This is a genomic window from Caulobacter sp. 602-1 (assembly GCF_003931565.1).
Lineage (GTDB): Bacteria > Pseudomonadota > Alphaproteobacteria > Caulobacterales > Caulobacteraceae > Caulobacter.
In genome coordinates this window covers 168,876-225,144 of sequence record NZ_RRYI01000004.1, presented here as the reverse complement: position 1 = coordinate 225,144, position 56,269 = coordinate 168,876, and the positions used below count along the sequence as shown (strand labels likewise).

Sequence of the window (56,269 nt, the reverse complement as noted above, 5' to 3'; positions counted from 1 at the left end):
GCCCCCTGGTCGCGGTGATCGCTCATCTGGACACTGTCTTTCCCGAAGGCGTCCCGGTGAAGGTTCGCCGCGAGGGCCTGACCCTCCATGCGCCGGGCGTGGGCGACGACACCTTCCCGCTTGCCGTATTGGCGACCTACGCCCGCGCCCTGGCCGCCGCCAAGGTTCGCACCCGCGCCGATATTCTGTTCGTGGGCAGCGTCGGCGAGGAAGGTCTGGGGGACCTGCGCGGGGTCCGGCATCTTTTCCAGCATGGTCCCTATGCCGGCAAGATCGCCAGCGTGATCGTTTTCGAGCCGGCCGCCGCCGGCCAACTGATCAATGTCGCCGTGGGGGCCCGGCGCTACAAGGTCACCTTCACGGGACCCGGCGGTCATAGTTTCAGCGATTTCGGCATCGTCAATCCAGGTTACGCCATGGCCGGCGCCATGACCGCGATCAGCCGGATCACCACCGATCCGGCCACGCGCACGACCTACAATGTCGGGGTCGTGTCCGGCGGGACCTCGCCCAATGTCATTCCGACCCAGATGTCGATGAGCATCGACATGCGTTCCGAAGACCCCCGGGCGCTCGAGGCTCTCGAGGCGCGTTTGCGCGACGCCCTCGACCAGGCGGTCGCGGGAGAAAACGCCGCCCGGTCAACCCTCAAGGGATCGATCCGTCTGGAAACCGAGGTTCTGGGCGACCGCCCCGCCGGCCGCACCGGCAAGGAGGATCCTCTCGTCCAGAGAGCCGAAGCGGCCATGCGCTCGGCGGGCCTGACGCCGCGCTACGACTCGGCCAGTACGGACGCCAACCTGCCGATGAGCCTGGGTCTTCCGGCCATCGTGATCGGGCCGGGCTTCAGCGCCAAGGACGGCCACTCGCCCGAGGAAAGCCTCACGCTCGATCCCGCGCACGACCCCCTCAACATCGCCACCGCGCTCCAGGTCATCCTGCTGCAGACCGGCGTCGAGCATCCCTGATCCTTGAGCGGCGCGCGCCCTTCGCAGACGCTCACCCCCGGTCCGGGATTGGCCCTGGGTCGCGACTGTCCAGGGTCTTGCGGCCCCTTGGCCCCTATCGGCGTACGGAGCAAATCTGGTCGGCCGCCTTGGCGGCGGCGGCCAAGCCCGCCCCGCGTCGATCTCAGCGTGACGCGGTAGGTTGAACTCGCTATTGAACGTCCAAACCGCGTAGTGATCCCAGGGGCTCGATGACGGCGTCCGACGACAGCGAAACCTCGTTCCGCAAAGCCGACTGGCCGTTCTACTGGCTGACGCGCGCCAGTGCGCTCTATCTGGCCAACATCGAGAGCGCGCTCAAGAAGATCGGCCTGGATGTGCCGCGCTGGCGAGTGCTGATGTCGATTCACGAAAGCGGCTGCGCCAGCGTCGGCGAAATCGCCGAACAGGCGATCGTCAAATTGCCGACGATGACCAAGATCATCCAGCGCATGCAGTCGGATGGTCTGGTCCACTGCCGGCCGCGGGCGACCGACGCGCGCGTGACCGAGGTTCTGCTGACGCCCGCGGGCTTGAAGGCGCGCGAGCAGGCCTGGCATGAGGCCGAGCGGGTCTATGGCCGCGCCTTCGGCTCGATCGCCAACCGGGACGTCACCAAACTCAACCAGATTCTCGCCCGGGTCTTCGACAACCTTCAGAAGATCTAGACTTTAGAGGGCCTGCAGGCTCGGCGCGCCGATCCGATGGAAGGCCCGATCGAAATAGATCAGACCTTCGGCGCCGTCGCTCGTCCGGATCGCTTGCACCTCGCAAAGAAAGGCGCTGTGCGTGCCGATGTAACGCGACAGGGTGATCTTGCAATCAAAGGCCACGACGGCGTCTTCGAGGACGGGACATCCCGTGGCGAGGCTCGTCCAGGCGCCCCCGGCAAACCGGTCCGCGTCGACCTCGGCGCGCCCGGCGAACGCCATGGACAGCGCCTCGTGCCGTCCGGCCAGGACATTGACGCAGAGCACGCCGTTCTCGGTCATCATGGCGTGGCTGCGCGAGCGACGGTTGACGCAGACCATCAGACTGGGCGGCTCGTCGGTGATGCTGCAGACGGCCGAAACCGTCAGGCCATGGCGTCCAGCAGAGCCGTCGGTGGTGACGACGTTCACGGCCGCACCAAGCCTGGCCATCGCATCGCGGTAAGTCTTCTGATCGATCATGGGATCTTTCCGGGATTGGGGAACGAAGAGTCCAGGCTCACACGTCCAGGACGAGGCGCGCGGACTTGGCGCGCGAGCAGCAGACGAGCATCTGGTCATGGGCGGCCTTTTCCGCGTCGGTCAGGTAGACGTCGCGATGGTCGACCTCGCCTTCGAGGACATTGACGAGGCAGGTTCCGCAGACCCCTTCCTCACACGAGACCTCGATGTCGACGCCCTGGGCGGCCAAGGCGGCCACGATGGAGACCCCCTCCCCCACCCTGAGGGTCTTGCCTGAACGGGCGGCGACCACCTCGAAGGCGCCGCCGCTGGTGTCGACCTCGGCGCTGAAGTACTCGCGATGGATGGCCCCCTCGGGATAGCCGAGGGCGCGAGCCTGCTCGATCACCCAATCCATGAAGCCGGCGGGACCGCAGACATAGAGATGCAGGCCCGCGGCCGGGGACGGCAAATCCTGCGCCGGCGAGAAGCGCTGGGCGGGCTCGGCATCGTCATGATGCACCCGCACCTGGTTCGCGAACGGCGCCTTCGCCAGTTCGTCCAGGAAGGCCGTGCGGGCCGCCGAGCGGGTGCAGTAGCGAAGCTCGAAGGCGTCGCCCCGCCGCGCCAAGGCATGGGCCATGGCCAGCATCGGCGTGATCCCGATTCCACCGCCGACCAGGACCGATCGGGTGGCCGCCTCGGCCAAGGGGAAGTGGTTGCGCGGGGCGCCAACCTTGACGTACGCGCCGGGCGTCAGCAGCCGATGGGCGGCGCGCGAACCGCCCCGCGAGGCCGGGTCGAGCAGTATGGCCAGGCGATAGCGGTCCGGCACGGCCGGATCGCCCAGCAGCGAGTATTGCCGCACAAGCCCGGGCGCGACATGCAGGTCGACATGGGCGCCAGCGGTGAAGGCCGGCAGCGCCGCCCCATCCTCGGCGACGAGGTCCACGGCGACGATGTCGCCCGGATGCTCGACCCGCCGGGCGACTTTCAGGTTCAGAACGGTGTCGCTCATCAGGGGATCTCGCAGCTAGCGCATGTAGAGGCCGCCGTTGACGTCCCAGGTCGCCCCCGTCACGGAGGCGGCTTCGGGCGAGGCCAACAGGCTGACCATCCGGGCGACGAACGCTGGCGCGCCCAGCCGCCCGACGGGAATGGTCTCGACGATGGCCGCCAGTTTGTCGGCGGGCACGGTCCGACGGACGGAGGGCAGGTCCAACGGACCAGGCGCGACCGCGTTGACCGTGACGCCATGGGCCGCCAGGTCGCGGGCGAAGACCTTGGTCAAGGTGATGATCGCCCCCTTGGAGGCGGCGTAGTGGGCGCCGGTGGCCGCGCCGCCGTTCTGCCCCGCCAGCGAGGCCAGGTTGACGATGCGGCCGTAGCCGGCCGCCTTGAACCGCCGCCCGGCGATCTGGCTGCCGATGAACACGCCGCGCAGGTTGACGGCCAGGACCGCGTCGAACTCGTCGGCGGTGATTTCCAGCACCGGCTTGGCGACCGTGACCACGGCGTTGTTGACCAGGACCTGGAACGCGCCCCAACGGGCTTCGACCGCCGCCGCCGCCGCCTCGAAGGCGGCGGGATCGCGGACATCGAGGGCCAGCGCCAGGACGCGAACGCCGGTCGGATCAAGTTCGCTGGCCAAGGCGCACGCGCCGTCCAGGTCGATGTCGGCGAGCGCGACGTTGTAGCCCTCGGCCGCCAGGTCGGCGGCGATGGCGGCCCCCAATCCCTGGGCCGCGCCGGTCACAATCGCTGTTTGGGTCATGGGCGCGCCTAGAACAGATAGGCGACGCCGCCCAAGGCGTCGGTCGAGTTGATCAGGCGCACGACCTTGCGTTCGATCAGCAGGCCTTCGACGCCGCGCGCCAGGTCATAGGTGATCTCGGCCGCGTAGGTCCGCTGGACGTCGCGCTTGGTCTCCACCAGATGCTGGACGCAGCGCACGGTCATGGCGTGGGCCGTATCGGCGACCACGACGAACCGCGACACGGTCCGAGCCGTGCGCGCCGCCGCGGTCGCCGACATGGAATGGGCGCTCATCAGGCGCGCGACACGCGCTCGGCGCATCTCGTCGTTGTCGAGCACGTAGTTGAGACTGTTGTCGAAGTCCTCGGTGTCGGGGTCGATCGGGATCACATAGATCCCTTCGGTCCGCCACAGCGTCAGCCAGGCCGGATACTCTCGACGATCGAGCAGTTCGGCTTCGCGCCAGATGAAGCTCATGGCGTCGAGCAGGCTCGAGGCGGCGGTGTTGGTCTGGCCGGTCATGCCGTCATCATCCTCTTCCACATCCGATAGGCCGAGCGCATCCCCGTCTCGGCGCTCACGTCGCCGGTTCCAGCGCCGCGGTTGTCGACGCCCTGCGCGTCCAGGCCGCGATTGAGCATGATCCAGACGTCCGAGCCGGCGGCCGAGCCGCGTTGCACCCGGGCCCAGGCCTCGGCGTCGTCGGGGCTGCCAAAGCCCATGGGCCCCTGGAAGTGCTCATGCAGGCGCAGCCGCGCCCGATTGCCCGCCGCCGGACCGCCGTCCATCGTGATGGCGATGTGGCTGATCTCGGTCTCGTCGACCGCGACCGGGCGCAGGACCCGGAAGAAGGCCATCGAGCAGGCCAGGTTCGGGAAGAGGTTCAGGTTGAAGCCCGTGCCGCCGACGGCGCGCACCACCTTGCGAACCACGTCGTCGGGATAGTCGCGCGCCAGCTCTTGGGCCAAGGCCTCGAAGCGCTCGGGGATGGGCGCCTCCAGGTTCTCGTCGAGATCGACGAGGTCGGGGATCATCACCATGACGCTATGGCCGTTGCCCAGATCCTGGACGAAACCGCCCTGGTTGAGGACGTCGAACAGCTCTTCGGTGTCGTCGTCCAAAGAGGTCAGGAACGACTTGTGGACCAGCGGGAAGTGGTAGGCGTCGGTGGTGTTCTCCAGCTGGATCTTCCAGTTGCCCGGGAAGCGGAACTTGTGCTCGCCGGCGGTCTTCACGCCAAAGCCGGCGTCCTGCTTCATGAAGAGATCGATCCACGGCTTGGCCTCGCCCAGGAAGTCCTCGAGCGGCTCGATGTCGTGATTGAGCGAGGCGAAGATCAGGCCCTGGTATTGGTCGACCTTCAGGGCCACGAGCGGGAACTGGCTCTTGTCGAGCGTGTCTTCATAGCCTTCGGCATAGGGCACGCCTCGCAGCGAGCCGTCGAGCGCATAGCTCCAGCCGTGGTAGGGGCAGACATAGCTGTTGGCCTTGCCGCGACGCGCTTCGCAGACCGTGGCGGCGCGGTGACGGCAGCGGTTGAGCAGGACGTTGATCTTGCCCTGGCGGTCGCGGTTGACGATCACCGGGTGGCGGCCAACGAAGGCGGTCTTGTAGCTGCCCGCCTCGGGCAGTTCGCTGGCGTGGGCGACCCACACCCAGGTCTTGTCGAAGATCTTGTCCATCTCCTGATCGAAGAGCGCCGGGTCGCGATAGAGCTGGCTGTGCACGCGATCGGGGCGCACCAGGTCGGCGAGGCCCCCAGGCGTGGGGGTCGCCTCGGGCGAGGTCTGGCTCGTCATGTGGTCATGTCCGTTGATTGGAGGTGGAGACCGGGCGTGGGAAGCGCATCGGCGGTGTTCCAGGCGTCCACGGGCCGGCTGAAGAGATTGGCGGTGGCGAAGCGGTGGATGCGCCAGCGCGCGGTTTCGCGCCGGAACTGAACCGACAGACGCGCGGCCGTCAGAAACGAGGCGCCGCTCGCGAAGGTCGAGGTCTGCAGCATCATCCAGGCGCCGCTCGCCTGATCGCCGCTTGCCTCGATCACCTCGGAGGTCAGGAAGTGGGCGTTGAACGCGAAGTGAGGCGGGCGACCGCGATACGCGTCGAGCATGGCCACGATAGCGGCCCGCCCGTGATGACCGCCGAAAGCCTGGCCATATCGCTCGCCCTTGCCCGCCCACTCCGCGTCCTCGGTGAAAAGGTCGCCGAGCTCGTCCATGGGCGTGTCCGCGTCGAGGTGGTCGCACAGCTCCATGTAGCGGGCCATCAGCCGCCGGATGGCGGCCTGATCTTCCAGGGCCTGGAGCCGTTCGAGCAGAGTCAGGGCGCTCATGGTCCGGCTCAGTCGCGCGCGGCGGCCGGGATCACCAGCTCGCGGCCCAGGCGGGCCTCGACGCGGATGTATTTCCAGAGACGATGCTCGCCCACCTCGATCGTGCGAAAGAGGTTGCAGGCGGCCACGACGCTGTCGCGATCGGGCATGTCGGCCAGGATGTAGAACGTCCAGGGCCAGCCCGCGGGCGAGGTTCCCACCATGGTCTGGTCATCGTCGAGCGTGCCGAGGATCTCGGCCCCGGGAATGTCGGCGATGCCGCGCAACATCCGACCGGTCGCCTGCCAGACGCCGCCGATCTCGCTGGCGGGAAGGTCGAAGAAGGTCTGCAGCACCGCCATGCAAAACAGGGTGCGGATCTTGGGTTGGATCTCGGACATGAAATCAGGCCTTGGACAGGAGGAGACAGCGGGGATCAGGGAAAGCTCGGGGCGCCCTCGCCCCCCAGCAGGATGCGCCCGGCCGCCTGCTGATGACCTTCGGACAGGAAGGCGTGCTGGGAGACGACCATGGCGTCGCGCACATGCCGCGACAGCGGGTGATCGACGAAGATCGCCGTCGTGCCGGCCAGCCTGAAGACCGCCTGAGCCACTTGTGCGGCGACCTGGGCGGCATGGATCGACGCCAGACGCATCGGCGTGACGTCGGCGGCCGTCAGGGCTTGGCCGGCCTGGACCCTGGCCCACAGCGCCTCGGTGGCCTCGTAGAACCAGGACCGCGCGGCGTTGAGGGACGCCTCCTGGCGCGCGACCTCGATCTGGGTCCAGGGTCGATCGCCCAGGCGCGGCCCGCCGGTGATCGAGGTCTTCACCGACGCCATCTCGACGATCTCGTCGAGCGCGGCGCGGGCCACGCCCAGGCCGACGACGGCCAGGACCTGGGCCGCCAGGGCCATGGCCGGATAGCGATAGAGGGGTTCGTCCAGCGTGGGCGCGCCGCCGCGGATGAAGGTCCAGTCCTCGGGCACCAGGACGTCCTCGACCACCAGGTCGTGACTGCCCGTGCCCTGCATGCCGATCACGTTCCAGTTGGGCTCGATCGTCACCTTGTCGGCGGGCAGGACGGCCATGCGCGGCAGGCCGCCGGTCTCGTCGTCCTTGATGACCACGCCCACGCCGATCAAGCTGGCTCCGGGACTGCCGCTGCCAAACCGCCAGCGCCCCGACACCCGCAATCCTTCGGGCGTGCGCGCCGCCGGCTGCGGCGGAAACAGACCGCCGGCGAACACGACATCGGGACCGTCGGCGTAGATGGTCTTGAGCGTGTCCAGCGGCAGGCTGGCCAGGTAGGTCGCCGCCGCGCCGAAGCTGGCGACCCAGCCGGCCGAGCCGTCGGCGCGGGAGATCGCCTCGATCATCCGGCAGAACTCCGCCGGCGAGCGGGCGTCGCCGCCGAATTGGCGCGACACCAAGGCGCGATAGACGCCATGGGCCTGGAAGGCCGCGACGATGTCGCCCGGCATCGCCTGGCGCGCCTCGATCTCGGCCCGCCGGGCGCGAATATCGGCGAGCAATGCTTCGAACGAGGCCAAGCTCTGCGGCGTGACGGGAGAGAGGGAAGGCATGGCGCTCATCGGGCGGGGTCTCGTTGGATCGGGGTCGGAGTGAGATCGGCAAGGCGCTCGGCGATCCGTTCGCCGATGGCGCAGAGGTGGTCGTCGCCCTGACGGCGCCCGATGATCTGCAGGCCCACGGGCAGACCCGTCGTCGAGAGCAGCGGGATGGTCAGCGCCGGATGGCCGCTGACATTGAACGGTCGCACCAGGCGGGTGATGGCCAGGGCCGCGGCCGCATCCGTCGCGGCGGCCAGGGAGAGCGGCGTGAACGGCAAGGTGGGCAAGACCAGGGCCTCGACGCCCTTCAGCGCGTCGTCGACCTGCCGGGCGAACGCCTCGCCGGCGGCGCGCGCCTCCGCCAATTGATCCGGGGTCACCGTCGCGGCGCGACGCAACCGCGCCGCGACATCGGCGCCCAATCTCGGGTCATCGACCAGGTGGCCGTAGGCCGACCACGCTTCGCCAGCCATGAGGGTGAGACCGGCCTGGAACGCCCGCTCGAGATCGGGCAGAACGACCGTGCGCATCGGCAGGCCCGTCCAAGCGAGCGCGGCCTCGACGATTTCGAGCACCTCGTCATCGGCGTCGACCACCACCCGTCCCAGCGTCGGGGCTTCCAGCCGGGCGCAGGGATCGAAGCTGGGATCGATCATGGTCATGGCCAGCTGAATACCGGCCATCGAAGGCGCGATCGGCCCCACACTGTCCAGGTCCGAGCGTTCTGGCGTGACGCCGCCCCGCGCGATCCGCCCCAAGGACGGCTTGAGGCCGAAGACGCCGCAGCAGGCGGCGGGAACGCGAATGGAGCCGCCCGTGTCGGTGCCCAGCGCTAGATCGACCTCGCCGCCCGCCACGGCGGCCGCCGAGCCGCTCGAGGATCCGCCTGGGATCAGATCGGGCCAGCGCGGATTGATCGGCGTTCCGTGGCCCGCGTTGACGCCGGTCACGCCATAGGCCAGCTCATGCATCTTGGCCTTGGCGACAATCCGCCCGCCGGCCGCCAGGATGGCCTCGACGACATCGGCGTGGCGGCCGGCGGGCGCGACGTGTTCGAGCGCCAGGCTGCCCAGCCGCGTGGGGTGGCCCGCCACGTCGATGCTGTCCTTGATCGCGAAGGTCGGCCCCTGGCCGCCGATCGTCATCATGTCGAGAAACGGAGATGTCACAAGATCCTCGGCGCGTTCACGCGCCTTGGTTTCAAGGCCGCGATTGGGATGGAAACGTGTCGCAATTTAGATGAACATTCAACTATTTTTTCGCAAGGTATCCGGAGAAACCCCAACCAACGCAACCTTTTGGCGGCGGGCGGCAATCTCAGAAGGCTTCGGACATACGTGAAATGTCAACTATCGAACGTCGCGCCGGCCCTGGCAATCGGTTTTGATGAATTTTCAAGCAATCTCGCGCCACCGCCTCTCGGAACTTGCTTCATGAATAATTGAATGTTCAAGTTATCCACCCAAGGGAGACCGCCGATGCCTCTAGAGACCCGACCAGCGGATTTGCCGTGGTCACCCATCACGTTCGGCGCGCGCCTCGCCCAGGCCCGACGCCGCGGCCTGGCCTTCGAGCCGTTCGAGGCCGGTCAACCGGCGACGCTGGCCCAGGCCTATGCGGGCCAAGCCGCGGCCATCGGCGCCTGGGGTGAGGAGGTCGCCGGCTGGAAGGTTGGCCGCATCGCTGATCCAGCCGGGCTCGGCGTCGAGGACGACCGCTTCGTTGGGCCCATCTTCGCTTCCAGCGTCCAGACCGCCCAAAGCGACCAGGAGGTCATGGGCTTCGATGTGATCGAGGGCGGTGAGGCGGCCCTCGAAGTCGAGTTTGTCGTCAGGCTGGCCCAGGATGTCGCTCCGCACAGCGTCCATGCGCCGCAAGACGTTCTGGAGCTGGTTGACCAGATTCATCTGGGCGTCGAGATCGCCGGAAGCCCCGCGCCGAACCTGAACGCGCGCTCGCCCCTGCTGTCGATCGCCGCCTTCGGCAACAACCTGGGTCTGATCCTGGGCCCCGCTGTCGCCGCCCGCGCCGATCTTGACGCCATTGTCTGCGAGGCCCTGATCGATGGCGTCAGAGTCGGCGCGGGCGGCGCGGGGAAACTTCCGGGCGGCGTGGCCGCGGCCTTGGCGTTCGCCATCAACAAGACCAACGACCTGGGACGCCCTCTTCGGCGCGGCGCGCTGATCTCGACCGGCGCGACGACCGGCATCCATCCGGTGTCCGCCGGCCAGCGCCTGACGGCTCGCTTTGGCGGGGCGGGCGAGATCCAGGCCCTCGCCCGCCCGCTTGCGCCCTGGTCCGCGCCAGGCCGATGAACACGCCGACCAGGACTTGCCCGCCAAGTCTGGAATCGAGGAGGAAGAGCATGGATCGCAGAACCTTCGGCAAGCTCCTGGGCGCCGGCGCCATGGGCGTTGCGTCCTTGGCTGAAGCCGCCTGGCCGGCCCAGCCCTGGGGCGTGCAGCTGTTCACCGTGCTTGAACCTCTGGAGCGCGATTTCGACGGCGCCCTCAGGGAGGTCGCCGCGATCGGCTACAAGGAGGTCGAGACCATTGGCAGCTTCGGTCGCGATCCGGCCGCCGTGCGCGCGACCTTCGAAAAGTACGGCCTCAGGTCGCCCTCCCAGCATTTGGCGCCGCCCTCGCTCTACGCGGCCTTCTCGGCCTGGGCCCGGCGCGAAACCACGACCGAGGGCGTCAGGGCCGCCTATAGCGCGGCCTTCACGCCCCAGACCGTGATGCCGCTCGTCGAGCAAGCCGTCGTCAGCGCCAAGGCGCTCGGGCAGACCTATGTGATCTGGCCCATCCTCTTGGAGGCGCATCTTGCCGATCGCGCCAGGCTGGACACCTTCATTGCCCTCTTCAACCAGGCCGGCGCGCTCTGCCGGCGCGAAGGGCTGGTCTTCGCCTTTCACAACCACGATCGCGAGTTCAGGCGGTTTGGAGACGACGTCATCCTCGACCTGATCCTGAAGGGAACCGATCCGGCCCTGGTCAAGTTCGAGCTCGACTTCTATTGGGCCAGCAAGGCGGGCGTCGATCCCGTGGCCTATTTCACCCGCTACGCCGACCGCTTTCGGGCCTGCCACGTCAAGGACATGAAACCTGACCGGGACTTCGCCGCGGTCGGGGACGGCGTGCTGCCGATCGCCGCGCTGATCAGCGCGGCCCGGCGCAGCGGCGTGCGACACTTCTATGTCGAGTACGACCGGTCGAACGATCCGCTTGCGGAGATCCGCAAGTCCTACGGATACCTGCAACGTCTGCGGATCTGACCGCTCGCGCCGCCGGTTCAAGCCGACCACGGGGCGCTAGAGCCTGTTCCGACACCGCTTCTCGTGCCGGGATCGTCACGGGACCCGAAGGGGCGAAGTTCAAAAACCGGGCATTTGCCCGCGCCGCCGCCAGGCGCCCGCACCGCCAGGCCAAGGTGACGCGAAGTCGAGATTTATTAGTTGACTTTTCAAGTAATAAATCCGCCAAGTCGCCATAACGAAGCGATCCGCGGGGCCGACCGGACCGGACGCTTTGCAATCCCGATCACGGGCAATCACGTCGATCGCGCCGAGGCCCGCGCTCAGCAGGGCCGGCCAGAACAGGGGCTCAAGATGCACGACAAGGCCACGATGGCGCCGTCGATCCAGAAGACCCATCCGCAAGGGTGGTACGTCGTGACCGTGTGCATGGTCGCCTACGTCCTGTCCTTCATCGACCGACAGATCCTCAGCCTTCTGATCGCGCCGATCCAAGCCGATCTGCGCATTTCCGACACCCAGTTCGGCCTGCTGAGCGGTCTGGCTTTCGCCCTGTTCTACGCGCTCATGGGCCTTCCGATCGCAAGCCTCTCGGACAGCAAATCTCGGCCGCTGATCATCGCCGCGGGGGTGGCTTTCTGGAGCCTGGCGACGGTCGGGTGCGGCTTGGCCCGCAACTTCGCCCAACTCTTCCTGGCCCGGGTTTGCGTTGGCGCGGGCGAGGCGGCGCTGACGCCGGCCACCTATTCCCTGATCAGCGACCTGTTCCCCAAGGACAGACTTGGACGCGCCGTGGCGGTCTATTCGCTGGGCTCCTTCCTGGGCGCGGGCATAGCCTTCCTGGTGGGCGGGGCGGTAATCGCCCTGGTCAGCGCCCATGGCGTCACCCAGATCGGCGCGATCAGCCTCTCGCCCTGGCAACTGGTCTTCATCCTCGTGGGCCTTCCGGGCTTGCCCGTCGCCCTGCTGGTCCGCCAGACCATCCGCGAACCTTTTGGCGATGGCCGCCGCCCGTCCCAGGACACGCCGCCCTTCTCGGCGGTCCTGGCGCTGCTGGGCCGCCAACGTCGGATCTTCGTTCCCCATATCGCCGGCTTCATGCTGGCGGCCATGGCGCTGTTTGCGGTGCTGGGCTGGTCGCCCGCCTTCATCATGCGCCGCTACGGGCTCTCCCCCGCCGAGAGCGGCGTCTGGCTTGGGCTGGTGGCGGTGTTCGCCGGCGGCGGCGGCTGCCTGGCCAGCGGCTGGCTGATGGATGCGATGACGCGAGCGGGAAGGGCCAACGCCCCCTTCCTGACCGGCATCGTCGGCGCGACAGGCACGGCCCTGGCCGCCCTGCCCGTCCCCTTCGCGCCCAACGCGCCGGCCGCCTTCGCGCTCGTGGGCCTGGCCATGTTCTTCGCCTCGTTTCCGATGCCGCCCTCCACGGCCGTGATTCAGATCGCCGCCCCGCCCCGTCTGCGTTCGCGCGTGGCGGCGATCTTCATCTTCTTCAACTCTCTGATCGGCCTGGCCGTCGGCAACGGCCTCATCGGCTACCTCAACGATCACGTCTTCCACAGCCCCAAGGCCGTGGGGCTGTCCATGGCGATCGTCATGTCCGGGGCCGGAGCCCTGGCCGCCCTGATCCTGTCGGCGGGCGCTGGCCCGTTCGCGCGCTTTGTCACCGCCGCCAAGATCCCCGAGCCCGAACGCTAGCTTTCCGGGCGGCGCGACGTCGCCGTCACCCCATGCGAACAACAAAGGCCGCTGTCCCGATGTCCCGAATTTCCGCCGCCTCGCCTCGACGCCAATCCAGCCTGGGCCGAACAGCCGGTCTGGCGACCCTGACGCTCGCCCTGGGCCTGCAGGGCGGCGTCCCCCTCGCGATGGCCGCCCCCAAAGCGCCCCCCGGGCCCGCAGCCGACCTTCTGGCCAAGATGGGGCCCGACACCAGTGCGGGCCACGACGCTCGGGTTGCGGCGCTGCTGGCGAAGATGACGCTGGACGACAAGATCGCCCTGATCCGCGGCGCCCAGGAGCCGGCGGCCACCGACCAGGCCGTCGCTGGCTATCTGGCCGGCGTTCCGCGCCTGGGCGTGCCCGCGATGCGCTTCGCCGACGGCCCTCCCGGAATTCTGACGCGCGAGCCCTCCCCCGCGCCGACCGCCACCATGGGCCTTGCGGCCACCTTCAGCCGCCTCGACGCCCAGAAGAACGGCGCCATCATCGGCCTGGAGGCGCGCCGTCTCGGCGTCGATGTGGCCCTGGAGCCGTTCATCAACATCCTGCGCGACATCTCCACCAGTCGCGGCTGGAACACCTTCGGCGAGGATCCGGTCCTGTCGGGCGTCATGGGCGCCGAACAGGTGGAGGGCATCCAGGGCCAAGGCGTCATGGCCCAGGCCAAGCACTTCGTCGGTTATGACAACGTCGGCTTCAAGGCGGTGATCGATCCCCAGACCCTGCACGAGGTCTATCTGGCGCCGTTCGCCGACGCGGTCGACGCGGGCGTCTCCTCGGTGATGTGCGCCTACAACCAGGTCAACGGGGCCTTCGCTTGCGGCAATGACAAGCTGCTCAACACGATTCTCAGAGGCGACCTCGGCTTCAAGGGCTTTGTGACTTCCGACTGGGGCGGCGCCCACAAGCCGACGGACCTCAAGGCTGGCCTCGACATGGAAATGCCCGGCCTGATGGCCAAGGGCAGTCCCTGGCTGACGATCACGCGCTCCTACTTCGACAACGATCCGGCGCCGATCGCGCCGCTGAAGATGAGCAAGGACGTCTTGGCCAAGGTCTTCACCCGCACCATGCCCGAGGAAGACGCCGCCCCCCGGCCGCCCTCGGCCGACGTCTTCGCCGGCCAGTTCCCCGACGACCCGCACCCGACCAACATCGCCGCCGGCCTCGCCGACGGCGCGATCGACATGGCCGCCATCGACCGCGCGGCCGCTCGCGTGCTGCGCCAGATGGCGCGCTTTGGCTATCTCGACGGTGGAACCCACCAGCCGACCGGCCAGGCGCCGGATCCCCGGATCGCGGCGGTGATCCGTCAAACCAGCACCGACGCGGCGGTGCTGCTGAAGAACGACGATGCGGCCTTGCCGCTCAAGGCCGCCGACTATGCGGATCTGGCCTTGATCGGGCCCGGCGCGGGCCAGGTCGTGGCGCTCGGCATCAACGCCGAACACGCCCTGGGCGTCGTCGGAGACCAGAAGGGCGTGTACGAGGTTCTTGCGGCGCGCTTGGCCAAGACGCCGGGCGCGAAGGTGAGCTTGGCGCTCGCCAACGACATGACGGGTGTTCCGGCGCCGGCCGCGCTGCTGTCCTACGACGGCGCGCCCGGCGTCGCGCGTTTCGTCGACGGCCGACAGGTCGGGCGAGACGCCGCGATCGACTTCACCGGCGCAAGGCGTCTGCCGGCCGGAACCACGGGTGTCTGGAAGACCAAGATCAACATCCCGGCGGACGGGCGCTATGGGCTCTATCTTCAGGTGTTGGGCGCGAACGCCGAGTTAAGCGTCGACGGCAAGCTGGTGGGCCGCACGAGTTCGATGATCGGGGCGCGGCACGGCGACACCGTCCAAGCCGGCCAAGACAATCTCCTACCCACTACCGATGGTCTCAACAACGTGCGCCGTGACGTCGAGCTGACGGCTGGCGAGCACGCGCTGGAGATCACCACGAGCGATGACACCTCGCGCGCGCCAGTTCAGCTGCGCCTGAACTGGGTGACGCCGCAGGCGCGCGAGGCGACCTATCGCCAGGCCGTCGAAACCGCGGCCAACGCCAAGAAGGTGGTGGTTTTCGCCTGGGCTCGCCGTCTGCCGGTTTTCGGCCTGCCCGGCGACCAGGATCGCCTGATCTCGGACATCGCCGCCCGCAACCCCAACACCGTTGTGGTTCTCAACACCAGTCTGCCAGTGGCCATGCCCTGGCTGACGAAGGTCAAGGCCGTGGTCAACATGTGGTGGCCCGGCGATCAGGGCGCCCAAGCCACCGCCGACATTCTCCAGGGCCGCGCCAGTCCGGCGGGCCGCCTGCCCTTCACCTGGGCCAAGCGCCTGGAGGACTATCCCACCCACGACGCGCGCCACCCCGAACGCGGCCTCGACGCCTCCGGCGAGGTCGTCTACTCCGAAGGCCTGCACGTCGGCTATCGCTGGTTCGACAAGAACAAAATCGAGCCGCTCTACCCGTTCGGCTACGGCCTCTCCTACAGCCGCTTCGCCTATTCGGACCTGAACGTCGCCAAGGCCAGGGACGGCGGTCTAGACGTGCGCTTCAAGGTCAAGAATGTCGGCAAGGTCACCTCCGACGAGGTCGCCCAAGTCTATCTGGGCGCACCCAAGGCGCCGCCGGCCGGCGTCGACTTCGCCACTCGAGCCTTGGCGGGGTTCGACCGGATCACCCTTCACCCCAACGAAACGCGGACCCTGAGCATCCACCTGACGCCGCGTCGACTACAGTATTGGAGCGAAACCGACCGCAGCTGGCGAAATGCGACCGGCGAGCGGGAGGTGTTTGTCGGTCCCTCTTCGCGCGACCTGCCCCTTAGGCGGACTGTACGCTAGGGGTGCGGACCTGGAACCCATCTTGCCGGCTCCAGGTCTGTCGTCCTTGGACGCCGCGACAGCTCGCCCTCACGCACTTTGTCGAACGCCTGCCCCGCGCCATCAGCGGACTCTGACGCCACTTCGGGAACGCGACGTTCGCGAGGCGAATTGGCCTCGCCGCTCGCGCCTTCTTACAGGCTTGAGAGTCCGGGAAGGTGGAATTGGTCCACCTTCCCGAATAGCTTTGTCAGAAGCGTTTAGCGGCGCTGACCCGGCCTGTTGTTGAGCTTAGGCCGGCAGCCTTCTCTCCGCCGACATCCACGTCGAGTGTCCAGCCGGACCCCAGCTCGGCGCCGGCGCCGAGTTCTAGGCTGACACGCTCTCCCTTCCAGCCGACGCCGCCAAGCTCGTACACCGCGCCATCCAGCCAGTCGGCGTAACGAATCCGCTGCGGATCGATACCGGCAAACTCCCGCGAGTACTCGAGACGAACGCGGGGCGCGAAGACCAGGTCGCCAACTTTGTAGCTGAGGCCAAGCCGCCCGCCGACCACGCCAACACGGGAGCGAAGATCGCGCCGATCGAAGGCCAGGCTGTAGATCTCCGAACCGTTCTCGGCATAGGCCTTGAGCTTGCCGTCGATGCTTTTGGCGCGAAGATAGAGCGACCATAAAGCTCGACCCTTTTGGCCGTCGTACCCTGCGGTGAGCGCGCCAAAGCGCAGCGTCGCATCGCGTTGACCCAGAGCGACCTCTCCGGTGGCAGCGACCGTCCGACGGGTGTCGAAGGTCAGGTCGCCGATCCCGGCGACCGCGTCGATGAACGCGCCCGACGAAGGGTGAAAGCTGGCATAGCTCGCCGCGGTCCAGCCCTTGGCCTCGACCCGCCCCAGGCCTTGACCCAGCTTGCTGACGTCGGAGGCGTACCCACCTCCCAGACCCACGGTGAGGGTCGGCGAGACACGCATATCGGCGCCGCCGCTCACGCCCGAGGTCTGGACGCTAAGCTTGGCGCGACCGCTGTCGGCATCGCGTCGGCCCACGATGATGGCGCCGCCGGACCAGACCTCGACTTCGCCAACACCACGAGGGCCCTGCGAACCGGCGGTCGAGCCGCCGGCCACGCCGCCTTCACGGCACAGGCGCTGTTCTTCCGGCGTGCGCGCCGTCGGCGCACAGGCGCCGGTACCGGCGACACCCGACCCTAGCGTGACGCCCAGGCCGCCGGCGCGCTGATCGCCGTGCAGGCGTTCCAGGCGCCGGGAGAAGTTGTCCATCTGGGTGCTGGCGAAGCGGCGGGCCGCCTCGGTTTGCGCATCGCTGATCGCGCGCACACCGGTGTCCAAAGTGGGATCCGGGCGCGCTTCGATCGTCAGGATAACCGTCAGCGGGTCCGAAACGCCCGAGCTGTTGGTCAGGGTGTATGTGAAGCGCACCTCGCCCGTCGTCGCGCCCTTGGACGTGAACTCAAGAGTGTAGCGACGGTCGTCAGCCGTCCCACCCTCGACCAAGCGCGACGTGCCAACGCTTTCCGCGGGCTTCGAGACCAGGGCGGCGCCGATGAAGGGGCCGTCCAGAGCGGCCGCGGTCAGGTCGATGACGACCTTGCGTCCGCCCAGGGCCGAGACCTTGAGGACCGGCGCCGTAGGCTTGGACTTGACCACCTCGATGTTGACCAGGGCCGGCGCGGACACGCCCCCCGGACCGATCGCGACGAACGTGAAGCTGTCGCGGCCGACATAGCCCTTGTCCGCGGTGTAGACGGCGGTGAAGGCGGGGGCTGGGGCGGCCAAGGCAGCTGACGCGGATTTGGCACGTGTAGCCGCCGTGGTGACCACCGAGGCCGCAGCTGCTCGCACCATCTCGACCTTCCCGTGCTTGGGCAGCGTCTCGATCCGCACGTCGGTAACGATACCCTTCACCAGGCTCGCAAGATCGAACGATAGCTGATCGACGACCACAGCCGCGTCGTCTTCCGCCGTCGTGTCCAGGGTCTGATCGGTGGGCGACTCGGCGGTCGGCGGCGGCGGGGGCAGGACTTTGATTTTGACCGTCGCAACGCGGGAGGCGCCGTCTCCCCGCTTGACGCTGAAGCTGAAACCGTCCGAGCCGATATAGCCTTGAGCCGGCTCATACGTCGCCACAACGCCCGAAACAGTGAGCTTGCCGTTGGAAACGCCCGATTGCATGGCGATCGTGTCGTCCGCGCCGAGGCTGGCCAGCGTGATCGAGACCGAACCGTTGTAGGCGACTTCGATGCTCTGATCTTCGGCAACGAGCGCCTGACCGACCGTACCGCTCAAGGTCAGCGAGGCTTTCTGACCATTGGCGTCGGTGACCTCAATCGTGACGCTGAAAGGTCCGGCCGTCGTCGGCGTGCCGGAAATTTGGCCCGTCGGCGAAAGCGACAGGCCTGCGGGCAGCGCGCCGCTGAACACAGCGAAGGCGTAGGGGCCGGTTCCGCCGGAGGCGGTCACGGCGACGTCCAAGGCTTGGCCGACGATGGGCGTCGCCAGACCGCCCGACGAGATCGAGACGCGCTCGTTGATGGCGCCCGAATAGCCTTTGGCGTCCATGATGTTGTTGGCGTCGGTTGCGGTGATGGTGAAGCTGAAGGGACCCGAGGTCGTTGCCGTGCCGCTGACTGCGCCTGTCGACGGGTTGAGCGACAGGCCGGCCGGCAGAGAACCCACCGAGACCGAGAAGGTCACCGGCGCCGTGCCGCCCACGGTCGCAATCGCCTGGCTGTAGGTCACGCCGATCACCGGGGTGGGCAGGGTCGCGGTCGTGATCGCCAGGCGCGCGCCAATCGTGCCGGAATAGGCCTGGGCGTCGGAAATGCCATTGCTGTCGGTGGCGGTCAGGGTGAAGCTATATGCACCCGGCGTCGTCGGCGTTCCGCTGATCACACCGGTCGACGTGTTGAGCGACAAGCCTGCCGGCAAACTCCCTCCCGAGGTCGAGAAGGTCACCGGCGCCGTCCCACCCGACGTGGCGACAGCTTGGCTGTAGGCGACGGCAGCCACCGGCGTGGGCAGGCTGGTCGTGGTGATGGACAGGCCCGCGCTGATCGTTCCCGAATAGGCCTGGCTCGCCGTGATGCTGTTGTTATCGGTCGCGGTGATCGTGAAGCTGTAGGCGCCCGGCGTGGTTGCCGTGCCGCTGATCACGCCGGTCGAGGCGGCGAGCGACAGGCCCGCCGGCAGCGAACCGGCTGAAACCGAGAAGGTCACCGGAGCCGTGCCGCCCGAGGTCGCCACCGTCTGGCTGTAGGCGACGCTGATCACCGGTGTGGGCAAGGTCGCGGTCGTGATAGCCAGGCCCGATCCGATCGTTCCGGTATAGGTCTTGGCGTCGGTGATGCTGTTGTTGTCCGTCGCGGTGATCGTGAAGCTGTAGGCGCCCGGGGTGGTGGCCGTGCCGCTGATAACGCCGGTCGAGGCGGCGAGCGACAGACCCGCCGGCAGCGCGCCAGCCGAGACCGAGAAGGTCACGGGGGCCGTGCCGCCCGAGGTGGCGACCGTCTGGCTGTAGGCGACGCTGATCACCGGTGTCGGCAGGGTCGCGGTCGTGATGGCCAGGCCCGATCCGATCGTTCCGGTATAGGTCTTGGCGTCCGTGATGCTGTTGTTGTCCGTCGCGGTGATCGTGAAGCTGTAGGCGCCCGGGGTGGTGGCCGTGCCGCTGATAACGCCGGTCGAGGCGGCGAGCGACAGGCCCGCCGGCAACGCGCCAGCCGAGACCGAGAAGGTCACGGGGGCCGTGCCGCCCGACGTGGCGACCGTCTGGCTGTAGGCGACGCCGATCAGCGGCGTGGGCACGGTCGCGGTCGTGATGGCTAGGCCCGATCCGATCGTTCCGGTATAGGTCTTGGCGTCCGTGATGCTGTTGTTGTCCGTCGCGGTGATCGTGAAGCTGTAGGCGCCCGGGGTGGTGGCCGTGCCGCTGACAACGCCGGTCGAGGCGGAGAGCGACAGGCCCGCCGGCAGCGCGCCAGCCGAGATTGAGAAGGTCACCGGGGCGGCGCCGCCCGAGGTGGCGACCGTTTGGCTGTAAACGACGCCGACGACCGGCGTCGGCAAGGTAGCGGTCGTGATCGTCAGGGCCGCGCCGATCGTGCCTGTATAGGTACGAGTCGCGGTCACGCTGTTGTTGTCGGTGGCCGTGATCGTGAAGCTATATGCGCCTGCGGTCGTGGCCGTTCCACTGATCACGCCCGTCGAGGCAGCCAGCGACAGGCCGGCCGGCAGCGATCCCGCCGAGACCGAGAAGGTCACGGGGGCCGTGCCGCCCGAGGTCGCCACCGTCTGGCTGTAGGCCACGCCGATCACCGGTGTCGGCAGGGTCGTGGTCGTGATCGCGATGGCCGGCGCAGAAACCGTGCTGGAGTATGGGGAGCCCGAAATCGCGGTGCTATCCAGAGTAATGGCGACGCTGTCCACGCCGGCCGAGGCCGGCGTGTAGGTGAAGCTGTAAGTGCCGTTGCCGTTGTCGGTGATGGCGCTCACCGTCGCGCCGGCATTGGTCCCGCCGATGGTAGCGGCCAGCCCGCTCGCAGCGCCGGTCACGACCGCCCCGCCGGAGTCACGCACAGTAATGACGACGGTGGTCGTCGCGCCCGCCGTGCCGTTGGGAACGGAAGCCGTCGACTGGGCCGCGCTGCGCACGCCCGTATAGGTCACCGACACCGTGCCGGCGCTGGTGGTGGACGTGCCGTTCGCCGAAGCAGTGGCGCTGTAGCTCACCATGCCCGACTGCAGGCCCGTGACCGTGAAGGTGGCCTTACCGGTGCCGTCCGAGGTCGCCGAGCTGGGCGAGATCGACGAGGCGTTGCTAGGGCTGCCGGATAGCGTCACGGTTGCGCCGGTCAGGGCCGCGCCCGACGTCAGCTTGGTCGTAACAACGATCGTCGCCGTCCCACCGACCGCCGCCGAAGCGCTGGATCCTCCATTGACCAGAAGGGTGGTCTGGGCCGGGTCGGGCGCGGTCGCGTCAACATATTCGTTGAGCTTGGCGACGATGGCGTTGGAGCTGCCGCTATAAGAGCCTGACGTGGTGTAGGATCCACCAAGCACCAGAAGGCGATCGCCGCCAGTGCCACTAAAAGCCACGGCATCCATCAAGGTGTTGCCGTTCGGATAGCGGGAATTGAGCACCCCAGTTTCCGAGAACTGAACACCGCCGATCTTGTAATAAAGCGTGCCGCTGGTGTTTTGGAATGCGCGCTGCGCGCCGCCGTCCGAGAACCGGATCGAGCCAGCATCAGCGTTCAGCGCTGTGGTGGTGGTGAAGGTTTGGCCCGAGATGCTGCCCTGGTAGGCGCGACTGAACGTCAGGTCCGCCGCCAGTGAAGGCTGCGCCACGGCCAGCAGAGACACAACGAACAGCAAAAGCGCCGCAACCGTTTGCAACACGACATTCGGCTGGGCTTTGTGGGCGGACATTTTGAGGCTCGTTCTGGAATAACTCCGATCTGCTTAGGTCGCGCGAGGTTAATGCCGTCGTGAGGATTACACCCTGGCGGGAGCGTCTGATCGTCGCATCGCCTTGCGCAGCGCACCCAACGTTGGGAGCTGGAAGTCCTGCCCTTATCTGTTCGGAGGATCGCCGCAGGGTGGCGCACACCGGGCGAACTTGCGGCGATGTCTGCGCGCGCGCCCGCTAGCGGTCGAGACTGGTAGCTGAGGGAAACGCCAGCGCAAAAAAGCGTAGGTGCGCGGGGTACCGGTCCGCGCCAGACCGCCCAAAGCCAGGGTGCGCCAAGAGGTGACGTTGGCTCACCTCCAAGAACACGACGTTCAGGTGACCTCCAGAAACGAGACGTTCAAGCTGCCAGCGCGCCAGCGCGCCGGCGGAGCCTAGGCCGCCAACCGAGCGTCGACCTCTCCGTGCCTCACGATATGGGAGCGCAGCAACGGGGCCAAGCGCGCCACCTAAAAAGCCGACGTCGGAGCTACGGTGCTGACTTCACACAAAGATACGGCCTGAACCTGCGCTCGGCGGCAGCAAAGATTTCGCGCTCGATTGCGGAATAATCTCGCCAGCGAAATGCAGACATTCCCAATGTCGGCTAATGGGATGAAACAGCCGGGCCGCTACCGCTCAAGACCTCGTGCAGGAAGCGGACGTTCGCAACGGAAGCGATGAGTCATGTTTGCCCCTCTCCGAGGACGTCGTTCAACACCTCCTCGCGCAAGAGACGTCCTTCTGAAATCCGTCGCGATAGCAAGTCGATGAACGCCGCATATCGCTCCTGCCCCTTCGCGCTCGCCGCCCGATCTTCCACCGCCGACATCGCCGGCGTCACCTTCAGCCAGGTCTTCACGAAGAGCCCGATGGCCTCATTGGCGATCGTGACGTCGCGCTCGAGCCGATCGAGCTGCCGAGACATCCGATCGAGCCGGCGAAACAATGCCGCCTCCCCGGCTTCGGCGCTGTCGGGCGACAGATAGGTCTCGACGGCCGCCCGGACGATCTCAGACTTCTGCCGTTTCGTCCGGCGGGCGCGGTCGTCCAGGACGCGGATGGTATCGCTGGTCAGGAACACCTTGGTGGGGATCTTCATGCGTCGCTCCCCAGCGGGATGCCGTCGTCACGATCCAGCGCCGCCTGGCGCGCCACGCCCGTAAACCGGCGCTGCAGTTCTCGCCCCTGCTGGGCTTCGTCACCTTCCTGATCCACGCCCAGATGGACGTCATCATCGCGGTACTGCGGCGGTGGGACTTCGAGACTATCCAGGTCAGGTTCTCGCTTAAGCCCGCCGTCATCTTCCGCCGTCGAGCGCCCAGCCGTGCTTGTGGCCATCGCCGAGACCACGCCACACCAATCGGCCGCAATGCGCGCGTTCGGGACGCCCGCCGCAGTGTCCAGCACACAGACCCGGCCAGCGAGACGTGGATCGGCGTAGTAGCGGATCTTGGTCGCCCGGATCGGCGGCGCGCCAGCCACCAGGACGATGGCTTCGTGCGGCGGCAGCTGCATGACCTCGCCGGGCGTGAGCAGCGGACGCGCGGTTTCCTGGCGCGAGACCATCAGGTGTCCAAGCCAGGGAGATAGCCGGTGGCCCGCATAGTTGGCCATCGCCCTCATCTCCGTCGCGGTGCCCAACGTGTCGCTGATCCGGCGCGCGGTGCGCTCATCGTTGGTCGCGAACGCCACGCGGACGTGACAATTGTCCAAGATCGAATGGTTGGACCCGTAGGCGCGCTCAATCTGGTTCAAACTTTGCGCGATCAGGAAGGCCTTGATCCTGTACCCAGCCATGAAGGCCAAGGCGGCCTCGAAGAAATCCAGCCGGCCCAGCGCGGGAAACTCGTCAAGCATCAGCAAGAGCGGCCGACGGCTCCGTGAGGCCTCCAAGCCTTCGGTCAGTCGTCGGCCGATCTGGTTGAGCACCAGGCGGATCAGCGGCTTGGTGCGGCTGATGTCGGATGGTGGGACGACGAGGTAGAGGCTGACCGGCTTGTCCGACTCCACCAGATCGGCGATGCGCCAGTCGCAGCGCGAGGTGACTTCGGCGACGACGGGATCACGGTAGAGCCCCAGGAAGCTCATAGCGGTCGAAAGCACGCCGCTGCGTTCATTGTCGCTCTTGTTCAGTAGCTCGCGCGCGGCGCTCGCCACGACGGGATGAACGCTGTCGCCGAGATGGCGAGTCGTCATCATCGCCCGCAGGGTGGTCTCGATGGGCCGGGACGGATCGGCCAGGAAGTTGGCCACCCCGGCTAGCGTCTTGTCGGGTTCGGCGTAGAGTACGTGCAGGATCACGCCGACGAGCAGGCTGTGGGAGGTTTTCTCCCAGTGATTTCGGCGCTCGAGCGCACCTTCCGGGTCGACCAATATGTCGGCGATATTCTGAACGTCACGGACCTCGGTCGGCCCGCGCCGCACTTCCAGCAACGGGTTGTAGGCGCTGCTAGAGACGTCGGTGGGATCGAACCGCAGGACATGGCCGAACTTGGCGCGCGCTCCGGCGGTCAGCATCCAGTTCTCGCCCTTGATGTCATGGATCACCGCCGAGCCCGGCCAGACCAGGAGGCTAGGCACGACGAGGCCCACTCCTTTGCCACTCCGCGTGGGTGCAAAGCATAGGACGTGCTCGGGGCCACTGTGGCGCAAGTAGTGGTCGCCGTGCCGGCCCAGCATCACCCCGTCGTCACCAAGCAGGCCAGTGGCCTTGATGTCGGCGGTATCCGCCCACCGCGCCGAACCATAGGTCGTCACCTTCTTGGCTTCCCGCGCGCGCCAGACCGACATGACAATCGCGACGGCAACGCCGATCATGGCGCCTGAGGCGGCGATGAATGCGCCGCGCACGAACACCGACGGCGCGTAGGCGTCATAGACAAACCACCAGAAGAAGAAGGCTGGCGGTGGATAGAGCGGCCAGGCGCCGAGTCGAAACCAGGGTGGTCCAAGGCCCGCCTGATAGCCCAGTTGCCACGCGACCCATTGCGTAGCGGCCCAGACGCCGCCAAGCGCCAAGGCGGCGATCAGCAGGATCTGGCCCCACAGGATTTTCGTACCGTTCATTGCTTGCACCTCTCAGAGTCCAAGCCCGCGCTTCTTGCCCAGCGACCAGTCCATGCCGCCGCTGGGCGACATCATTCCCCTCACCTCTCGTCCGAGCTGGGCGTCGAGCGACCGCGTCCACGGCACCAGCTGAAACCCCAGACCGTCCTCGATCATCGCGAAGCGGCCCGAGACCAGATCCAGCCGCCGGCTGTAGAGGCCGGAGACTACGTCGCCCTTCCCGGTCTCGACGAACGTGGCGCCCGTCTCGGCCCGGATATTGACCGCCACTCGCGCCAACTCCTGGCCGCGCAAGGCGCCGATGAGATCGCGCGCCGGCGTCAACGTCCCGTTCTGCCGGTTGGCAAGGCCCACCTTCTCCAGGTGCGCCCGCCGTTGATCGAGCGCGGCGCGCGCTTCCAGGCCGAAACCCGCCTGAGCGAGCACCTGCGGGTCCCGCGCAACCATCTGCCGATCTAGCCAAGTCGCCCCCGATGCCTTGACCTGGCCTGCCAGATCCAGGTCCGATCGATGGATCAACTCCAAGCGCGCGGAGCCATCGTCCAGCGCCCGCGATCGAACCTCCACCAGGCCGCCTATCGGGGTGTCGCCCGTCTGGATCAGGTCCCCGAACCGGAAGTGGTGGATCCGGCCATCGACCGCATCGACAACCACATAGGCCTGGCCGCTCAGTTCGTCGTGAAGGCCCCGGTCGGCTAGTTTCCCGACCACAGGCGCGGCGAGCTCACGCTCCTGGATGACAATGGCGTTTGGATCGCGATCCTGCCCGCGCATCGTGGCGTGCAGCGTCTTGATGATGTCGCCGCGGATACCCAGTGCGCGCAACTGCGTCTCCAGGTCTTCCGACAGCCTCCACCGGCCTGGCGACTGGGCCTCGGCCAACCCGAGCCGTTCGAGATGCTGGACGCGTCCGACCAAGCGAAGGTCGCCCGCTTTTGGGCGCTCGGCGTCGGGCCGCAGATCAACGACGCCCGCTTCCCCAGCCAGATCACGAAGCCGTCGGTCGAGTTGGGTCCAGCGATCGGCGGTCATCTCGCGATTGAGACTGGCGGCGATCTCCGCTTCGGTCCTGGGCCCAAGCTCCAGCGAAACCAGGCCTTCGGCCAATTCCCGAAAGCCATGCTTCATGAACTCGGGATTGATGACCAGGTCGCGTCCGTCATCGGCGACGCCACGGACCAGGACGTGGACGTGGGGGTGATCGGTGTTCCAGTGATCGACAGCGATCCAGTCCAGGCGCGTGCCCAGTTCCCGCTCGGCGCGCTCCATCAGTTGGCGGGTCGTGGCCCGCAGGTCCTCTAGTCGGGCCGCGTCCTCGGGTGAGACGATGAAGCGGAAATGATGGCGATCCTCCTCGCACCGCTTGGTGAACGCGTCATGATCGGCGATGCCGTCGCGATCGAACATCTCAGCCCGCTCGCCATCGCGCGTGGCGCCCTGCCGACGCAGGTAGCTCAGGTGCATCTTCATCGGCGCCGCGCGATAGCGCGCGCCCCGGTGCTGGACGATGCGGGCCTTGATGATCACGCGCCGGGACGCCAGGCGCCCCCGCGCTCCAGCGCCGCGGCCGAACCGCCCGGCGCGGCCGCGCGCGCCATGGTCCAGCGTTCCAAGACCCGAACGACGGGCGGCGGTCAGAACCTCGCCGACGAAGCCTCGAACCTTGCCTCCAGCTCCGGCGCCCCGATCGCGAGGCCGGCCGATCCGGAGGCGAAAATCGTTTTCCCGCTTCATGAGGCCGCTCTGACCAAAAGGTCCCGGTCAAACCTCTGATAAATCAGAACAATCTGCCCGAAGAGGAACCTGCGCCCTTGGCCAGGTTCCTGTAAATCCTCAACACCATCAATGACATGGGACCCAAAGGTCCCTGTCCTTTTATCTGGCCCTAGGACTGAGCCTGCCCCAGCACCCTTCCAGCACCACTTTTCGACGCCCGCGCCTGCCCGGCAGCCACGCATGATCATGGCCACAGACCCTTGTGCGGAGATTGCGCACCGTCCCAGCCAGGCAGCCCCTCGTCCAAATGACTAGGCTGAACGAAGAGACTCGCGCCGCGCGGGTCTCTCGTCCTGGCAGGCCGATGCCTGCTGGACTGTCCGAGCAGCAAGGGAGCCAGCCGCTGGACATAGATCCTCGTCTCCAGCGGCAAGGATTGCGCGCCAGTCAGGTGGTCGGCGTAGCGTTGGGGGCCAGCATTATAGGCGGCCAGGAAGCCCGGCGATCCGAACCGGTCATACATGCGGCGCAGGTAGGCCGCGCCAGCCAGAACATTGGCCCGAACATCGTAGGGGTCGTTTCCAAGGCCAAGTTCGAGCGTCAGTTCACGCCACGTCGCCGGCATCAGTTGCAGCAGGCCCATCGCGCCCTTCTGCGAGACCGCGTCGGCTCGACCGCCGCTTTCCTGGCGCATCACCGCGTAGATCCAAGCTTCAGGCAGCCCAAAGCGCGACGCCGCTTCCGACACGGCCTGCGCGATGGAGGAGCCGGATTCCGCCTGGACGCCAACGGGGGAAGCGGCTTGCCGAGCGGCGGCGGGCGCGGCTGTCGCGAAGACGCTCAAGGCCGCAATCAAGGCTGCGGACGCGCGCAAAGCGCGCGGGGTTTTCCCTGTCGTCTCGGTCGTAACAACCGTGCAGCCGGGCTTGTCGGCATCAAGGGCAAGGCGCGAGAGGCGCCGGCCTGGCGGCCGCCCTTGACCCCGCCCGCGCCCAGCCGCTGACACGATCTTGACCGGGACGAGGAAAGAACCGGCAAACCGACCGAACAAGGAAAGGATGGAAGATCGCCTCATCTCCGCGCCTCCCAGGTCCACAGCGGGCGCGCCCGACCGACGAGCCCAACGCGCGGAAGAGGCCCGAAGTAGCGGCTGTCGAGGCTATCGGGCTGCGCATTGACGAGCATGATCTCGCCGGCGACAAGACGGCGGCATTCCTGGAACGGGGTCAGCGCCCTGCCCCGCCGATCATTCGCCCCCGCGCGCGCCACCGGCTCGCCGTCGATCGACAGGACGCCGCCCCGTCCGCAGACGTCCTGCCCAGGAAGCGCGGCCACCTGCTTGAGCAGCGGCACGTTCAGGGGGAGATAGCGACGGATCGCCAACCATCGCGCCAGGTCCGGCGGCGGCTTGATGGCCACCCACTCGCCGACCACGGGCGCTCCAGGACGCAAGACATAGAAGCCCAAGGGGGCGCTGGCCGTGGTGTTGAACAACAGGCGAGGCGCAAAGCGATCGCCCCCTCCCATGCCGATCAACAGACATCCGGTGGCGGCGACCGCGATGAGAGGAAGCTTCCGGTCGGCCCTCATGACAGGAACATCCGCCGCAGCAACCAGGCGCGATGACGATGTCGCGAATAGACCCGCGGCGGCAGGCCGACACCCACGCGCGCGCCCACATGGCGCCAATAGTCTGGCGCCGCGAGGTCCGGCCGGACGCCGACCCGCTCCACGCCATCGATCGCTTCGAGCACGCTCTGGACCCTGGTCCAGCCCGCCACGTCGAGCAGGATTTCCGCGCCCGGCGACACCTCTGGATAGGTGGTGAACGGCGCTCCCGGCGCGACGGCCTGCAGGATGGCGATGCGGGAATCGACCGTGCCGTAATCCCCTGCTCGCCATCGCACGAAGGCGAAGATCGCGCCGGGCGCGAACATCACCGCGCGCCGTCGGCGGTCATGGACCTGCTCGGCGATCGGCCGGCCAAAGCGAATCCAGCGCTCGATCCGGTCCTTGAGGAAGACCAGCTCCACGCGGGTGACGCCGCTTGTTGGACGCTCAGTCATCGCCGTGACGCCGCGCGTACGCCGGCGCAAGGGCGGCGTGCTGCTTGGCCGGTGGCGTCACCACGGCGGCCTGGTCGCTTGTCGAACGCCGCTCGCCACGGCGCGACCACGCCTCCAGATCGGCGAGTGTGTAGACGATCCGTCCGCCGTTCTTGCGGTAGACCGGACCGGTGCCATAGCAGCGATGCTTGGCCAGGGTCCGCTCCGAGATGCGGAGGTGTTTGGCCGCCTCGGGCGCCACCAACAGGCGCTCGGCGGCCGAAAGCTCGTTCGGCGACATGCTCTTGATCCTCACGAAACCGCCGGCAAGCCCCGGACATCGGGCGGCGGTCGAGGAAAAGCCTGGCGCCCGATCGGCAGGATCAGGGATGGCGAAGGCGGCCCAGGGTTGTCTTCGCCATCCTCAGAAGCCCGCTCGCAGCAGCTTCAAGTAGCCGCCCGCCATGAGAGCCTTGCCGCGTCTTACGAGACGGATGGTGACGTCGCGCCGGGGCGAGGCCTTGAAGTCGTCCTCAGCGCCGCTGTCCTCACCGAATAGACCGGTAGCGATCTGCCGGTAGCTTTGCGCCCGAAGCGACGCATCGAGCGCGAAGAGTGTGCGGGCCAGGCGCGCGCGCTGCTCGATTGAGAAGCGAGATCTAGGCGGCGTGTCCGTCGTTTCCGCGCGGCGCAAGGCATCGACCGCGCGAACACGCAGGTTGAAATCACTGTCGTAGGACAGGACGACCACCAGCGGACCGGTGGGCGTCGCATCGCCACGAAGCTGGACTTGCAGGCCGCTGGGCAATCGAAGGTAACGCCCGTCCTCGGCGGCAACGGGACCATCAACACTGTCGGGCAACGCCTTCGCTCGGCCGAATGATCGCGCTTCCATTGGCACCACCAAGGCAGGCGCGACGTCGGCGCGCCAAACGACACGCGCCTCTTCAGACGGAAGTCCGGGGTCGGCGGGCGCGGCGAGGCCCCAGCGGCGATCCAGAGTCGCCGCGCCGTGTTTTAGGGTCCTGAAATGCTCTTGATACGTCTGGTTTCGGCGCAAGAACTCCCAGCACATGCTGGGCACGGTCAGAGGAAGAAGCGCGCGCCAACCACCGTCGCGACCGCCGCCCGACGGCCAATCCGAGCCCGACGTGGCGTTCGGTGTGGCCATGCCACATTGGCGGCAGAGGGATTTTGACGGCGCATCAAAAAGGTCGTGTTTGCGATCTCGCAGACGCTCAATGTGCGAGCGAACAAGGACCTTGGCGCAACGATTCTGGAGCAGTCCGGCGACGAAGGACCTGAGGACGCTCGAATTGTTGCGCAGAAATGCGTGGCGCTATTTCCGCATCTTCAAGGCGATGGCGATCAGATCGCGAACATTCTGAAGCTCGCCGTCAGTCAGCGGCGAAAGCAAACTGATGATATCTACGAGCGGATCTTCCCGCCCTTCACGGGCCGCGAAATCGCCAAGCTCGAACAAATCCCGCACTTCAACGCCGAGCGCATCTGCCAGAAGCGACAGACTTTCAAACTCGGGCGCAGACTTACCGTTCTCGATGCGGCTCAGTTGAACGTTGGTCCGACCGATACGGTCGGCCACCTCCTGCTGCGATAAGCCGGAGCGCACACGATGGTGGCGAACTAACGCGCCAACCTGCTCTTGTAACGTGGCCATACGCCCAACCGCACCCGTCGAAAACTACGAGGCAATGGTGAGCGAAGGTCACTCCAGCGCACATATCTCTGAATGTTATCAACGAAGAAGTTTTGCCTTTCAATGTTAAATTGGATGAGAGATTCTGTGGGGCAATCTCTAGTGGATCGTCCCATGGATGGCTTCTTCTCCCCCGCGCCCGCGCGCGCCAGTCTCGCGGTCGCCGTCGATGCGTTGTTTCGGCGCTACGACACGTGGTTCCGCCGCACGCTTCGCAAACGCTATGGCGACATGGCTGATGACCTCGCCCACGAGGCCTATCTGCGCACCGCCGCCCACGAGACCGAGGGCAAGGTTCGCCATCCCAAGGCCTTCCTGCTCAACGTCGCCAACAATCTGGCGACAGACCAGTTTCGCCGACAGAAGCGCGAGGACGATCATATCGCCTACAGCAGCGCCCTGACCTTCTCGTCCACGGTCGCGCCGCAAGAGTATCAGTTGATCCTCAAGCAGATCGTGCTGGCCCTACCGCCAGAGTTGCGCGATGTTTTCGTGTTGAGCCACATCAACGGCCTGACGCATCGGGAGAGCGCGTTGCAGCTGGGACTCACCGAGCGCACTGTGAAGGACCGGATGCGCCGAGCCACACTTCGGGTGGCGGCGGCCATGCGGGACTAGGGCGGCGCTCGTCATGATCAAAGACCGTAAGAGTTCCGCGCGCACGACGCGCGAAGCGGCGGACTGGCTGGACCGCTTGGACACGCCTCCGCACGAGACCGAGGAACTGGAAGCGTTCTCGGCCTGGCGCGCGGATCCCGAAAACCGCGCCGAGTACGAACGGCTGGAAGACATCAAGCGCGCCATGGCGACGATGCGGGACGATCCCGACATGCGCGAGGCCGCGGCCGAGGCGCTTCAGCGCGGCGTCACACGCCGCAAACGCTATTCTCCCCTGGCGCGACGTCCACGGTGGCTGGTCGGCGGACTGGTGGCTGCCTGCCTCGTCGCGACGATCGGCGCTTTCGCCCTACGGATGCCGACCTATTCGACGCGCGTGGGCGAGACGTTCAGCGCCACGCTCGAAGACGGCTCACACGTCCAGCTCAACACCGACAGCGCCGTGCGCGTTCGTTATTCGGCCGGCCAGCGCCGCATCGAACTCCTGCGCGGCCAAGCCCTCTTCCAGGTCGCGCACAATGCTCAGCGGCCCTTCATCGTCTCGGCCGGCAACACCCAGGTGCGCGCCCTGGGCACCCGTTTCGATGTCAGGAAGATCGGCGATGATGTCCGGGTCGTGCTCGTGCAAGGCAGTGTCGAGGTTTCCGACCCCGCCGTGCGGCCAGCGCCCTGGCGGCTGAAGGCTGGCCAATCGCTGGCCTTGCCGCGCACGGCCAGCGGGGCGACAACGCCGACAACCGTCGACACGCCTTCCGCCACGAGTTGGACGACCGGAAACCTCACCTTCCAGGGCGTGCCCCTGTCGGAGGCGGTCGCCGAACTGAATCGCTACAGCCGCGACAAGATCGTCCTGGCACCGGGCGTTCCGGCCGACCGCCTGGTCACCGGCGTCTTCCCGGCCGGGGAACAGGGAGACTTCATCGCGGCGGTCTCGTCGATTTTCGACCTGAAGAGCGTCCGGAAGTCGAACGGCGATCTGGAACTGCAACCTCAAGGACCCACATCCGGCTGACGTCATAATTTTTTCACGAGGACGCTGTCCTGCGACGTCATCTCGGTCGTCTCACCCGCGATCCATCGACGGGGCCACGGCGCATCATCTCGAGCGCGCCCGCCGATGGCGGGGGAAACTGAGAGATGACGCGTACCTTTGGTGGCTTGTTGAGCGGCGCCTGTGTCGCCGTGCTGGCCCTGGCCAGCGCGCCTTCGAGCGCTCTTGCGGCCGAACCTGTCGTGCCGATCACTTTGCCGGCCGGGCCGATGCAATCGTCGCTCGTGGCGCTGGCGACCCAGGCCGACGTCAAGATCCTGTTCGAAACTGAACTCGTCGCCGGGCTCAACGCCCCGGCGCTGCAGGGGCGTTTTACCGCGCGTGAAGCGGCGGAGCGGTTGCTGAACGGCACGCGCATTTCGGTCGAACAGGTTCGGCCCGGCCTGCTGGTGTTGCGAACGCTCCGCTCGCCGGTGAGCACGCAACCGACCTTCGACGGCGCCGAAGGCCTGGCCAGCGCCGCGCCCCTGGTCACAGCCCAGGACGCGGTCATGGTCGAGGAGGTCGTCGTCGGCACGCACATCCGGGGTGGCCGCGACCGCACGGCGCCCGTCCTGCTCGTCGGCCGCGAAGAAATAGATCGCGGCGGCTACGGCAGCATCGCCGACGCGCTGGCCGCGCTCCCACAGACCTTCGCCGGCACGGCCAGCGACAAGACCGGCGCGATCGGCGCCGACACCACGGGGACCAACGCCGGCCGTGCGACCGGGGTCAATCTGCGCGGCCTGGGCGCGGACGCCACGCTCGTCCTGGTCAACGGCCGACGCATGGCGGGCGCCGGGATCATGGCCGACTTCGCCGACATCTCCAGCCTGCCGCTTTCGGCCGTCGAACGCGTGGACATCCTGCTCGACGGCGCTTCGGCGCTCTACGGCTCGGACGCGGTGGGCGGCGTGGTCAACGTCGTCATGCGCGACCGCTACGAAGGTCTGGAGACACGTGCACGGATCGGCGGGGCGACCCAAGGCGGCCTTGAGCAACGCCAGCTCGCGCAAACCTTCGGCACGGCCTGGACGTCCGGGTCGTTGCTGTTGAGCGCCGAATATCAGCGCCGCGACCACGTGCTTGGCCGCGATCGGGCCTATACCGCCAACGCCGACCTTCGGGAGTTCGGCGGGGCTGACCACCGTCTCTTCTACAGCCAGCCCGGCAATATCCTCAGCAGCAGCCTGGCGCCGGCCTACGCGATCCCCGGCGGACAGAACGGCTTGGCGCTTACCCCGGCCGCCTTCCTCGCCGGCCAGGTGAACTACGAGAACGAAAACGCCGTGATGGATATCCTGCCCACGCAGGAGCGCTCCAGCCTCTACGTCTCGGCGACCCAGCATTTGACCTCGCGCGTGACCCTCGACGGCGAGGTTCGCTACAGCAACCGCCGCTACACGATGCTCAACCTCGCCCCAATCGCCACGCTGACGGTCACACGGGCCAATCCCTATTTCGTCTCGCCCAACGGCGCGGCGTCGAACACCATCGCCTATTCCTTCCAGAACGAGACCGGCGCGTCGCGCAACACCGGCTCGGTCGAAAGCAGCAACTTCGCCTTCGGCGCCAAGGTCGATCTGCCCGCCGGCTGGCGGCTGGACAGCTACGTCGCCCATGGCGAGGAGCTGAGCCGGAACCGCAACACCAACCTAGTGAGCGCCCCGGCCTTAAATGAGGCGCTTGGCACAACCGCCGACAGCCCGATCAGCGCCTTCAGCGCCGCCCGCGACGGCTATTTCAATCCCTATATCGGCCAAGGCCGCAACAGCCAGGGCGTGCTGGATTTCGTCACGTCGGGCTGGGATCGCCGCCGCACCATCGGCAAGCTCGACATCGCCAGCGCGACGGCGGACGGCGTCCTCTTCCATCTGCCCGCCGGCGCGGTCCGCATGGCGGCTGGCGCCCAGATCCGTAAGGAGACCTTGAAGACGAACGGCGTGACGACCGCCAATTCCTTCACGCCGGTGGCCGGCTTTTCCCGATCAGGCGAACGCACTGTCTCGGCGGTCTTCGCCGAACTGCGCGCGCCGCTGTTCGGCAGCGACTTTCAGCGCCCGGGCCTGGCGCGGCTCGAACTTTCGGCCGCCGTTCGACGCGAACGCTACGAAGGCGGGTTGGAGGCGACGACGCCCAAGTTCGGCGTGGCCTGGGCGCCGGTCGAGGATCTGACCTTCCGGGCCACCTACGGGGAGTCGTTCCGGGCGCCGTCCATCGGCGAGGTGACCGACCCGCAAGGCGCCTCGCCCGTTCGCCTGAGCAACGGTTCGACAACCGTGCTCACCCTGATCCTGACGGGCGGCAATCCGAACCTCAAGCCTGAGACCGCCAAGTCCTGGACCACCGGCTTCGAGTACGCGCCGCTGGCCCACCCCGATCTGAAGCTGTCGGGCACCGTGTTCAAGACGCGGTTTGAGAACCGCATCGGTCGCCCGGCGGTGAACTACCTGTCGACGATCCTGACCGCCGCCGACCTGGGGCCGTTCCGCACCTTCGTCAGCCCGGCTTCCAACGCTACCGACCTCGCGCTGATCAAGGGCTATCTGGCCAACGCCTCGGCGGCGGCACAGGCGCTCTATCCCGCCGAGGCCTTCGGCGCGGTCGGCGACGCGCGCTACGTCAACGCCGGGGTGTTCTCGGTCCAGGGCTTGGACCTGACGGGCAGCTATCGCGCGCGGCTGGGACCTGACCCGCTAGCGTTCAGCGGCAACCTGTCGTGGCTCATGCACTACAAGCGCAAGATCACCACGACCTCTACGCCCGTGGAACTGGCGGGCTTGGCCGGCTATCCAGCCGATCTACGGGTCCGGGTATCGGCGACCTGGACACATGGCGACTTCAACACGACCGCCGCGCTCAACCACACCGGTGATCTCCACACCGAACAAGGCGCGCGCCGCATGGCGCCGCTGACCACCGCCGACCTCCAGGTCCAGTGGTCGCCGGAAGTGAAGTCCGGTCGTTGGCGCGGAACGACCGTGTCGCTGACGGTCCAAAACCTCTTCGACAAGGACCCGCCATTCTACGACGCCCCTCAGTACGTGGGCTACGACGCGGCCAACTACGACCCGAGCGGTCGCGTCGTGGCCCTGCAGCTGACCAAGGCCTGGTAGCGGCCCCAACCCTCAAGTCCTAGGAGTCTCAAGCAATGCGTGGCACCGCATGGCTGGCGCTTGCCTGCGCCTTGGCCGCCGCCGACGCCGGGGCCACGCCCTTGCGCCCCTACACCATCGAGGACGTGCTTTCGCTGGAGAAGGTCGGCCGCGCCGCCTTCCTCGCCGACGGCACCCGCCTGGTGTTCGAACTGCAACGGCCCTGGAAGACGGCGAGATCGTTCGATCTCGACGCCTGGACGCCGCAACGGACCAGCCGACTGTTCGTCGTCAACGTCGCGAGCGGCGGTGCGCCAGAGCCCTTGCTGCCCACCGAAGAGGACGCTGGCCAGACTCTGGGCGCGGCCTCGCCCGACGGCCGGCGCCTGATCGTCTTTCGGGTCCGTGGCCGCGTGCGTGAGCTGGGCGTCGTCGAGGTCGAGCGCGGGACGGTGCGATGGTCGGGTCTGACGGTCGAGGCGGAGACGTTCTCGGTCCAGGCGCGCTGGCGCGACGATCATGAGATCGTCCTGCTGGTGACCACCCCCGAGACGCCCTCCTTGCAGATGGGCCGGGTATGGCAGAGCCAGGCGCGCACGATCTCGGCCTGGTCGGCCATGGCTAGAGGCGAGCGTTCGGTCAGCGTGGTGCGCGGCGGCCCCGGCGCGGCGACGAACCCAGCCTGGCCGGACGTGGACTTGGTGGCGATGAACGTCGAGAGCGGGACCGTGCGCCACCTGGCGCGCGGCCCGTTCAGCGATTTCTCGCTGGCGCCGGGCGCGGCCCGCGCCGCCTTGGTCGCCAACGCCGAGCCCGTTTCGATCCGCGGCGCAAGCCCCGTGGAGAACTACGCGGCCGATCGACGGCGTCGCCTCGTCCTGGTCGATCTGGGCAGCGGCCGGCAGATCCGCCCCTGCCCAACCTGCGACGTGCTCGGTCAGCTCAAAAGCTGGTCACCCGACGGCCGCGCCTTGATCATCTGCGCCCGCCCCGACGACGACGCTGGGGACTGGCGGCGCTATCGCTATTGGCGGATCAGCGTCACCGGCCAGGCCCAGCTATTGTCGACTACCCTGGCCCCGGACCAAGTTCGCGAGGAAGGCGGCGGGACGACCGCCCGGCTGGTCGCCGACGCCGCCTGGCTGGGCCAGACGCCGGCCGTCCTGGCGGCGAGCGAGACGGGTTCGGCCTGGTGGCGCATCCAGGCCCGTGGCCCCAAACCCCTCGTCGCTGGCCTCGCCAGCGGCGCGGGCGCGCGGCTGTCGACGCTGGAGGTCGGCTTCACCCTCCGCGCGCCGGACGGCGTGACCGCGTTCGATGAGCATGGGCGTCGCCGCTTGGCTGACGCCGCGGCGAGGGTCCAGTCTCCTCCGGCGCCAGCCGGGGACTTGCCCGAGACCCTTCTGATTGCCCGCGCCGGACAAGCTGGGACCCTGTGGTCTGAGGTCCTGTCGTCCGGCGGTGACGCACGCCCCGCTGCGCCCCTGCCCGACGGCGCCAGTCTGCTCGCACTCTCCCCGACGTCCGGCGCGGCCCTGGGCCTGGTCCGGACCCCGCAGGGCGTCTCGCGCCTTGTCCTGGCGACGCGGAATCGCCCCGCCCAGTCCTTGGCGACCATGAACGCAGGCCTCGCCGAGGTCGACGCCGCCCCACCTGTTCCCATCCCCCATCTGACGCCCGACGGCCAGGCCGTGACCAGCTGGCTCTATCTGCCGGCCAGCCACGGTCCCGCCGACGATCGACCCGTGATCATCGTCCCCTACCCTGGCGCGTCCTACCCCGCGCCACCGGCCGGCGCGCCTGACGCGTTCGTCCTGGCCGCCAACGTCCGCGCGATGGTCGGGGCCGGCTATGCGGTGCTTACACCCAGCCTACCTCTGGCGCGCGACGCCGAACCGGCCCAGGGCCTGGCTGATGCGATGCTGTCGGCGGTCGACGCCGCCCAGGCGCGCGTGCCGGGCCTGTCGAAAACCCGCCTGGCTGTCTGGGGCCAGAGCTTCGGCGGCTTTGGCGCCCTGGCGGCGGCGACGCAAAGCTCCCGGTTCAAGGCGGTGATCGCCTCGTCCGCCACCGCCGACATGTTCTCCAAGTACGGCGCCCAAGGCGCGCATGCGCTGGTCGTACCGGAGGTGTGGTTGCAGGTCTCGAACATGTTCGGCTGGTCGGAGAGCGGCCAGGCGCGCCTGGCCGGCCCGCCATGGTCCAATGTCGAGCGCTACGTCCGCGCCAGCCCCTTGCTTCACGCCGACAAGGTGACCGCGCCGGTGATGCTGATCGAAGGGGACCGCGACGGCGCCAGCACCCAGGCCGAAGAGATGTTCGCCGCGCTCTACCGGCAGGGAAAGGCCGTCGAGCTGCGCTACTACCTCGGCGAAGGCCATGTGGTTCTGTCGCCGGCCAATGTGCGCGACCTCTACCAGAACGCCTTCCGGTTCCTTCAGGACACGCTGTCGACGGGCGCGTCCGCAACGGTCGTGGGCCCCGGGACGAGAGCTTCGAGCGGCGGGCGCGTTTCCCAGTAGCGCACGTAGGCCTCCAGGACGACGGCCGCGAGGAGCTCGCCATAGGCGTTTTGGAAGATCAGGGCTTCGGGATGTAGCACCGCCTCCAGGGCGGCCCGGTCGACCACGCGTTCGGCGGCCAGTCGCCCATCGAGCAGGAAGGCGCGCAACAGGTCGACGTTGAGCGCCAGGGTCCTGCCGAGGAAGACGCTGATGTCACCCTTCGAGCGGCGCCGCACGATACTGTCCGGCAACCGATCGGCGAAGGTCGCGCGGGCGAAGCTGCGCTCGCCTTCGCCCTGGCTGAGGATCGGCGCGGGGATCGCCAAGCATGCTTCGACCACCGGCTGGCTGAGCAGCGGGTGGCATTGGCGCGCGGCCGCGCCGCGCCGGGTGTCGGCGAACACTCCTTGCGTCAACGCCAGGCCGGAGATCTGGGCGCGCTTGGCCGGCGGCATCGCGCCCAGTCCCGCCATCCATGGATGCCAAAGCCCGGGCCGGATGGGCGGCGCGATCATCCGGGGCGCGGTCGTGGCGGCCACGACGCTGGCGTTGGGCCGCCCCCGCACCGCCTGGGCGGCAAGGCTCCAGATCGAGCGTCGGGTGCGCAACGACACTTCGACCAGCCGCGCCAGGCGTGAGCCTTCACAAGGGACACCGCGCAAGAGATCCCCCGCCAATGCCGCCGCTTGGAGCTGATAGAAGACCACGTCCCCGCCGTGGCCTGTGAAGACGATGTCGGCCCGCGTCTCGGCGATCGCGGCCAAGGTGAAGTCGTCATAGTCGGTGTCGAGAACCTCGAAATTGGGCCGAAAGGCCCCGGCCCCGCGCATCAGCCCCGCTTCGGTAAGGGCCAACAGCGGCCGCTCCACGCAGCGCAGGGGCGTGGAGGCCCGCTCGGCGGCGGCCTCGGCATAGACCCTTTCGTCGGCTTCGACCTGAGCGCGATAGAAGTTCAGCGCCTGATCGGCCGGGCGCCCGACCGCCTTGAGGCTGGTGGCGACGATCGCAGAGTCCAGGCCGCCCGAAATCTCGCAGAGCACCCGCCGCCTGCCGAGCAGGAAGGCCCGCACCGCGCCATCGACCGCCCGTCGCAGGCGCGCCGGATAACCCGCTCGCCACCCCGGTCGCGCCGCCCTCGCCGGCGTCCATAGGGTCTCGCGCAAGGACAGCTCTGGTCCCTGGCGACAGACGCCCGGTTCGATCCAGGTCACGCCCTTGAGCGGCGGCGCGCCGCCCATGCGGCGCCGGTCCGCCATCAGGTCCCGCACGCCCTCCCAGTCGATGGCCACGTCGCGCGGCCCGGCCAAGCCTTCGGGCGGGGCGTCGCCGACGACGGTGACCCCGTCCCCTCCCCAGGCGAAGGCCGGCCGGCCGCCGAGCGGGTCGGTGAACACCACCGGCGCGCCGCCATGGAAGCGGCGGATCAGGCCGACATAGTCGCCGAACGCTTCGCGCGCCAAGGCCCGGGCCACCTGGGGCGGATCCTCGCGGGCGCTCTGGCCCAGCGGCTCAAGATCGAACAGGGCCGCGCCATCCTCGTCGAGCGCGGCGCGATCGAAGACTTCGCCGACAACCGCGCCGACGGTCCCCCGCCAATCGCCCAAGGCCCGGACGGGCGTATTCGCCTGACCCCGCACCATGACCGCCAGGCCATGGGTCCCAAGGGCCTGAGTCCAGCCGCGCGCCCGCAGGTCGAGGATCATCGTTTCGAACGGCTGGGCGCTGGCGCCGCCGAGACAGGACAGGATCAGGTAGGCCATGGCTCAGGCCGCCAGGATCGGCGCGAAGGCGCTCACCCGCTCGGCCTCGTCATCCAAGACCATGTCGCCGGCCTGCAGCCAGCAGTGGGCGCGGAACGGCCAGGTCCTGACGCCGAAGACCCAACCGGGCCGGTGGCCCAGAGCGTGCAGGAAGGCCAGGAGCATGCGGCTGCGGAAGAGGCAGAGGCCATCCAGCGGCAGCCAGGGCGTGATGCGCCGCCAGACGGCGAGGTCGGCCAGCAGCGCGGCCTGACCTCGCCCCTGCCCCACTCGCCGCGGCGTGGACGCGATCAGGTCGCCGAACGTCTCGCGCCGGCTCGCCAGCGCCGCGCGGACGGCGGCGATCAGGGCGACCAGGTGGATCGGGCGAAACCGGACGTGGAGATCGGGATGGTCCTCCAGCACCGCACGGGCTGTGCGGGTCGGCGTCGCGGGCAGCGCCGGCAGATCTGGGCCCTGCCCGCTCGCCGGCCGCGCCAGACCCGCGCCGATCAATTCCGCGCCGAGCATGGCGTCAGCCGTGTGCAGGCCCCGCCCCTCCAGTCGCGCCAGACCGTTTGGCAAGGGCAGGCAGAAATAGATGTCGGCGTCCGCGTCGAGAAGGACGAGGTCATCGTCGATCATCACCGCATGCACCGCCGGGGGCAGTTCAAGTTGCACGGTCAGCTCGCTTGGAACGGAAAGCCAGGGAAGTGAAGACCGGCGGCGACCTGGCCGGCCGCCGCCGGCAAGGCTCAGATGCCTTCATGCGGCCGGGGCGAAATGTCCTCAGGGAACACGCCTTCGGTGCCGTGGGTCAGGCTCGACGCGGAGCCGACGCGGATCAGTCTCTGGGTCATCTTGGTCTCTCCTTTCGTTCAACCGCGACTTGCGGTGACAATCAGGAAGCGACCGGCGTGATTGATATTCAAATCTATATTCGCCGCGATCGGCGGCGGGCGGAAACCGCCCGCCGCCCTCGGTTCACGAACCCTCGTAGAGCCGGGGGGTCATGTTTTCCGGCACGAGCTGGATCTCGCCGGCCTGGGTCAGCGCCTTGGCCGATCCGACCGCGATCAGTTTGAAGGTGGTTTGCATCGTCGTTCCTTTCGGTACGGGTTCGCCGCACAGATGCGGCCCGACCAGCAGGCGACGGCGGGCGCCTATATTCAAATCTATATTCGCGACCCGATCTGCTCGGCGATCGCCGCACCGAGGATGTCGCCGCTGCGGTGTGCGCGGCGCGCGTAGTACCGACGCAGAGACGCGGCCAGGTCGGCGCTCGCGGGGGGCCAACGCTCCGGTGAGAGACACTTGCGTTCGGCTGCGGCGAAGGGCGAAATCTGGGCGCGGACCCGGCGAAACGCCGTCGCCAAGGTTTGATCGCCCGCCTCGGCCTCCAGCCAGTCCAGGGCTTCCGATATGGACGCCGAGGCCGCCGGCGCCGGTGAGACGCTCACCAGGCCGCCCAGCAGCACGCCGGCAAGATGGTAGAGTTCGGCCAGGCTTCGGGCGTCGTGGATCACGCCGGCATAGCCCGCCGCCGTCCGCGCGACCAAGCCTTCGCCGGCCAGGCGCGACAGCGCCTCGCGCACGGGCGTGGGACTGACCCCAAGTTCGGCGGCCAGCGCCTTGACAGGCAAGGCGACGCCCTGGAGGGGCGCGCCGTCAACCAGGCGGCGGCGCAGGGTCTCCAAGGTCCGGTCAAACGGGTCGCGATCTCGGGCCATGATGTGTCTCCGGCAAAGCCGGGACTCTTGGTGCTGGCCCCCAGTCGGTCGACGCCTCGCGGCCATTAAGTCGCGCGCACCGGTCCATGCCTGTGGATAAGCGAATCGACCGGCAACGTTTCGGGACGCCGCTCCCTGATCGTTGCGCACGATTTCCCGGATCGTTGCACATCCCACCGCAAAGCTGGCGCGGGCTTTGCGATCGCAAGACTTCTCAGGTGCAATCTGTCCGACCACAGACGAAGCCATTCGCGCAAAACGGTTGCGAGGTCGAGGCGGCGCTGGCCTACTGTACCTGTAGTTGTTCTCGGTCCGGAGCGTATCATGGCCGCCTCACCCAAAGCGCCTTTGGCGCGTCAGGCGAGACTGCTGTCCCAGATCGTCAAGGCCATCCGCAAGGAGCGGAACATGACCGGAGCGCAGGTCGCCGTCGGCATGGGCGTGTCGCTGCGGACCTACCAGGACTTCGAGGCGGGCCGCCGCGCGTTCGATTTCAACAAGGTCCGCCTGTTCGCCAAGGCCACCCGGTCCGACGCGGTCGCCATCTTGCTGGCCATCTATTTCAACTGGCCGGACCTGGCCTTGCTGCTGATCGACAACAAGATGGCGACCGCGTTCTTCATTGTGATGCGCGACCTCTTCACCGAGGTCGGGCCGCGCCTGTCGCGGGTGCCGGCGGGCCTATTGGTGACGGGCTTCCGGTTCATTCGCGACGAGGTGCTCAAGCTCTTCGCGCGCCAGGACGCCTCGGCGGAAGACTATATCGAGCGCGCCATCAACGAGACATACGAGACGCCGGACGATGCCGACGCGACCTCCGAGTCTGGTCCGCCCAAAAGCGATGGGGCTGGCCTTCGTTAGCGATCCGGCCTCGGCGCAACGCTGCTATTCTGGCGGCGGTGGCTTGTCGGGGGTCTCGCTCCTGCGGATCCAGGTCAGAGGCAGCACGCCGTCCTCGGCGGCCATCAATCGGGTGTTGACCGGTTCGGGCCAAGCTGGATCGTCGAGCTTGAGGTTCAGGATGGCGCCCGTCTCGTCTCGCGCCCTCCAGGCGGCCCCAACCTCGTTCTCTCCGACCAGGGCGATGTAATCCGGCCCCTTGGCGGAGACGCGGGTCGCCGGCGCCAGCCGCAGGGTGACGTCCAGCGCCAGGGTCGCGATGCGCCCGGTGAACCCGTCGCCCTCGCGGCGGAAATGACCAATGACCGACATGATGGTGCTCCGGCCCGCCGTGCCAAGGAAAGCGCTAGGAACGGCGGCCCGGGCGACGGCGGGGGAGACCGTCGGGCCGGGCCGCCGCGACCGGCCGCGCCCGGGGGACGAGGCGCTTGGCCGGTCTGGCCTGCGCGGATCTTTTCAACGACGCCTGGCGGGCGGTGGAGGCGTCTGTCCGGATCGCGCCAAAACGTTGTGGATCAGGGCGTTGAGACCCTCAATCCACAGGGAAAGGCGATCGATCAGAGAGACCCTGTGGGAAAGACTCGGCGCCCTGCCCTAGCCTCGGCGCCGAACGGATTCGACTCGCGGCCGAAGTTCGTTCTATTTTTGTTCTTATTCCTCAGACGCCTTGGGAGACGCGACATGACGACGGACGACAGCGTGGTGATCGGCGGCGTCCAGTTCATGAGCCTCTACCATCATGATGGCCGCTTCGTGCGCGGCGGCGGCCTGTTCGCCTTCGCCCGCCGCGATCCTGACGGCGGGCGCACGATCTTCTGCCTGGACCTGGCCCAGGACATCAGCCGCCAGGCCGACTGCGGTCACGCCGCCTGGGCGCACGCGGTTTCCCACGGGATGAATGAATTGCTGGTCCACCTGGCTGGATCGCAGCAGACGCCCGGCGAGGTCGAGCCGGGCGCGACCTGGCCGCCGATCCGCTACGCCTTGCTTGAGGAGAGCGAGGCGCTCGCCGAGCCGGCCGCGCCCGCCGCCGGCCACGCGGCCTGATCGATCCGGTCGGCCTCCGGTTTGGGGCCTGGCCTTGCCCTTTCCCCGACGCGCCAAAGCCCCCGCGCCTTGCGGCGCGGGGGCGGCGAACCCTCAGTCCTCGGGGTTCCAGATCAGGGCGAAGACGTCGTCGTCGTCCTGGCCGGCGGCCCGGCCCAGCGTCACCTTGATGGCGCGCGGGCCAAGGTCGGGGTGAGCCAGGGTCAGGCCGATATATTCGCGGCCCGAGATCTGGCCGACGTTGAGCCAACCGGCCCCAAGGTCCACGCCGTTCGAATAGACGCGGTAGTCGGGATGGGCGGCCGAGGGCTTGTCCGGCGCCGGCACGATCTCGATGTCGGCGCGGAAGCGGGTGGTGCGCAGCTCGCCCTTGAAGGCGCCAGTTTCGGCGCCGCGAGTGACGTTGCCCAGAGAAGCCATGATGGTGTTCCTTATCCTGTGATCTGTCGGGGCCGATCCCCGGCGACAGGCGCCCCGTGATGGGCGGGCCGCGCCGCCCCCAACCCGGCAGGGCCGCAGCGCCAGCGAAGGACCCGAGCGCACGGTCTTTTTTGAAGCGCAGCGCCGCGAGGAGCCGTCCTTCTGCGAAGGCGGCGGGGAAAAAAGCTGGGCGCGAGGGTTTGTGGGCGGGGCGGCCGCCCATAGGGTTCAAGCCATAGTCGGGGGATCGACACGCGGGCGGATGACGGGCGAGGACGCCGTCATGGCCTCTGGGCGACGTCGCGCGCGGCGTCGAACCGGTGTCTTCAAAGGTCGGCTGCGCCCACCCGCTGCCGCGCGGGCGTCGAGACCCCGCCGAAGCCGGACAAGCGCCTCGCCCGCCCCTCCCGGCCGTCGCGTCTATTCGAACGGCGTGGACCTTGGGGCCGGCTGGCTCGATGTCGGCCAGGTCTCGGGTCGAGACTTTGTCGGCTGGTTCCTGGCCCACCGCGACCTTGGCCCGCGCGCCGTCACGGTCATGCTAGGCCGGGCCGCCGCTCAGGACGACGGCGACGTCTTCGCCCTGGTCTGGAACCCCGAGGACGGGGGCTCGCCGTCCCCGGCGCCGCGAGGCGCGGGGGCTTTGGCGCGGCAAGGAAAGGGCAAAGGCTAGGCCTGGGTTCACGCCGCGCACAGGCCGCGCCCCGCCCCGTCTCGTCTCGTCTCGTCTCGCCGAAGCCCCAAAAGAAGAGCCCCCGCGCGAGCGCGGGGGCCTGGAGGCGGGTTCGGCAAGACGCCGGGCTACTCGGCGGCGAAGGCCTCGGCGTCAGCCGCCACCGCCGGAGCCGCCGCGCGGGTCTGGCGCGCGACCGCGTCGGGCGCGACGGTCTCCGGGGAGCCCGCCTCGTCCAGGGGCGAGCGCACGCGGCGCAATAGCGGCGCCACCGCCTTGGACCTCTGGGCCGTGGCGAAGGGCCTGCGGGTATAGGCCTGGGCGGGGAAGGTCAGCCAGCGGGGCGTCCAGCGCTCGACCTTGGGCCGGTCGTTGGTCCCGGCCAGGAAGTCGCGCAAGATGCCCTTCTGGGTGCGGACCTTCTCAGCGAGGTTGCCGTCGGCGACCTTCTTGCCGCCCACCTCCCTGAGCATGGCGTTTATGGTCTCGCGGTCCTTGATGCCGTCGAAGAACGCCTCGTCGGGCCGCCAGAAGTCGCTCATGTCGACCTGGAGATAGGTCCCCGCCGCCTCGACCTCGGCGCTCCCGGCCGCCAGGGTCTCGCCGATGACCACCGCCGCGACGGCCAGGACCTCGGCGTCGCTGAGCGACAGCAGCCGGACGAACACCGCCGCCGCCCCGCCCGCGTGCCCCCGACCGACCAGATCACCGCCCGCCGTCAGACCCAGCAGACGCAGAACTTGCGACTGCTTGGCCGCGAAGGTCGTCTCGCCGGGGCTGGTCTTGAGACTGTCGGCGGCCATCTGAGACCCGGCGCCCAGCGGATCGGTCTCCACTCGCCAGTAGCGCGACCCGGCCACGGCGTGGGCGACCAGCAGCCGCAAAGCGACGTCCAAGTGGTCGGTGAGCACCGCGCGCACGGCGGCCCGCCGGTGCAGGTCTATATAGGCCTGCTGGTTGGCGGTGACCTCCGAGCGCTCGGCCTTGGGCGCCTCGCCGCTGGCGACGGAACCCTCCTTGCCGTCGCCGCGCGCAGCGGCCCGCTCGGCGGCCTCGGCGCGGCGGGCCTCCTTGGCCGTCAGCCAGCCTTCATGCACCGTGACCTCGCCCCGGCGACTTACGGTGATGAAGGCCTTGCCGCCCTTGGCTTTGGAGGTCGAGACGTGCTGGTAGCCATGGAACATCTGGCCGACCTCCAGCACCTCGACATCGCTCCAGCCTTCGGCCCGCAAGGCCTCGGCCTTGGCGGCCACGGCCTGGTTCTGGTGGGTCCAGAACAGCGCCGCGTCGGTGAAGTAGGCCTCCTCGCCGAACAGGTCGGCGATGATCGCGCCGGGATAGTCGTCCAGGGCGAAGAGCGCCAAGCTGGTCGGGATCGCCTCGCCGCCGAACAGCCAAGCCTTGAGACTGGCGCCGCGCGGTTCGCGCTGGGCGGGATCGTCGTAGAGCTTGAGCCAGTCCTTCTGCTGGCTCTTGCTGGCCAGGGTCAGCTGGCGGACCGTGGCCACGTCGATGGCCTCCTTGCGATAGAGCTTGCGGATGCGCGGCAGGAGGGCGCCCAGGGCCAGAACCCGGTGAATGACCACCTCGGTCTTGCCGAAGGTGGCGGCCAAGTCCTGGGGCGTGCGGCCTTCGCGGATCAACTTCGCGAAGGTTTCCCAGCAGGCCACCTCGTTCGGCGGCAGCCGAGCCATGTTCTCGATCAGCGAGATTTCCAGGGCGGCGGCGTCGTCGCCCGCCTCCAGGATGCCGATGGGGACGGGATCGATGTCGATCCCCTCGCCCGCCACGGCCTGGGCGGCGAAGCAGCGCCGCCGCCCGGCCACCACCTCGAAATGCTCGGGAACCAGGACGCCGTCCTGGAAGGTCTCGCGCACGAGGAGGGTTTCCAGGACGCCGTGCTGGCGCACCGAGCCGATGATGTCGGAGACGTCGGGCGCGGGCTCGTCATGGTGCATGTTGAGCGGTGAGATGACCAGCTTGCGCGGGTCGGCGTGGGAGAGTCTCATGGGTCGGCTCCTGTTTTCAGGGGTGAACCGGTCCCGCCCGTGATGCTGTCCAAGGCGAAGGGCGGGACCGGGGATGCGCCGGGATTGGCGCGGGCGATCCGACGCCGGGCGGACCCGGCGCGCGGAAGGGCGAAAACCGGTTCAGGACGGGCCGTCCTTGGCGTGATGGGACATCAGGCGGACCATGCCCTCGGCCGCGACGATCGAGCCCAGGCGACGGGCGAGCTCAGCCCACATCGACAGCGGGACGCGCCCGACAAAGAAGCGGTCGCGCTCGATCCGAAAGCCGTGCGGCAAGGCGATGGCCTCGATCTCGTCGAGACTGACGTAGCGCAGCTCGGGAAAGCCCTGGTCCAGGTCGCACAGGCCAAACAGGGTGTCGGCGTCGCCCAGGATCTCGGTGATCAGCCAGCGCCCCGGCCCGACCGGATTGAAGAGTTTGAGCGGCGGGACCGGGTCGCGTTCCTCCTCGGCGGCCCCATTGGCGATCAGCTGGGCCATGATCGCGTCGGGGATCAGGGGCGTTTTCATGCCGCGACCTCCGAGACCGGCGCGGTGTCCCGCGCCTCGCCCTCACCTCTGCCTTGGCCCTCGCCCGCCCGGTTGGGCGCGAAGGCCAGCAGGTAGTCGGCCGCCTTGCTGGCCTTGGAGGCGGCGCGGAAGATCGCGCGGTTGTCCTCCTTCAGGATCGCCAGCCATGCGCCCAGGTAGTCGGCATGGCGCACGGTGGGAACAACGCCCAAGGCGGCGCAGGCGAAGGCGGCCGACAGTTCGGCGACCAGTTCCTCGAAACCGTAGGGCTTGGAGCCGAACCGCCCGCTCTGGTCGCGGTTCAGGCGCGTGGGATGGCCCGTCCAGTGCGACAGCTCATGCAGGGCGGTGCGGTAATAGTCGATCTGCTGGCGGAAGGCCGGTTGAGGGGGAACGCGAATATAGTCGAGCGCCGGGGCGTAATAGGCCTCATGGCCGCCGATCCGAAAATCCGCCCGCGTCGCGGCGATCAAGGCCTCGACGTGGGGGATGACCTGACGCTCGGGCAAGGGCGCGGGCGCCGCCGCCAAGGTCTCCAGGCCCTCGCATTGATCGACATTGAAGACGGTGAAGCGCTTGAGGAAGGGCACGGCGCCGGGCGCGTCGCCCGCGCGCGCCGCTCGTTCCTGCTCGGCCTTGGGCGTGAACTTGTCGGCGAAGACCACGGTGGTCCCACGCTCGCCCCGCCGCACCTGTCCGCCCGCCTTCTGGGCTTGGCGGAAGGTCAGCCAGCCCTGGGTTTCATAGCCATGCTCGATGACCGCGCCCCACAGCAGCAGGATGTTGACCCCCGAGTAGCTGCGCCCCGTGGTGGCGTTGCGCGGCAGGCCCGGCCCGGTCCCGCCGACCTTGCCCCACGGCTTGACCCAGGGCAGGCGCCCGGCCTCCAGTTCGCCGATGATCCGGCCGGTGACTTCGTCATAGAGGCTGGCGCGCGAACGCTCCGGCTCGCCCTCTCGGCGGGTTTCATCCGGGTCGCCCGAACCGTCGCCCTCCCCACCGCAGGCCGGGGCAGCGCCCCCCGGCCGGGCCGCCGAACCGACGGCGGACGTCCTTGACGCAAGCTTGACCGTTCCCTGACGGCCTTTCCGGGAAGAGCGCATGAGGTGGCCTCCATCCCCGCCCCAAACCCCGCGTCCTTTCGCCGGAAAGGGGGGTGGGCGGCGATGAGCGACCGGAGAGGCCCGCCGCAGCGGGCGGCGGCACCCGAAGGGCCGCAACGTGAGTGGAGGACCGGCCGAAGGCCGGTTGCCGCCGTCCGTGGCGGGCCTAGAAGGGCGCGTCGCCCACCCCCCTTTTTGGAGAAAGGATCTTCAAGAGAGTCATCGCGCGCCGCGCGATGGCCTTATGCGGGCCAGCGGCCCGCCGTGACGATGGCGTCTCGCCAGCGATCCTCAACGTCTCAACGAGAGCCCTACGAAAGCATGGACACTCCACGCAATGCGTGGGAATAATACATTATGCGTGGAGGCATACATGGTTGACGCGATCACCGGCGACGACGTGAAAGCCTTTCGGGAAGCGCACGAGTTGAGCCGTCTGGACCTCGCCGATCGGATCGGCGGCGCGGTGCGCACCATCGAAGATTGGGAAGCTGGCCGACGCCAGCCCCCGCCCCTCCTTCGTCTTGTGCTGGCGGCGATTGAGCGCAAGCTTGAGCCCTGGCGGCTTCCCACGCCGATCGGGCCCGACTCGAGCCCCGCCGACATTCGCGAGGCGGCCACGCGCCGCTTCCAGCTCTTGGGCGATGACGAGGTCGCGCGACACGAGGACGACTTTGCGCGCGCGCTGCGCGACGACGCCACACCAGCCGAAATGCTGATCTTGGCGCACATGATCCACGTCAGCGACGGCTATCAGTGGACCCAGCTCTACGATGATTGGTCTCAGCGGCCCAAGAGCGGCTGGCACACGACCTTCGCGTTTCGCCCCGACTTCCAGGCCGCGCGTCCGACGATCGGATTTGAAACCCGCTTTGACAATGTCGCCAAGCAGTTGGCGGTGTTCATCGATATTCACCGGCCGGGCGAGCGCCTTCCGGAGAAAGTGCAGGCCGAGAACGCGCTCTTGGCGCGCGGCATCAAGGTCATTTCGTTCAGCGCGCTCGACGTCCTGGCCGACACCGAACGGTGCACGGACACCATCGAAATGGTGCTCGGCGAGATCGCCGAGGAAGTGCTGTTCGACGCGGGCCAGATCGAGGTCGCCTGGAAGCGCCCTGACCGCCGTTAGACCTATGGGTCTGCAAGGCGCCGGCCAAGGGTCCACCCTTGCGCTTGAGATGATTGGCTGCAGGCGCGTCGCCGCGGTCGTGCCCTGCTCGCCCTAGGCGGCGCGGCCGTCGCGCCAGCCGTACCAAGGCGTCGTCACTGCGGAATGGCCGCAATCGTCGCCGCCAAGTCTGGCCGCCCCAGAATGGTCATGCCGCGAACGACCGCGTCGCGAAGATTGGTCTTTTCGGTGAGATAGTTCACCGGCTCCCAGAGGCTGTCGCCCAGGGCGTGGCGTTTTCTCGTGCGCTCCAAATCTTCGGCGTAGTGCTCCCCGAACCACTTTTCCCGGCCGATCTGGAAAATCGTCGCTAGGTCGGCGATCTCATCTGGCGACAGCGTCGCGATGATCGCGCCATTGACCGGTCCGGCCACGTCCGTCCTGTCCAGCATCGTCCTCAGCTGAGCACGACTGGCGAAATAATCCAGGCCCAGCGGGTTACCAGGCGCCTTCGGCGGATGACGTAGCGCCCACTGCTTGATAGCGAACACCGCGTGGGCGTCGGTCAGATAGGCCAGATCGCTTTGAAGTCCGATCTTCAGGCGCATCTCCGGGCTTTTCTTGATCACGTCGGCGGCGGCGGAAAACTTACGGCTGCCGATCGAGAAACGCTCCATCACCGCGGCCTTGGCGGCCAGGAACGGCGCCTCTCCCCACTCACTGACGGGCGGAAGCATGTCGGCGATCGCCAGCAGGTCCTTGCGAGAACACTCGGCGGTATAACTGCCAGTCGCCCGCTCCTCACCGAGGTCCTTGATCCGGTACTTCATCTGCTCAAGGATTTTGCCCATGATCGTCACGCCGTTGCGGATCCGGACGATGTTAGCGAGCGAGCGGTCCTCCAGGCTTTTGTTGCCCTCCCGATCCTCCGGGTAGCGCAGCGCCTGCCCGTCGTCGTCGATCTGCGCCAGGCTGGTCACGAACGGCCCAAGAACCCGCACGATCTTGCATAGGGCCTCGTCGCCCAGTTGGGCCCGGTCCAGCAACCGCCAGTGGGACATCACATCATGGTTCACCTCATGCCTGGACGGCAAAACGCCTTGGTCCACCAGCTGGCCGATCGCGTATTTGAGCGACAGCTCCAGACCGTGGCGCGCGTTGTAGAGGATTGGCATCGCCAGGGTGTCGCGGCTGCCGACGAGGTTCTTGTCGATCGCCGCGCTCGCCAGTTCGATCGCGGCTTCGATGTAGCCGTCGACATAGTTCTCCTCGGTGGCCTGCGTGCCAATGCAGGCGTTCCACTCGGTATTCTCCAGGCCGCCGAAAAATGGATCGGCGGCCATGTCTTCGTTCTTAACCATGATGATCTGTCTGCTCACTCCCGAATAATATCGGGGGCCGTGTCGCTTATTCCAACGACCTAGCGGTCAGCGACAGCTTGAACAGCGATCGGCCAACCTGCGGATGATTGACTCTCGCTCACGATAAATGGGAACAATTAGGGAACATCTGGAGCCCTATCATGCCGCCCAAACGCGCCGATCCGCGCGCGCGCCCACATGTCCCACGATCGCCGCGGGTCTACCAGAGGACCATCGCCCGCTTGACGCGGATCGCCGTCACCGAGGGCTATGGGTCGACGCAGACCCGTCGCACATTACATTTCCTGTTGCACACGGATCGGGGCCTGAGCAGCCGCGCCGACTACGTCGATCCGCAGCACGTGCCGGACTTCGACGGCGACGTTGCCTGGTTCGAGGTTGAGAAGATCGAGCGCGGCGGCGATCACCGCTGGCCCTGGTGGCGGGCGGTGCGGCAGGTGGAGCCGCCGGCCGATGCCTGAACCCAGCGAAAGCGACCGGCGCAAGGCCGCCCGATTGCAGCCGGCCATGGCCGCCATGCGCCTGGTCGACTGCCTGGAGCGTGGCTGGGACGTCCAGTTCCGTTGCCAGTACTGTGGCATGGAGCGGACCTGGGGGCGTCGCGAGTTTCTCGGCCAGCGCCTGCGCAAGCGCCTGGCCCGCACCATCGCCCAGGTCCAGGCCGGAGTGTTCTGCCCCCAGCGCGGCTGCGGCGGCCATTGGCCCATCGTCCGCCTGATGCGGGGCGGCTACCAGGACGCCCAGGCCGACACCCCCGCCACCCAGCGCGCACATGTTGTGACGATGCTGCTCGACGCCGGGGTTCTGCCCGAGGAGGTCGGCCTGTGAGCCCCCGCCCCTCGCGCGCAATCGATTTCCAGCCCAGCCTCTTTGACCTGCCGATCGCCCCCAAGACGCCCCTGCCTGAGGGTTTTCGCCACCAGACCGAGCTGATCACGCTGGCCGAGGAGCAAGCCCTGGTCGCGCGGTTCGCGGACCTGGATTTTCAGCCCTATGAGCACAAGGGCTATCAGGGCCACCGGCGGGTCGCTGGGTTCGGCTGGCGACGCGGACCGGACGGCGCGCTGGTGGAGACCGGCGAGCCTCTGCCCGATTTCCTCGCTCCGCTGCTGGACAAGGTCGCGGCCTTCACGGGGTTTGCTCGCACCACCTTCGCCCACGCCCTGGTCACCGAATACGCGCCAGGCGCGGGGATCGGCTGGCATCGCGACCGGCCACCGGCCATCGCCATCGCCGGGGTCTCGCTGCTGTCCCCCTGCACCTTCCGCCTGCGTCGTCGGTCGGGCCAAGCCTGGGACCGGGCCTCGATCGAGGCCCAGCCGCGCTCGGTCTATCTGATGAGCGGTCCCTCGCGCAGCCAATGGCAGCACAGCATCCCGCCGGTGGAGGCCCTGCGCTACTCGGTAACGTTCCGCACCGTGCCCACGCGAGCGCCCGAACGCATTCACCTCTCTGACGAACACGTGTTTTGAACCGCGCCTCCACTCCCCTCAACAATACCGGGGACCAGGACGGGAGACCTCCAATGATCGAGCATGCCTTCGAACCCGGCCAGCCGGTGATGCGCACGGGCCCCGACCTTCCGCACCTGGGGATCTTTAACGGACAGGTCTACGAGGTGGAGGATTTCGCCCGCCATCACGCCGAAGGCCTCTATGTGCGCGGCATCCCAGAAGGCCTGGACCCCGGCAACTTCCAACCGATCCAGGCCTGAAGTCCGCGCCCGGGATCGTGACCCGCATGGGACGAGACCCGAAGGGGCTCGTCGGCGACCATTCGCGCCGCGCATGGCGACGTAGAGCCCAGTCGCGCGTGTTCCGCGCGAGGCGCCCAACCCTGTCGCGACGTTTGACCTCCGATCGGCCCTGGCGGACAACAGATCGTCCCTGAAGAGGATCGCGCATGACCGAGGCTCCGTGGACTGAAACCGAACGCCGGGCGCTGACCCGCGCGACGCTGGCGCTGGTCGAGACTTGCGTACGCAACACCAAGATCGAGGATTGGCACGCCGGTCGCGAGGTCGTCAGCCCGGCCGGCGACTTCAGCGACGTGAAGATCGTCACCCCGACGGGCGAGATCCCCTATCTTGAAGCCTCGCGAATTTCCGACCCCGAGATGAAGGCCTGGATGATCGAGGTCACCAATCGGGTTTTCACCTTCCTCAGCTTCCCCGACCAGCCTATCCAACTGGGCGGCGCGGCCGGCTGGAACACGCCCAAACTCGACGAGAAGATGGCCCAGGGCATCCGCAACCGCATCGCCATCCGGGACGGCGCCGATCCGGCCGCGATCTACGGCGGACGCCCATTGGGCCAGGACTGAGGCTGAGCGCCGGTCGCCGCCCCAGCGGGCGAGTCCAATACAGGGATGACAAGCCAGCGCCGCGCGGCCAGTTTGGCCGGCCCAACAGCGTAGGAGCTTCTCCATGAACGTTTCAGACCTCGTCGACGCCGCCGTGGCCGCCGAGCCCAAGCTCACCAAGACCCAGGCCAAGGCCATGATCGACGGCGTCTTCAAGGCGCTGACCGACGCCGCCGTGAAGGGCGAGGAAGTCTCGATCCCGGGCTTTGGCAAGTTCAAGGTCCAGGCCAAGCCCGCCCGCACCGGCCGCAATCCCTCGACCGGCGCGACGATCGAGATCGCCGCCAGCAAGAAGGTCGCCTTCACCCCGGCCAAGCAACTGAAGGACGCCGTCAACGGCTGACGATACGGCGGCGCGACCCAGGTCCCGAACGGACCGCGGTCGCGTCGCCCCGCCGTCTTGTTGTCTTTGATTTCCGGCCCGCGCCGATGGCCGCTTGTCGGTTGCGCGCTCTATCGGCAGCGCAGCAGGGTCACGGCGTGAGGACGCCATGACCCAAATCCCATCCCCTGACAAAGCCCGGACCGCCGACGGCCCGCCCCTGCGTGCGATCCGCCGCGCCCAGCTCCACAAGATCGTCCCGCTAGCCGACACGACCATCTATGAGATGGAGCGTCGCGGCGAATTCCCCCGCCGCTTCGCCCTGACCCGCCGCTGCGTCGTCTGGGATCTGACGGAGGTCGAGACCTGGCTGGCCGAGCGCAAGCGGCAAGCTCAGGAAGGGACCCAAGAGCGCGCGCCCCTGCCCGATGTCCGCGACCGCAAGATCCGACCGGTCAGGAACCGATAGTCGAGCAGCGCGGCACGACAGCTCTCGGGGATGACGCCTCGGGCTGGGTCCAGGCCGGGGCGCAGTCCTGCCCCGGCGCGGTGGCTGGACCTGACTGCGCTACTGAACGGTCGGCGCCGAGCCGGTCGATCAGCCGGTAGAGCGTCTCGTTTACACCGAGAGGGTCGCGGGCGCTGTTCAGGTCCGTGGATCCAGCGTGACCCCGTGGATGTCCGCCGGTTTCAAGGTCGGGATATGCCGCTCGCCCCGCACCCAGGCGTCGATCATGTCCGCCCACTCCTGAAGCATGTGCCGGCGCTGCTGGGCGTACTCGGCGACATTGTAGACGCGACGGGAGGTTCGCCGATCGACGTGGGCCAGGCACTTCTCGATCCAGTCGCTTTCGAACCCGATCTCGTTGAGCAGAGTCGAGCCCGTCCGGCGCAGGTCGTGGACCGTGAACGGCGCGAGCGGGAGCCCCTGCGCCTTGGCCCGCTCGGCAATGCTCATGGTCACGCGGTTGAACGTAGCCCGCGACATGGGCTGGTCGGCCTCATAGCGCGAAGGCAGGAGGTACGGCGAGTTTCCTGCGCAGGTCTTCAGCGCGATCATGATGTCGAGGGCCTGGGTCGACAGGTAGATGTTGTGGGCCCGGCTGGCCTTCATCCGGGCAGCGGGAATGCTCCAGATCGCGTTGACGAAGTCGACCTCGTCCCAGGTGGCGTCCTGCAGCTCGCTCTTGCGCACCAGGGTCAGCAGGATGAGCTTCATGCCAAGCCGGATCGTCGGCAAGGTGGGGACCTGCTCAAGAAGCGGATAGAGCAGCCGGATCTCCTTGGGCGACAACGCCCGCTCGCGCGGCGTGAAAGACCAGATCGACGACGGGCTGACGTCCTTGGCGGGGTTTTCCACCTTCTCGCCGTGCAGGCGCGCGAAGGCGAAGATCAGGTTGATCTGATCTCGGATGTGGATGGCGGTCGCGGGCGCCCCGCGATCCTTCACCAGTTGGCAGAGCGCGCGAACATCGCCCGGTTCGATCTCCGTCAGCATCCGGTTCTTGAAGGCCGGCTCGACGTCGCGCTCGTAGATCGCGCGACGCATGGCGCGAGTGCTGTCGGCCATGCGACCTTCCTCGATCCACTTGCGCCCGAAGTCGGCGAAGGTCTTGGCCGCCTTGATGCGCGCCTTGTCGCGCTGCTTTTCGATCGCCGGCGAGACCCCTTCCCTCACCTTGCGCCGAGCTTCCATTCCAAGCTCTCGCGCCTTTAGCAAACTGACGCCATCGCGCCCGTAGCGACCAAGCGTCAGGGTCTCCCGGCGGTTGTTGATCCGGTAGTCGAGACGGAAGGTGATGGAGCCGGCGGGAGAGACCACGACGTAAATACCGTCACGGTCCGCGACCTTGTACGGTTTCTTCTTTGGTTTCAAAAACTTGAGTGCGGCATCGGTGAGCATGAACGGCCTCCTTCTTGCCCCGAAAACCGACGAAAAGGCCGCAAAATACCGTCACGCCAAAAACGGCATGTCGGGAGCACCTTTTCTGAGGAAATTCAGGGGCTTGATGTGAGAAAAAATACCGTCAGGCCTGACTTGCCTGACGGTATCAGCCGCTCACCCTCGCGAGCAAGGTCGCGGGCGTACCGTCAATCGCACGAAATTTGAACTGGCTCCCCTCGATCGTCGCCGATCGTTGGAGAGCCAGAACACTTATTATTTCAATGAGTTAATCGATATTCGCGATGGTCCGCGAAGGTCCCCAAAAGGCCCTAAATCACTCCCACTCGATCGTGCCGGGCGGCTTGGACGTCACGTCGTAGACTACCCGGTTGACGCCTCGGACTTCATTGATGATCCGCGTGGCGGTCTTGCCCAGGATCGGCCAGGGGAACTCGAAGAAGTCGGCGGTCATGCCATCGGTCGAGGTGACGGCGCGCAGGGCCAGGACGTTCTCATAGGTGCGGGCGTCGCCCATGACGCCGACGGTCTTCACCGGCAGCAGCACGGCGAAGGCCTGCCAGATCTGGTCGTAGAGACCGGCGTTGCGGATCTCCTCCAGATAGATGGCGTCGGCGTCCTGCAGGACCTTGACCTTCTCGGGCGTGATCTCGCCGGGGATGCGGATGGCCAGGCCCGGACCGGGGAACGGATGGCGCCCCACGAAGGCCGGGGCCAGACCCAGCTCGACGCCCAGGGCGCGAACCTCGTCCTTGAACAGCTCGCGCAGCGGCTCGACCAGCTTCAGCTTCATATAGTCCGGCAGGCCACCCACATTGTGGTGGCTCTTGATCACCGCCGAGGGGCCGCCCCGGGCCGAGACGCTTTCGACGACATCAGGATAGAGCGTGCCCTGGGCCAGGAACTGTGCGCCGTCTATCTTGGCGGCTTCCTTGTCGAAGACGTCGATGAACAGACGGCCGATGGTTTTGCGCTTGGTCTCCGGGTCAGTGACGCCGGCCAGTTCGCCCAGGAACAGCTCGCCGGCGTCCACGTGGACCAGCGGGATGTTGTAATGGTCGCGGAACAGCGTCACGACCTGCTCGGCCTCGTTCTTTCGCAAGAGGCCCGTGTCGACGAACACGCAGGTCAGCTGATCGCCGATCGCCTCGTGGATCAGGACGGCGGCCACCGAGCTGTCGACGCCGCCCGACAGGCCGCAGATCACCTTGCCGGTCCCGACCTGGTCGCGGATCTTCTGGACCATCTCCTGACGGAAGGCCGCCATGGTCCAGTCGCCCTTAAGGCCGGCGATGTTGAACAGGAAGTTGCGGTAGATCTTGGCGCCGTTGACCGTGTGGACCACCTCGGGGTGGAACTGCACGGCGTAGATCTTCTTCTCGTCATTGGCGATCGCCGCGAATGGCGCGCCGGTCGAGGTGGCGATGACCTCGAAACCTTCGGGGATGGCGGTGACGCGGTCGCCATGGCTCATCCAGACGGTTTCCAGCCCGCCGATGTCGGCCAGACCCTGGAATAGCGGGCTGACCTTGCCGATGGTCAGTTCGGCGCGGCCAAACTCGCCGGCATGTCCGCCCTCGACCCGGCCGCCCATCACGTCGCACAGCAACTGCTGGCCGTAGCAGACCGCCATGAGCGGCACGCCCAGCTCGAAGAGTTTCTTGCCGATGCGGGGGCTGTCATCCTCCAGCACGCTGGCGGGGCCGCCCGACAGGATGATGGCCGACGGCTTGTAGCCGTCGACCAGATCCTCGGCCTTGTCGAACGGATGGATCTCGCAATAGACGCCGGCTTCCCGCACCCGGCGCGCGATCAGCTGGGTCACCTGGCTGCCGAAGTCGACGATCAGGACGCGCTGGTGGTGGGTTTCGGTGGTCATCGGCGGGTCTCCAGCGGTCTATCGGGCGGATCAGGGCGTATACGAGGATCGCTCCAGCACGGCGGCGAAGAAGCCGTCCGTTCCGGCGCGGTAAGGAGTCAGGCGCAGATAGCCTTCGGGCGTGACGTGCTCGACGCCCTCCAGAGCGATCGGCTTTACGGTGAATTCCGGGTGGCGCTCGAGGAATCCGGCGACGCGGTCCTCGTTCTCATCGGTCAGCAGCGAGCAGGTCACGTACACCATGCGGCCGCCAGCCTTCACGAAGGTCGAGGCGTCCTCCAGCACGCTGTCCTGCTCGATCTGGCGCTTGGCCAGCTGGTCCGGCGACAGGCGCCACTT

52 protein-coding genes (2 of these 52 only partly in view) are annotated in these 56,269 nt (G+C 67.7%); 21 read left to right on the top strand and 31 right to left on the bottom strand.

The features are described from left to right. Both EIK80_RS13655 and EIK80_RS13650 read left to right on the top strand, forming a co-directional pair. Nucleotides 1-968, top strand: partial view of a M20/M25/M40 family metallo-hydrolase gene (locus EIK80_RS13655; RefSeq protein WP_125157553.1) — the 3' portion only. The gene continues 334 nt to the left of window position 1, outside the view; only the last 968 of its 1,302 coding nucleotides appear in the window; its start codon lies off the left edge, out of view; its stop codon occupies nt 966-968. Between the two features lie 230 nt (nt 969-1,198). Continuing rightward, nucleotides 1,199-1,654: a MarR family winged helix-turn-helix transcriptional regulator gene (locus EIK80_RS13650; protein WP_125157552.1), complete on the top strand. Its 456-nt coding sequence runs from the start codon at nt 1,199-1,201 to the stop codon at nt 1,652-1,654. A gap of 3 nt (nt 1,655-1,657) precedes the next feature. Here EIK80_RS13650 and EIK80_RS13645 read toward each other — a convergent pair whose 3' ends face one another. Genes EIK80_RS13645 through EIK80_RS13605 form a run of 9 tightly spaced genes read right to left on the bottom strand, consistent with a single transcriptional unit; the run spans nt 1,658 to nt 8,945 of the window. Then, entirely contained in the window at nt 1,658-2,158 is a 501-nt protein-coding gene (locus EIK80_RS13645) for a flavin reductase (RefSeq protein WP_125157551.1), read from the bottom strand. A gap of 37 nt (nt 2,159-2,195) precedes the next feature. Further along, nucleotides 2,196-3,155, bottom strand: a complete 960-nt coding sequence (locus tag EIK80_RS13640; RefSeq protein ID WP_125157550.1) for a PDR/VanB family oxidoreductase — start codon at nt 3,153-3,155, stop codon at nt 2,196-2,198. A gap of 15 nt (nt 3,156-3,170) precedes the next feature. Continuing rightward, nucleotides 3,171-3,911 (bottom strand): SDR family NAD(P)-dependent oxidoreductase, encoded by a 741-nt coding sequence (locus EIK80_RS13635; RefSeq protein WP_125157549.1) that lies wholly within the window; start codon nt 3,909-3,911, stop codon nt 3,171-3,173. Between the two features lie 8 nt (nt 3,912-3,919). Continuing rightward, nucleotides 3,920-4,414 (bottom strand): aromatic-ring-hydroxylating dioxygenase subunit beta, encoded by a 495-nt coding sequence (locus EIK80_RS13630; protein ID WP_125157548.1) that lies wholly within the window; start codon nt 4,412-4,414, stop codon nt 3,920-3,922. After that, on the bottom strand, nt 4,411-5,691 hold the full coding sequence (locus EIK80_RS13625) for a Rieske 2Fe-2S domain-containing protein (protein WP_125157547.1): 1,281 nt from the start codon (nt 5,689-5,691) through the stop codon (nt 4,411-4,413). Before EIK80_RS13625 ends, EIK80_RS13630 begins: the two co-directional genes overlap by 4 nt. Continuing rightward, on the bottom strand, nt 5,688-6,224 hold the full coding sequence (locus tag EIK80_RS13620; RefSeq protein ID WP_199743473.1) for a nuclear transport factor 2 family protein: 537 nt from the start codon (nt 6,222-6,224) through the stop codon (nt 5,688-5,690). Before EIK80_RS13620 ends, EIK80_RS13625 begins: the two co-directional genes overlap by 4 nt. Before the next feature lie 8 nt (nt 6,225-6,232). After that, complete coding sequence (locus tag EIK80_RS13615; protein WP_125157545.1) at nt 6,233-6,604, bottom strand: hypothetical protein; 372 nt, start codon at nt 6,602-6,604, stop codon at nt 6,233-6,235. A 35-nt stretch (nt 6,605-6,639) separates the two neighbouring features. Continuing rightward, nucleotides 6,640-7,797, bottom strand: a complete 1,158-nt coding sequence (locus EIK80_RS13610) for an acyl-CoA dehydrogenase family protein (protein WP_125157544.1) — start codon at nt 7,795-7,797, stop codon at nt 6,640-6,642. Continuing rightward, a complete protein-coding gene (locus tag EIK80_RS13605) occupies nt 7,794-8,945 on the bottom strand; it encodes an amidase (RefSeq protein ID WP_199743472.1) in 1,152 nt (383 codons plus the stop codon). The genes EIK80_RS13610 and EIK80_RS13605 overlap by 4 nt, the downstream gene beginning before the upstream one ends. Before the next feature lie 309 nt (nt 8,946-9,254). Here EIK80_RS13605 and EIK80_RS13600 point away from each other — a divergent pair, with 309 nt between their 5' ends. The 4 genes from EIK80_RS13600 (at nt 9,255) to EIK80_RS13585 (ending at nt 15,585) form a co-directional block, all read left to right on the top strand. Next, complete coding sequence (locus tag EIK80_RS13600) at nt 9,255-10,091, top strand: 2-keto-4-pentenoate hydratase (RefSeq protein ID WP_125157543.1); 837 nt, start codon at nt 9,255-9,257, stop codon at nt 10,089-10,091. 50 nt (nt 10,092-10,141) lie between these two features. Continuing rightward, nucleotides 10,142-11,050 (top strand): sugar phosphate isomerase/epimerase, encoded by a 909-nt coding sequence (locus tag EIK80_RS13595; RefSeq protein WP_158624680.1) that lies wholly within the window; start codon nt 10,142-10,144, stop codon nt 11,048-11,050. 333 nt (nt 11,051-11,383) lie between these two features. After that, a complete protein-coding gene (locus EIK80_RS13590) occupies nt 11,384-12,727 on the top strand; it encodes an MFS transporter (RefSeq protein WP_199743471.1) in 1,344 nt (447 codons plus the stop codon). 59 nt (nt 12,728-12,786) lie between these two features. Further along, nucleotides 12,787-15,585 (top strand): glycoside hydrolase family 3 protein, encoded by a 2,799-nt coding sequence (locus tag EIK80_RS13585; protein ID WP_199743470.1) that lies wholly within the window; start codon nt 12,787-12,789, stop codon nt 15,583-15,585. A 229-nt stretch (nt 15,586-15,814) separates the two neighbouring features. On the opposite strand, the gene EIK80_RS13580 is transcribed toward EIK80_RS13585, so the two are convergent. From EIK80_RS13580 to EIK80_RS27030, 10 genes are all read right to left on the bottom strand, one after another. Next, a complete protein-coding gene (locus EIK80_RS13580) occupies nt 15,815-21,010 on the bottom strand; it encodes a putative Ig domain-containing protein (protein ID WP_125157541.1) in 5,196 nt (1,731 codons plus the stop codon). Nucleotides 21,011-21,714: 704 nt separating this feature from the next. Next, nucleotides 21,715-22,131, bottom strand: a complete 417-nt coding sequence (locus tag EIK80_RS13575) for a ribbon-helix-helix protein, CopG family (RefSeq protein ID WP_125157540.1) — start codon at nt 22,129-22,131, stop codon at nt 21,715-21,717. Then, complete coding sequence (locus EIK80_RS13570; protein WP_125157539.1) at nt 22,128-24,098, bottom strand: conjugal transfer protein TraG; 1,971 nt, start codon at nt 24,096-24,098, stop codon at nt 22,128-22,130. Before EIK80_RS13570 ends, EIK80_RS13575 begins: the two co-directional genes overlap by 4 nt. A gap of 12 nt (nt 24,099-24,110) precedes the next feature. Then, nucleotides 24,111-25,625 (bottom strand): relaxase/mobilization nuclease domain-containing protein, encoded by a 1,515-nt coding sequence (locus tag EIK80_RS13565; protein WP_370450222.1) that lies wholly within the window; start codon nt 25,623-25,625, stop codon nt 24,111-24,113. A gap of 433 nt (nt 25,626-26,058) precedes the next feature. Further along, nucleotides 26,059-26,889, bottom strand: a complete 831-nt coding sequence (locus EIK80_RS13560; protein ID WP_125157537.1) for a lytic transglycosylase domain-containing protein — start codon at nt 26,887-26,889, stop codon at nt 26,059-26,061. Then, the gene (locus tag EIK80_RS13555; protein ID WP_125157536.1) at nt 26,886-27,404 is read right to left on the bottom strand and encodes a S26 family signal peptidase; all 519 of its coding nucleotides are present in this window, start codon (nt 27,402-27,404) and stop codon (nt 26,886-26,888) included. Before EIK80_RS13555 ends, EIK80_RS13560 begins: the two co-directional genes overlap by 4 nt. Beyond that, nucleotides 27,401-27,880 (bottom strand): DUF2840 domain-containing protein, encoded by a 480-nt coding sequence (locus tag EIK80_RS13550; protein WP_125157535.1) that lies wholly within the window; start codon nt 27,878-27,880, stop codon nt 27,401-27,403. Before EIK80_RS13550 ends, EIK80_RS13555 begins: the two co-directional genes overlap by 4 nt. Beyond that, a complete protein-coding gene (locus EIK80_RS13545) occupies nt 27,873-28,160 on the bottom strand; it encodes an AlpA family transcriptional regulator (protein ID WP_125157534.1) in 288 nt (95 codons plus the stop codon). The genes EIK80_RS13550 and EIK80_RS13545 overlap by 8 nt, the downstream gene beginning before the upstream one ends. Nucleotides 28,161-28,283: 123 nt before the next feature. Beyond that, nucleotides 28,284-29,030: a DUF2285 domain-containing protein gene (locus tag EIK80_RS26685; protein ID WP_233586615.1), complete on the bottom strand. Its 747-nt coding sequence runs from the start codon at nt 29,028-29,030 to the stop codon at nt 28,284-28,286. A 168-nt stretch (nt 29,031-29,198) separates the two neighbouring features. Then, nucleotides 29,199-29,537, bottom strand: a complete 339-nt coding sequence (locus tag EIK80_RS27030; protein WP_125157533.1) for a helix-turn-helix domain-containing protein — start codon at nt 29,535-29,537, stop codon at nt 29,199-29,201. Between the two features lie 153 nt (nt 29,538-29,690). Between EIK80_RS27030 and EIK80_RS13530 the strand changes: the two genes are divergently transcribed. The 4 genes from EIK80_RS13530 (at nt 29,691) to EIK80_RS13515 (ending at nt 36,841) form a co-directional block, all read left to right on the top strand. Then, the gene (locus EIK80_RS13530; RefSeq protein ID WP_158624679.1) at nt 29,691-30,194 is read left to right on the top strand and encodes an RNA polymerase sigma factor; all 504 of its coding nucleotides are present in this window, start codon (nt 29,691-29,693) and stop codon (nt 30,192-30,194) included. Nucleotides 30,195-30,207: 13 nt separating this feature from the next. Further along, nucleotides 30,208-31,206 carry a FecR family protein gene (locus EIK80_RS13525; RefSeq protein ID WP_125157531.1) on the top strand — a complete coding sequence of 333 codons (999 nt, stop codon included), beginning with the start codon at nt 30,208-30,210 and terminating at the stop codon, nt 31,204-31,206. 125 nt (nt 31,207-31,331) lie between these two features. Further along, nucleotides 31,332-34,340 (top strand): TonB-dependent receptor, encoded by a 3,009-nt coding sequence (locus EIK80_RS13520; protein WP_125157530.1) that lies wholly within the window; start codon nt 31,332-31,334, stop codon nt 34,338-34,340. Between the two features lie 35 nt (nt 34,341-34,375). After that, nucleotides 34,376-36,841 carry a prolyl oligopeptidase family serine peptidase gene (locus EIK80_RS13515; protein ID WP_125157529.1) on the top strand — a complete coding sequence of 822 codons (2,466 nt, stop codon included), beginning with the start codon at nt 34,376-34,378 and terminating at the stop codon, nt 36,839-36,841. Here the strand turns inward: EIK80_RS13515 and EIK80_RS13510 are convergent. From EIK80_RS13510 to EIK80_RS13500, 3 genes are all read right to left on the bottom strand, one after another. Continuing rightward, entirely contained in the window at nt 36,757-38,583 is a 1,827-nt protein-coding gene (locus EIK80_RS13510) for an asparagine synthetase B family protein (RefSeq protein ID WP_125157528.1), read from the bottom strand. The genes EIK80_RS13515 and EIK80_RS13510 overlap by 85 nt on opposite strands. 3 nt (nt 38,584-38,586) lie before the next feature. Further along, nucleotides 38,587-39,243: a lasso peptide biosynthesis B2 protein gene (locus EIK80_RS13505; protein WP_125157527.1), complete on the bottom strand. Its 657-nt coding sequence runs from the start codon at nt 39,241-39,243 to the stop codon at nt 38,587-38,589. A 494-nt stretch (nt 39,244-39,737) separates the two neighbouring features. Beyond that, on the bottom strand, nt 39,738-40,292 hold the full coding sequence (locus tag EIK80_RS13500; RefSeq protein ID WP_125157526.1) for a GntR family transcriptional regulator: 555 nt from the start codon (nt 40,290-40,292) through the stop codon (nt 39,738-39,740). 324 nt (nt 40,293-40,616) lie between these two features. Here EIK80_RS13500 and EIK80_RS13495 point away from each other — a divergent pair, with 324 nt between their 5' ends. Beyond that, a complete protein-coding gene (locus EIK80_RS13495) occupies nt 40,617-41,153 on the top strand; it encodes a helix-turn-helix transcriptional regulator (RefSeq protein WP_125157525.1) in 537 nt (178 codons plus the stop codon). Nucleotides 41,154-41,177: 24 nt separating this feature from the next. Here the strand turns inward: EIK80_RS13495 and EIK80_RS13490 are convergent, their stop codons facing one another. Further along, a complete protein-coding gene (locus tag EIK80_RS13490) occupies nt 41,178-41,504 on the bottom strand; it encodes a DUF736 domain-containing protein (protein WP_125157524.1) in 327 nt (108 codons plus the stop codon). A 369-nt stretch (nt 41,505-41,873) separates the two neighbouring features. On the opposite strand from EIK80_RS13490, the gene EIK80_RS26120 reads away from it, so the two are divergent. After that, nucleotides 41,874-42,239 (top strand): hypothetical protein, encoded by a 366-nt coding sequence (locus EIK80_RS26120; RefSeq protein WP_158624678.1) that lies wholly within the window; start codon nt 41,874-41,876, stop codon nt 42,237-42,239. Nucleotides 42,240-42,332: 93 nt separating this feature from the next. Here EIK80_RS26120 and EIK80_RS13480 read toward each other — a convergent pair whose 3' ends face one another. Next, nucleotides 42,333-42,659 carry a DUF736 family protein gene (locus EIK80_RS13480; protein ID WP_096054013.1) on the bottom strand — a complete coding sequence of 109 codons (327 nt, stop codon included), beginning with the start codon at nt 42,657-42,659 and terminating at the stop codon, nt 42,333-42,335. Between the two features lie 262 nt (nt 42,660-42,921). Between EIK80_RS13480 and EIK80_RS13475 the strand changes: the two genes are divergently transcribed. Continuing rightward, entirely contained in the window at nt 42,922-43,332 is a 411-nt protein-coding gene (locus EIK80_RS13475; RefSeq protein ID WP_370450221.1) for a DUF736 family protein, read from the top strand. Between the two features lie 128 nt (nt 43,333-43,460). Here the strand turns inward: EIK80_RS13475 and EIK80_RS13470 are convergent, their stop codons facing one another. The 3 genes from EIK80_RS13470 to EIK80_RS13460 all read right to left on the bottom strand — a co-directional run bounded on the left by EIK80_RS13470 (nt 43,461) and on the right by EIK80_RS13460 (nt 46,975). Continuing rightward, on the bottom strand, nt 43,461-45,341 hold the full coding sequence (locus EIK80_RS13470) for a ParB/RepB/Spo0J family partition protein (RefSeq protein ID WP_125157521.1): 1,881 nt from the start codon (nt 45,339-45,341) through the stop codon (nt 43,461-43,463). A gap of 141 nt (nt 45,342-45,482) precedes the next feature. Next, the gene (locus EIK80_RS13465; RefSeq protein ID WP_125157520.1) at nt 45,483-45,872 is read right to left on the bottom strand and encodes a DUF2958 domain-containing protein; all 390 of its coding nucleotides are present in this window, start codon (nt 45,870-45,872) and stop codon (nt 45,483-45,485) included. Beyond that, entirely contained in the window at nt 45,869-46,975 is a 1,107-nt protein-coding gene (locus EIK80_RS13460) for an ArdC family protein (RefSeq protein WP_125157519.1), read from the bottom strand. Before EIK80_RS13460 ends, EIK80_RS13465 begins: the two co-directional genes overlap by 4 nt. 373 nt (nt 46,976-47,348) lie before the next feature. Here EIK80_RS13460 and EIK80_RS13455 point away from each other — a divergent pair, with 373 nt between their 5' ends. Beyond that, a complete protein-coding gene (locus tag EIK80_RS13455; protein ID WP_125157518.1) occupies nt 47,349-48,104 on the top strand; it encodes a DNA-binding transcriptional regulator in 756 nt (251 codons plus the stop codon). Nucleotides 48,105-48,238: 134 nt separating this feature from the next. Here the strand turns inward: EIK80_RS13455 and EIK80_RS13450 are convergent, their stop codons facing one another. Next, a complete protein-coding gene (locus tag EIK80_RS13450) occupies nt 48,239-49,462 on the bottom strand; it encodes a hypothetical protein (RefSeq protein WP_125157517.1) in 1,224 nt (407 codons plus the stop codon). Between the two features lie 143 nt (nt 49,463-49,605). Between EIK80_RS13450 and EIK80_RS13445 the strand changes: the two genes are divergently transcribed. The 7 genes from EIK80_RS13445 to EIK80_RS13415 all read left to right on the top strand — a co-directional run bounded on the left by EIK80_RS13445 (nt 49,606) and on the right by EIK80_RS13415 (nt 52,617). Next, nucleotides 49,606-49,926 (top strand): hypothetical protein, encoded by a 321-nt coding sequence (locus tag EIK80_RS13445; RefSeq protein WP_125157516.1) that lies wholly within the window; start codon nt 49,606-49,608, stop codon nt 49,924-49,926. After that, nucleotides 49,919-50,293 (top strand): hypothetical protein, encoded by a 375-nt coding sequence (locus EIK80_RS13440; protein ID WP_125157515.1) that lies wholly within the window; start codon nt 49,919-49,921, stop codon nt 50,291-50,293. The genes EIK80_RS13445 and EIK80_RS13440 overlap by 8 nt, the downstream gene beginning before the upstream one ends. Beyond that, the gene (locus tag EIK80_RS13435; protein WP_125157514.1) at nt 50,290-50,937 is read left to right on the top strand and encodes an alpha-ketoglutarate-dependent dioxygenase AlkB; all 648 of its coding nucleotides are present in this window, start codon (nt 50,290-50,292) and stop codon (nt 50,935-50,937) included. The genes EIK80_RS13440 and EIK80_RS13435 overlap by 4 nt, the downstream gene beginning before the upstream one ends. 53 nt (nt 50,938-50,990) lie before the next feature. Continuing rightward, on the top strand, nt 50,991-51,179 hold the full coding sequence (locus EIK80_RS13430) for a hypothetical protein (protein ID WP_125157513.1): 189 nt from the start codon (nt 50,991-50,993) through the stop codon (nt 51,177-51,179). 188 nt (nt 51,180-51,367) lie between these two features. Continuing rightward, nucleotides 51,368-51,787 (top strand): hypothetical protein, encoded by a 420-nt coding sequence (locus tag EIK80_RS13425; protein WP_125157512.1) that lies wholly within the window; start codon nt 51,368-51,370, stop codon nt 51,785-51,787. Between the two features lie 103 nt (nt 51,788-51,890). After that, nucleotides 51,891-52,169, top strand: a complete 279-nt coding sequence (locus EIK80_RS13420; protein ID WP_125157511.1) for an HU family DNA-binding protein — start codon at nt 51,891-51,893, stop codon at nt 52,167-52,169. Between the two features lie 148 nt (nt 52,170-52,317). Then, entirely contained in the window at nt 52,318-52,617 is a 300-nt protein-coding gene (locus EIK80_RS13415) for an AlpA family transcriptional regulator (protein WP_125157510.1), read from the top strand. A 177-nt stretch (nt 52,618-52,794) separates the two neighbouring features. On the opposite strand, the gene EIK80_RS13410 is transcribed toward EIK80_RS13415, so the two are convergent. From EIK80_RS13410 to EIK80_RS13400, 3 genes are all read right to left on the bottom strand, one after another. Continuing rightward, nucleotides 52,795-54,051: a tyrosine-type recombinase/integrase gene (locus tag EIK80_RS13410; protein ID WP_125157509.1), complete on the bottom strand. Its 1,257-nt coding sequence runs from the start codon at nt 54,049-54,051 to the stop codon at nt 52,795-52,797. Nucleotides 54,052-54,367: 316 nt separating this feature from the next. Beyond that, nucleotides 54,368-55,930, bottom strand: coding sequence for a glutamine-hydrolyzing GMP synthase (guaA, locus tag EIK80_RS13405; protein WP_125157508.1), 1,563 nt, complete (start codon nt 55,928-55,930; stop codon nt 54,368-54,370). A 30-nt stretch (nt 55,931-55,960) separates the two neighbouring features. Then, nucleotides 55,961-56,269: the 3' portion of an RsmB/NOP family class I SAM-dependent RNA methyltransferase gene (locus EIK80_RS13400; RefSeq protein WP_125157507.1), read on the bottom strand. Its footprint extends 969 nt past the window's final position; only the last 309 of its 1,278 coding nucleotides appear in the window; its start codon lies beyond the right edge, outside the window — the gene reads right to left on this strand; the stop codon is at nt 55,961-55,963.

Bases quoted from the DNA above. Each gene is read 5' to 3' on its own strand.
- EIK80_RS13650 (WP_125157552.1), top strand. From the start codon at position 1,199: ATGACGGCGTCCGACGACAGCGAAACCTCGTTCCGCAAAGCCGACTGG.
- EIK80_RS13645 (WP_125157551.1), bottom strand. From the start codon at position 2,158: ATGATCGATCAGAAGACTTACCGCGATGCGATGGCCAGGCTTGGTGCG.
- EIK80_RS13640 (WP_125157550.1), bottom strand. From the start codon at position 3,155: ATGAGCGACACCGTTCTGAACCTGAAAGTCGCCCGGCGGGTCGAGCAT.
- EIK80_RS13635 (WP_125157549.1), bottom strand. From the start codon at position 3,911: ATGACCCAAACAGCGATTGTGACCGGCGCGGCCCAGGGATTGGGGGCC.
- EIK80_RS13630 (WP_125157548.1), bottom strand. From the start codon at position 4,414: ATGACCGGCCAGACCAACACCGCCGCCTCGAGCCTGCTCGACGCCATG.
- EIK80_RS13625 (WP_125157547.1), bottom strand. From the start codon at position 5,691: ATGACGAGCCAGACCTCGCCCGAGGCGACCCCCACGCCTGGGGGCCTC.
- EIK80_RS13620 (WP_199743473.1), bottom strand. From the start codon at position 6,224: ATGAGCGCCCTGACTCTGCTCGAACGGCTCCAGGCCCTGGAAGATCAG.
- EIK80_RS13615 (WP_125157545.1), bottom strand. From the start codon at position 6,604: ATGTCCGAGATCCAACCCAAGATCCGCACCCTGTTTTGCATGGCGGTG.
- EIK80_RS13610 (WP_125157544.1), bottom strand. From the start codon at position 7,797: ATGAGCGCCATGCCTTCCCTCTCTCCCGTCACGCCGCAGAGCTTGGCC.
- EIK80_RS13600 (WP_125157543.1), top strand. From the start codon at position 9,255: ATGCCTCTAGAGACCCGACCAGCGGATTTGCCGTGGTCACCCATCACG.
- EIK80_RS13595 (WP_158624680.1), top strand. From the start codon at position 10,142: ATGGATCGCAGAACCTTCGGCAAGCTCCTGGGCGCCGGCGCCATGGGC.
- EIK80_RS13590 (WP_199743471.1), top strand. From the start codon at position 11,384: ATGCACGACAAGGCCACGATGGCGCCGTCGATCCAGAAGACCCATCCG.
- EIK80_RS13585 (WP_199743470.1), top strand. From the start codon at position 12,787: ATGTCCCGAATTTCCGCCGCCTCGCCTCGACGCCAATCCAGCCTGGGC.
- EIK80_RS13580 (WP_125157541.1), bottom strand. From the start codon at position 21,010: ATGTCCGCCCACAAAGCCCAGCCGAATGTCGTGTTGCAAACGGTTGCG.
- EIK80_RS13575 (WP_125157540.1), bottom strand. From the start codon at position 22,131: ATGAAGATCCCCACCAAGGTGTTCCTGACCAGCGATACCATCCGCGTC.
- EIK80_RS13570 (WP_125157539.1), bottom strand. From the start codon at position 24,098: ATGAACGGTACGAAAATCCTGTGGGGCCAGATCCTGCTGATCGCCGCC.
- EIK80_RS13560 (WP_125157537.1), bottom strand. From the start codon at position 26,889: ATGAGGCGATCTTCCATCCTTTCCTTGTTCGGTCGGTTTGCCGGTTCT.
- EIK80_RS13555 (WP_125157536.1), bottom strand. From the start codon at position 27,404: ATGAGGGCCGACCGGAAGCTTCCTCTCATCGCGGTCGCCGCCACCGGA.
- EIK80_RS13550 (WP_125157535.1), bottom strand. From the start codon at position 27,880: ATGACTGAGCGTCCAACAAGCGGCGTCACCCGCGTGGAGCTGGTCTTC.
- EIK80_RS13545 (WP_125157534.1), bottom strand. From the start codon at position 28,160: ATGTCGCCGAACGAGCTTTCGGCCGCCGAGCGCCTGTTGGTGGCGCCC.
- EIK80_RS26685 (WP_233586615.1), bottom strand. From the start codon at position 29,030: ATGGCCACACCGAACGCCACGTCGGGCTCGGATTGGCCGTCGGGCGGC.
- EIK80_RS27030 (WP_125157533.1), bottom strand. From the start codon at position 29,537: ATGGCCACGTTACAAGAGCAGGTTGGCGCGTTAGTTCGCCACCATCGT.
- EIK80_RS13530 (WP_158624679.1), top strand. From the start codon at position 29,691: ATGGATGGCTTCTTCTCCCCCGCGCCCGCGCGCGCCAGTCTCGCGGTC.
- EIK80_RS13525 (WP_125157531.1), top strand. From the start codon at position 30,208: ATGATCAAAGACCGTAAGAGTTCCGCGCGCACGACGCGCGAAGCGGCG.
- EIK80_RS13520 (WP_125157530.1), top strand. From the start codon at position 31,332: ATGACGCGTACCTTTGGTGGCTTGTTGAGCGGCGCCTGTGTCGCCGTG.
- EIK80_RS13515 (WP_125157529.1), top strand. From the start codon at position 34,376: ATGCGTGGCACCGCATGGCTGGCGCTTGCCTGCGCCTTGGCCGCCGCC.
- EIK80_RS13510 (WP_125157528.1), bottom strand. From the start codon at position 38,583: ATGGCCTACCTGATCCTGTCCTGTCTCGGCGGCGCCAGCGCCCAGCCG.
- EIK80_RS13500 (WP_125157526.1), bottom strand. From the start codon at position 40,292: ATGGCCCGAGATCGCGACCCGTTTGACCGGACCTTGGAGACCCTGCGC.
- EIK80_RS13495 (WP_125157525.1), top strand. From the start codon at position 40,617: ATGGCCGCCTCACCCAAAGCGCCTTTGGCGCGTCAGGCGAGACTGCTG.
- EIK80_RS13490 (WP_125157524.1), bottom strand. From the start codon at position 41,504: ATGTCGGTCATTGGTCATTTCCGCCGCGAGGGCGACGGGTTCACCGGG.
- EIK80_RS26120 (WP_158624678.1), top strand. From the start codon at position 41,874: ATGACGACGGACGACAGCGTGGTGATCGGCGGCGTCCAGTTCATGAGC.
- EIK80_RS13480 (WP_096054013.1), bottom strand. From the start codon at position 42,659: ATGGCTTCTCTGGGCAACGTCACTCGCGGCGCCGAAACTGGCGCCTTC.
- EIK80_RS13475 (WP_370450221.1), top strand. From the start codon at position 42,922: ATGACGGGCGAGGACGCCGTCATGGCCTCTGGGCGACGTCGCGCGCGG.
- EIK80_RS13470 (WP_125157521.1), bottom strand. From the start codon at position 45,341: ATGAGACTCTCCCACGCCGACCCGCGCAAGCTGGTCATCTCACCGCTC.
- EIK80_RS13465 (WP_125157520.1), bottom strand. From the start codon at position 45,872: ATGAAAACGCCCCTGATCCCCGACGCGATCATGGCCCAGCTGATCGCC.
- EIK80_RS13460 (WP_125157519.1), bottom strand. From the start codon at position 46,975: ATGCGCTCTTCCCGGAAAGGCCGTCAGGGAACGGTCAAGCTTGCGTCA.
- EIK80_RS13455 (WP_125157518.1), top strand. From the start codon at position 47,349: ATGGTTGACGCGATCACCGGCGACGACGTGAAAGCCTTTCGGGAAGCG.
- EIK80_RS13445 (WP_125157516.1), top strand. From the start codon at position 49,606: ATGCCGCCCAAACGCGCCGATCCGCGCGCGCGCCCACATGTCCCACGA.
- EIK80_RS13440 (WP_125157515.1), top strand. From the start codon at position 49,919: ATGCCTGAACCCAGCGAAAGCGACCGGCGCAAGGCCGCCCGATTGCAG.
- EIK80_RS13430 (WP_125157513.1), top strand. From the start codon at position 50,991: ATGATCGAGCATGCCTTCGAACCCGGCCAGCCGGTGATGCGCACGGGC.
- EIK80_RS13425 (WP_125157512.1), top strand. From the start codon at position 51,368: ATGACCGAGGCTCCGTGGACTGAAACCGAACGCCGGGCGCTGACCCGC.
- EIK80_RS13420 (WP_125157511.1), top strand. From the start codon at position 51,891: ATGAACGTTTCAGACCTCGTCGACGCCGCCGTGGCCGCCGAGCCCAAG.
- EIK80_RS13415 (WP_125157510.1), top strand. From the start codon at position 52,318: ATGACCCAAATCCCATCCCCTGACAAAGCCCGGACCGCCGACGGCCCG.
- EIK80_RS13410 (WP_125157509.1), bottom strand. From the start codon at position 54,051: ATGCTCACCGATGCCGCACTCAAGTTTTTGAAACCAAAGAAGAAACCG.
- guaA (WP_125157508.1), bottom strand. From the start codon at position 55,930: ATGACCACCGAAACCCACCACCAGCGCGTCCTGATCGTCGACTTCGGC.